The organism is Bacillus sp. LSHTCR4 (genome assembly GCF_057197025.1).
Genome location: NZ_JBXUNO010000002.1, coordinates 878,072 through 935,742, shown reverse-complemented (window position 1 = coordinate 935,742; position 57,671 = coordinate 878,072). Strand labels below are relative to the sequence as shown.

Below are 57,671 nucleotides of genomic sequence, written 5' to 3'. Positions count from 1 at the left end.
AAAAAGCAGGTATGGTAAATGAAAAAGCATTAGCTGACGCATTTTTCTCCATACAAAAACCATTATTAACTCATACATATTCACCAACAATGACTACTTCAAATGGGAAAGAATTCTTTTATCTTTTCCCTCTTGCGCACTTAGCAGGAGAAGACAAGACATTCTCGTCTGTTAGTGAATTGCTAGACCGTTTCTTTTTCGGAAAAGCAGAGCGTGACCGTGTAAAACAACAAGCTCATGATTTAGAGCGCTTTATGCAAAACGAAAAAAATAAAAATGAGAAAAAACTCATTAAACTAGAAAAAACATTACAAGATGCTGGCAAAGCAGATAAATATCAACTATTTGGAGAACTACTTACAGCCAATATGTACGCTTTGAAAAAAGGCGATAAAGATATTGAAGTCGTTAACTATTACGATGAAAATGGCGGAACTGTAAAGATCGCATTAGATCCTTTAAAAACACCATCTGAAAATGCACAACGCTATTTCCAAAAGTACCAAAAAGCGAAAAATTCAGTTGTTGTTGTAGAAGAACAAATCGGAAAAACAAAGGAAGAAATTCTTTATTTCGATAGCTTACTTCAACAAATGGAAGCTGCTTCTTCAAAAGATATTGAAGAAATTCGTGAGGAATTAGCTGAAGAAGGTTATATGCGCAATCGTAAAACGAAAAACGCAAAGAAAAAGCCTACTAAACCCGTATTAGATAAATATTTGGCTAGTGATGGTACAGAAATTTTCGTCGGTAAAAACAATAAGCAAAATGATTATTTAACAACGAAATTTGCCCGCCGTGATGAAATTTGGTTACATACGAAAGACATACCTGGTTCTCACGTTGTCATTCGTTCTTTAGAACCTGCTGAAGAAACTTTACTAGAAGCTGCCAAAATTGCTGCTTATTACAGTAAAGCAAAAGAGTCTAGTTCTGTACCTGTTGATTTCACAAAAATACGCCATGTGAAAAAACCGAGTGGTGCAAAACTTGGTTTTGTTACGTACGACAATCAGCAAACCGTATATGTTACACCGGATGCTGATACTGTAATGAAATTAAAAGCTTAAATATAAAAATGCGTTGCTCATAAGCAACGCATTTTTATATTCGTTCAAACTAGTTCATATACCCATTCACTAATTCATAACATCTTTCTTTTGTCATCTTGTATTTCTCTTCTGAAGCATCTATACGTCTCATCGTCCCGTTATTTGTATCAGTACCAATTGCTTTAACCTTACTTTCCTTTTCTTTAACCCACGCAATTTGTTTCGTTTTTAATGACTGAAATGCATCAGGGGACATCATATTTTTTAATGTACTGTAAATTTCATTTAGTTTATTATCCCACAGTTCATAATTTCCTTCTATTTCATTTACTATATCATTATCTGACGCAACATTTGCATGTGTTTCTTGATTTTCTAGAGCCGCTAACTCATTTAAAACCTTAGTTTTACCCATTACTGACGAAGTTTCTTTTTTAGTCTGCTTCTCTTCTTTAGAAGTAGCATGCGTACTCATGCTATTTTCCTTAATGTTTTCGTGTTCTTCACTACTATTTTTATTCGCTACCTGTTCTTCTTTTGGGTTATCTGAATTAATTGTAATAACCGATGTTTTTGCATTCACAGTAACTAAACTAGTACTGTCTTTAAAAATATACTTTTTATCACCACTGTTCTCCTCTTTAACAAAAGATATATTCTTAAAACCACGAATTTTAAGAAACTCACTAGCTTCTTCCTTCGTAAGTTTTAAATCTCTCGGTGTATGTGATGACCATTTATCCATTAACCATTTTCCATCTTTATAAACGAAAATAAATTCCCATATCTCTGCTTCATTTCCCATATCATTTGAAGGTATAATCGTTTCAATCGTTAAATTTTTATCTTTCTGTGTATACGTTAATCTCATTTCTGGTTCAATATTAATAGGGAATGGCAACATATCTGTCTCTCTAGATCTATTAAATGTTTCAAGCGAATTAGGAAGCTGGTTCTCTACAAATTTTTCTGTAACTAATCCCTTAACTCCTTTTTTCGCTGTCGCCAAATCTCCAGGATTATTTCGACTCCATCCATTTTCTTTTTCCATCTCACTAAATGCATTTGCTATTGCATCTACACTCTTTCTTACAATCTTTTTCGCTTCTTTTTCTGTCACTTCTGGCGCTTCATCAAGCTGTTCAATCGTTTCATTTGCTTGAACTTTGATTTCACTTTTTTCACACCCTGTTACAACTAGCATACTAGCAGCGAAGCAAAATGACATGACTTTACTTAATTTCTTCATATACTCACATTCCTTATTCCTATTTATTCGTTACGCACCTTTATCTACAAGAAAACATAACGACCTCTTATTATACCAATTATCACCATTTATTTATACAAAAAATATAATATTAGAATTGAAAGATTATAATATGCAAGTTTACATTACTGTATAAATTTTTTACATCCTCATTTTATATTTGTCTAGTTTTTTTGACACAAAACTCCCTCTTCTCTTTTATTGTCAATAAGTATATTGGCACAATTTTTGCTTTATTAAATATAAAAAGGAGGCATTAAAATGAATATAAGAATAACTAATATCCAAAAACAACTACATAAGTACGGAATTGACGGGTTACTTATTACAAAAAAAGAAAACCGCCAATATGCAACAGGCTTTACAGGTAGTGCTGGCGTCGTCTTAATCTCTGCCGATCAAGCTGTTTTTATAACAGATTTCCGCTATGTAGATCAAGCAAAATCACAAATAAAAGATGCTGAAATTGTTATGCATAAAGGAAATTTAGAAAAAGAAATTGCACATCAAGTATCGAAATTAAACATTCAAAAACTTGGAATTGAAGAAAACAACATGACATTGCAACAATATAAAAACTTGCAAAAATACGTACATACGGAAATGATTCAAGTGTGCGAAATTATCGAAAATATTCGTATCATTAAAGACACACCTGAAATAGAAACAATGAAAATTGCAGCTAATATTGCGGACGAAGCATTTCACCACATTCTTACGTTTCTAAAACCAGGAATAAGTGAAAATACTGTACGAGATGAATTAGAATTTTTCATGCGAAAAAAAGGTGCTGCATCTTCATCATTTCAAATTATTGTAGCTTCTGGTGTTCGTTCTTCTCTTCCACATGGAGTTGCATCAAATAAAATAATTGAACGAGGCGACATCGTTACATTAGATTTCGGTGCACTTTACGACGGATATTGTTCCGATATAACACGTACTGTAGCAATCGGGGAACCATCAGAAGAATTCAAAAAGATATACAATATTGTACTTGAAGCATTAAAACGCGGGACTGAAGCGATTAAACCTGGAGAAACTGCAAAACGTATCGATGATATAACGAGAAACTACATTGCTGAGCATGGATACGGTCAATATTTTGGACATTCTACTGGTCATGGTCTTGGATTAGAAATTCATGAACCTCTCCGCCTATCCCAAGAAAGTAAGGCTACTTTAGAGGAAGGTATGGTTGTCACAGTTGAACCAGGTATTTACATACCGAACTGGGGCGGTTGTAGAATTGAAGATGATATCGTCATTACAAAAGACGGATATGAAGTTATTACAAAATCAAATAGAGAACTAATTATAATCCCTTGTTAATATTTTGAAATTTTCAACTTGATTTTTTCTCTACACATAGAATTCCTTCTCTTGAGTATTCATTTAAAAAGGGGGGAATTGTAATTGAACTTTGTAATCGATAAAATAGATGGTTTACATCCTGAATTTTCCAAACTAGTTTCCATGATGAATTACGCTCGCTATACAACAATGCAAGCGGTGGAAGGTTTAACAATGGAAGAACTTGATTATTTATATGATGAGGAAGCAAATTCAATCGGCATGCTATTATATCACATGGCCGCTGTTGAATTTTACTACCAGATTCATACTTTTGAAGACCGCGAGCCAACGGAGGCTGAAATAGAACGATGGTTACCTGGTCTCGAATTAGAAGATCTTGGACGCAAGAAAATAAAAGGAAACTCTATAGAATTTTATATCAATACATTACAAGAAGTACGTTCCAAAACGATTGAGACTTTTCAATCGTTTCCTGATGGATGGTTATTTAAAACGACAGACTTTTGGTATGATAAACAAGCAAACAACTACTTTAAATGGTTTCACGTATTTGAAGATGAAATCAATTATCGCGGACAAATTCGTTTAATTAAGAAGATGCAAAAAGCTCATTCAATAAAGTAAGAAAGTGCCACCAGATAAGGTGGCACTTTCTTCTATTCATTAACGAATAACTTTTCGTTTACTTTTTTAGCGATTACTGCTACCAATATTAAAATACATATTAAATATAGCAATTTTGCAATAAATAACCACCCTTGAAACATTACAATTCCATCTATTATCTCATTTCCCTTCAGTAACAAAAACGGAATCGTACTAATTATAATAACAAACTCAATACTGAAAACAATTTTCTTTTTTCGGCTATATGCTTGCCATTCATTCCAGCGATACATGGGAGCAAAAATTAATACTCCTATACATAATATAACTGGTACCCATTCACTTTTAAAAAATTGCCCTGAAATAACTGATAATAGTAAACAAACGAACACACCATAATAACCTATTCTCTCTCTCATTCGTACTCCCCCATTCTACTTCTCCTTTACTATGTAACTTGCTATGCTTATAACAATTCTTAGAAAAATAACTACTACAATTACAATATAAAGACTTTTTGCAGACGACATCCATTCTTGAAAAATAGACATTTTCTCCATTTGTTTCTGACCCTCTATTAAAATAACCCCTGCGAACAATGAGCAAACAACGATGATACCTATCATAATTCCGATACTTTTCTTACTATATTGTTTCATACCATCCCAGTTATATAAAAGTATAAATACAAACCCGAAAACAGGTATAATACTTATCCATTCATTGTTTGTAAATAGCTTTAAAATGATTAATAGACTACAAGATATGATAAATCCCCAAAATCCAATTTTTTTGTGCATAAGCCCTCCTCCAATTCCATTTTTAGGATTAATTGTATTTTAACATCCATTTTTTATTCTTACCATTACAGTACATGAAATTTTACCTTTTTCTGTTTCTTATACTCACATACTTTCACCGCTTTCATACAATGAACTACACGAACGCCTAAAGGATGTGAATGTTATGGAAGTTGAATTAACGCTGTTGCACGCTCTCTATATTCTTTGTTTACTCACCATTATTACCTTTTTTATTCTCCGGAAAGATACGACGATTATTTGTATCGTTTTTATCTTTTTATTAGCATTAACTGCTACAAGTTCTATCCCTCTTGCCGTTAGCGGCATTTTTCAAAGTTTTATTTACGCCATTACTGAGCTATTACCAACTATATTAATCATTTCCATTATCGTATCCATGAGCAATTTACTCGTTCATACCGGTATAAATGATACAATGATTTCACCATTTACAAAGATGATCCGTACCCCTACCCTCGCCTACTGGATTATCGGCCTTTTGATGATGACAATTTCTTTCTTCTTTTGGCCTTCTCCCGCTGTCGCCTTAATGGGAGCTATTTTATTACCGGTTGCTGTACGCGTCGGTCTCCCCCCAATTGGAGTAGCAATTGCTATGAACTTATTCGGTCATGGGATTGCTTTATCCGGCGACTTCGTTATACAAGGCGCACCAAAATTAACCGCAGACGCTGCTGGTCTCCCTGTTTCCAGCGTCGTATCTGCAAGTGTTCCACTCGTTATCGTTATGGGCGTTGTGACAACTTCCGTCGCTTTTTTCTTCTTACGAAAAGAGTTTCATACAGGCTTAGCTATACAAGAATCTATTCTATCAACTGAGTCTTCTAAAACGCTCACTTCATTATCTCCTCATACAAAGAAATGGCTCGCTATTTGTATCCCTATTGTATATATCATTGATATCCTTTGCATGATTCAATTTAAACTGCAAGGAAGCGACGCAACTGCACTTATCGGCGGAACAACTGTTATTATGATTATCATCATTTCACTCATCGCCTACAAAGGTAATGGACTAAATAAAACGACCGATTATTTTATAGAAGGGCTCCAATTTGGCTTTAAAATTTTCGGACCAGTTATTCCAATCGCTGCACTTTTTTATTTAGGAGATAGCGGCTTTGTGAAAATTATCGGGGACTATTTACCGAAAGGTTCACACGGAATCATTAACGACTTAGGCATCGCTTTATCTCAAACTGTTCCTTTAAATCAATATGTATCGGCAGGGACATTAACCATCGTTGGTGTCATTACCGGCTTAGATGGATCAGGTTTTTCAGGTATATCACTTGCTGGTTCCATTGCCAATCTTTTTGGAACAGCACTTGGCCATGGAACAGCTACATTAACAGCACTCGGGCAAATTGCAGCTATATGGACCGGGGGCGGGACGTTAATTCCTTGGGCTCTTATTCCTGCTGCTGCGATTTGTAAAGTCGATCCATTTGAACTTGCACGCCGAAACTTTTTACCGGTTGTTATCGGTTTAATTGTCACCACAATCGTTGCGATGTTTATCCTATAACGTAAGCATGTGTTCTCTTGCTTACGTTTTTTGCTTGTAAAATTCATCATGAATTATCAGTTTTCAAGAGGGATTCGTTATTACTTAGCGAAATTATATTAGGAGAGTAATTATTTCAAAACGTTTACGAGAAACAGATTACTGCAATTAGAAAAGGGGACATACCTATGAATGAATTGATTTTCGTCTTATTAATTTGTCCATTATTTATCTTTATCGTATCTGTTATTGGCACACGCAAAACGAAAACGTATTACGTAATGCCGATTGTAACGTTTGCTAGTTTTTTAATAATAGGTGTTATCGCCTTCACTCCAAAATTTTTCTTTTGGATTGGCATGTACAGCATCTTCTCATTTATTGTTTCTTATGTGACGCTATTGTTTGTGAGAGGGTATGAAGTTGTGGAAAACGCTAAATAGTTGCTAGCAAGGGGATCGTCATATGATTTTCTTTAATATTGATGGAACTTTACATTGAATTTATATAAAAAAAACGACCGCGTTCCCCCGCGGTCGTCTTTTTTCGTGTTACGCTGTGATCCAAGCTTCGTTAGCTGGATTTTTACGCCACTCTTGTAATTTTTTCGTTTCAGCTTGTCCAATCATACCTTTTTCTGCTGCAACTTCAGTTAATGTACTGTAATCACTTAAAGAATATGATGCTACGTTCGCTGCTTCTAACTTTTCTTTTCCTGCTTCTAGCTCGTATGTGAAGATTGATACGATTCCTAATACTTCACAGCCAGCTTCGCGAAGTGCCTCTACACATGTAATTGCACTACCTCCAGTTGAAATTAAGTCTTCTACTACTACAACTTTTTGACCTTTTTCAGCTTTTCCTTCGATTTGATTCCCTTTACCGTGACCTTTTGCTTTACTACGTACGTAACACATTGGTAAATCCATACGATCACTTACCCATGCAGCGTGCGCAATACCAGCAGTTGCTGTTCCTGCAATAACTTCTACAGTTGGGAAGTGCTCTTTAATTAACTCTTCTAATCCAGCTGCAATTGCTTGACGTACTTTCGGATAAGATAAAGTTAAACGGTTATCACAATAAATTGGTGATTTCATACCTGAAGACCATGTGAATGGATCATTCGGTTGTAAAAATACTGCTCCAATTTCTAATAAATGCGATGCGATTTCTTTTTTCATACTGTTACACCTTCCCACTGTTGTTTTACTGTTTTATATGCTTCAAGCGGATTTTCTGCTTTTGTAATACTACGTCCAACTACGATATAGCTTGAGCCAAGTTCCCTCGCACGTTTCGGTGTTGCTACGCGCACCTGGTCATTTACATCATCGCTTGCAAGACGAATCCCCGGTGTTACTGTTACAAATTCATTTCCGCATACTTCACGTAATTTCGGAACTTCAAGCGTTGAACAAACAACGCCATCAAGTCCACTTTCTTTCGTTAGTTTTGCATAATGAGCAACCGCTTCTTCTAACGTTTTCTCAATACCAATCTCTTTTTTCATCATAGCTTCCGAAGTGCTTGTTAGTTGTGTAACTGCAATACAAATCGGTCTCTCTTTTCCTTCTTGCTTACCTTCCTCTAATCCCTCAATCGCAGCTTTCATCATACTGCTTCCCCCAGCAGCATGAACATTTACCATATCAACATCTAGACTAGCTAGGCTGCGCATAGCGCTTTTTACCGTATTCGGAATATCATGAAGTTTTAAATCTAGAAAGATCTTATGTCCTTGTTCTTTTAAGTACGTAATTATCGCAGGGCCTTCTTTGTAAAATAACTCCATACCAACTTTGACAAATAACTCTTCCCCTTCAAAGTGGCGCAAGAATTGCTCTACATCTTGTTTCCCTGGAAAATCTAGTGCAACGATTAACGACTGTGACATGTTTGCTTCCAGCTCCTTCCTTGACATTCCGAAATGTGATTAAATCCTAATTCATCTAGTAATGCTGGTAACTCTTCAATAATTGTCGGACATACGAACGGATCGATAAAGTTCGCTGTACCAACTGCAACTGCGCTTGCGCCAGCGTAGAAGAATTCAATTACATCTTCCGCTGTTTCAATACCACCCATTCCGATAATTGGAATGTTCACCGCTTGGCTTACTTCATGTACCATACGAATTGCTACTGGCTTAATCGCAGGACCTGATAATCCGCCTGTACGGTTTGCTAAAATTGGTTTAGCTGTTTTTAAATCTAGACGCATACCAAGCAATGTATTAATCATCGTTAAACCATCTGCACCTGCATTTTCAATCGCTTTTGCAATTTCCACAATGTTTGCCACGTTCGGTGACAACTTCACGTATACAGGTACTTCAGAAACCTCTTTTACTCGCTTCGTTAAATCAGCAGCAATTTCAGGATTTGTACCAAAGGCGATACCACCTGTTTTTACGTTCGGACAAGAAATATTTAATTCTAGCGCATGGACATTAGGCGCTTTAGAAATTTCCTTTGCAACCGCTACGTAATCCTCAGCTTGTGAGCCTGCAACGTTCGCAATGATTGGAAGATCAAATTGTTCGAGAAAAGGTAATTCAGAATTCATTACTTTTTCTAATCCTGGGTTTTGAAGTCCGATTGCATTTAACATGCCGCCTGGTGTTTCAGCAACACGAGGCGTAGGATTTCCATAGCGTGGTTGTTCTGTCGTCGCTTTAATCATGATTGATCCTAGTACACTTAAATCGTAAAACTGTGCATATTCACGACCAAATCCAAAGCATCCAGATGCCGGTATAATTGGATTTTTTAATGATAATCCTGGTAATTCAACTTGCAATCTGTTCATAGTACAACCTCCCCGATTGGAAATACTGGTCCGTCGCTACACACCTTCTTGTAAGAATGTCCACTTGGATCTTCTTGTAAGTGGCATACACATGCGAAACAAGCTCCAATACCACAGCCCATACGCTCTTCTAATGAAATATAGGCTTTTTTCTCTTTGTAACGTCCTTCTAATGCACGAAGCATCGCTAACGGACCACATGAATAAAGAATATCAAAGTCAATTCCGTAATGATCAATTACATCTGTGACAAATCCTTTTGTACCGTGTGTACCGTCTACTGTCGCAACGTACGTATCACCAAGTTCTGCAAATTTCTCTTCATAGAAAACGACATCTTTCGTTTGGAAACCTAAGATGTGAATCACACGTACACCCTTTGCAACGAGGCGCTGTGATAATTCATAAAGTGGTGGTACACCAATTCCCCCGCCTACTAGTAAAGCTGTTTGACCAGCTTCTGCTTCTTCTACAGGAAAACCGTGTCCTAGTGGTCCTAGTACGTCTACCATTTCACCTTGTTTTCTAGTTGCTAATGTTTTTGTCCCTTGTCCTTCCGCACGATATAGCATTGTAAATTCGTTCTTCTCTTGATCTACATTACAAATACTAATTGGGCGGCGCAGAAGGGGCGCAATGCCCTCTGCTACCTTAATGTGTACAAACTGCCCTGGTTCGTTCATTTGCTGTACTAAAGTTCCTTGAAGCACTAATTCGTAAATGTTCTTTGCGATTTCTTTTTGATTAACGACGATCATATTTTGCTTTTGCATCATGCATGTACCACCTCGTGACGCTTTGTTTGCGTAATTTCTTTCATTGAATGAGCTGAGAATGTCATAGATTCTAATACTCGTAAGATTGCTCTCGTTGTATCAAGTGATGTTAAGCAAGCTACACCATTTTCTACTGATTCACGGCGAATGCGGAAACCATCACGCGCTGGTTGTTTACCTTTTGTTAGCGTATTGATTACAAACTGTGCTTTTCCTTGACGGATAATATCTAGTAAGTTGTAGTCTTCAGAATCAATTTTGTTTACAACTTGTACTGGGATATTTTGCTCTTCTAATGATTGTGCTGTTCCAGCTGTTGCTAATAAGTTATAGCCGATTTCATGGAAACGTTTTGCAATTTCCATCGCCTCTTCTTTATCTTTATCCGCTACAGTAATGATTACTGATCCGTGCGTTGGGATGTTAATTCCAGAAGCAACTAACCCTTTGTATAGTGCTTTTTCAAGCGTTAAATCTTTACCCATTACTTCCCCTGTTGATTTCATTTCAGGTCCTAATGTTGTATCAACTGAGCGTAGTTTCGCGAATGAGAATACCGGAGCTTTTACATATACTTCTTTTTCTTCTGGATGATAGCCCGTTCCGTATCCTTGCTCTACTAGGTCTTGCCCTAAAATAACTTTCGTTGCAACGTTTGCCATTGGTACACCTGTAATTTTACTTAAGAATGGTACTGTACGGCTCGCACGTGGATTTACTTCAATTACGTACACTTGATCTTTGAATACTACAAACTGGATATTTAGTAATCCAACAATGTTTAATCCTTTTCCAAGTGCAATAGTATGTTCAATGATTTGTTCTTTTAATTTTTCAGATAAGCTTTGTGGTGGATATACTCCAATTGAGTCACCAGAGTGAACTCCAGCACGTTCAATATGTTCCATAATACCTGGAATGAATACATTCTCACCGTCTGAAATTGCATCTACTTCAATTTCTTTACCGACCATGTAACGGTCGATTAATACTGGGTGATCTGCGTGCACTTTAACTGCATTTTTCATGTAGTGCAGTAGTTCTTCTTGACGATATACGATTTCCATCGCACGTCCACCTAGTACGTAAGATGGTCTTACTAATACTGGGTAACCAATTTCTTCTGCGATTGCTACCGCTTGTTCTACAGTCGTTGCTGTTTTACCAACTGGTTGTGGGATACCAAGTTTTGTTAAAGCAGCTTCGAATTTATCACGATCTTCTGCACGGTCTAAGTCTTCAAGTGATGTTCCTAAAATCTTCACACCATGTTCTTCTAATTTCGCCGCTAAGTTAATTGCCGTTTGTCCACCGAACTGAACGATAACACCTTCTGGTTTTTCTAAATCGATGATGTGCATTACATCTTCAATCGTTAATGGTTCAAAGTATAATTTGTCAGAAATACTGAAGTCTGTTGAAACAGTTTCTGGGTTATTGTTAATGATAATTGCTTCATATCCAGCTTCTTTAATTGCCCATACTGAGTGAACTGTTGCGTAGTCAAACTCAACACCTTGACCAATGCGGATCGGACCAGATCCTAGAACTACTACACTCTTACGATCTGTTACAATTGATTCGTTCTCATCAGCGTATGTGCTGTAGTAATACGGTGTTGCGGATTCAAACTCTGCCGCACAAGTATCTACCATTTTGAATACTGGCGTCATATTATTTTCTTTACGCATATCGTAAATTTCGCGCTCCGTTTTGTTCCAAGCTGCTGCAATGTAGTGATCGCTGAAGCCCATTTCTTTTGCAGTTTGTAGTACTTCCATATTTCCTACATTCGCTTTTACTTCGCGTTCCATATTTACGATATTTTCAACTTTTTGTAAGAAGAAGAAGTCCATTTCACACCATTCGTTAATCTCTTCTTTCGTTACACCTTGACGAATTGCTTCTGCTACGATAAACAGTCGCTCATCATCTGCTTTAATAATGCGTTTTTTCATTGTTTCTTTATCAAGTTCTTTTAAGTGGTCTAATTCTAAGTGATAAATACCAAGCTCTAAAGAACGAACCGCTTTTAATAATGATTCTTCTAAGTTACGTCCGATTGACATAACCTCACCAGTTGCTTTCATTTGCGTTCCAAGTGTTCTGTTCGCTGATTCAAACTTATCAAATGGCCAGCGTGGAATTTTTGAAACAACATAGTCTAATGCTGGCTCGAAGCAAGCGTAAGTTTTTTGTGTTACTGGGTTTACGATTTCATCTAATGTTAAGCCGACTGCAATTTTCGCTGCTAATTTCGCAATTGGATATCCAGTTGCTTTAGATGCTAGTGCAGATGAACGACTTACACGTGGGTTTACTTCGATTACATAGTATTGGAAGCTATATGGATCTAGTGCAAGCTGAACGTTACATCCACCTTCAATTCCTAGTGCACGAATAATTCGTAATGAAGTGTTACGTAACATTTGGTATTCACGGTCGCTTAGCGTTTGGCTCGGTGCTACAACGATCGAATCACCTGTATGAACACCAACTGGATCGATGTTTTCCATGTTACATACTACAATCGCGTTATCATTTGAATCACGCATTACTTCATATTCAATTTCTTTACAGCCAGCAATACTTTTCTCTAATAAACATTGTGTTACTGGACTATGTTTTAAACCACTTGTTACGATTTCAATTAACTCTTCTTCGTTATGGCAAATTCCGCCGCCCGTTCCGCCTAATGTGAATGCTGGACGAACGATTACTGGATAACCAATTTCGTTTACAAAGCCATATGCTTCATCAAGGTTATGAATAATTTCACTTGGTGGTGTTGGTTCATTTAAATCTTGCATTAATGTACGGAATAAATCACGATCTTCCGCTTGCTCGATTGCTGATAATTTTGTTCCTAAAATTTCAACTCCGCACTCTTCAAGTACGCCTGATTTTGCAAGTTCAACAGCCATGTTTAAACCTGTTTGACCACCTAATGTTGGTAAGATTGCATCTGGACGTTCTTTACGAATAATTCGGCTTACGAATTCTAATGTTAAAGGCTCAATGTATACTTTATCTGCTGTTGCAGTATCTGTCATAATTGTCGCTGGGTTAGAGTTAACAAGGATTACTTTGTAACCTTCCTCTTTAAGAGATTGACAAGCTTGTGTTCCAGAGTAGTCAAACTCTGCTGCTTGCCCAATTACAATTGGTCCTGATCCGATTACTAAAATTGTGTTAATGTCTAGGCGTTTTGGCATAACTCTTCCCCTTCTTTCTTGAAGTTTTCAATCATTGTTAAGAAATCTTCGAATAAATCATTTGCATCTTCTGGTCCTGCTGAAGCTTCTGGATGGTATTGAACTGTAAATGCTGGGAACTTCTTATGACGAAGACCTTCTACGGTTCCATCATTTAAAGCAACATGTGTAATTTCAAGCTCTGTATTTTCAACTGATTCTTCTTCTACTGCGTAACCATGGTTTTGAGATGTAATTGCTACTTTTCCAGTTGCAAGATTTTTTACTGGATGATTTAAACCACGGTGACCGAATTTTAACTTACTTGTATTCGCACCAGATGCTAGAGCGAACAATTGATGTCCTAGGCAAATTCCGAATAAAGGAACTTTACCGATAATGTCTTTTAACATTTCAATTGCTTCTGGTACATCTTTTGGATCCCCAGGTCCATTACTTAACATAATTCCATCTGGGCTAAGGCGTAAAATTTCTTCTGCTGTTGTGTTGTAAGGAACTACAATTACATCACAGTCACGCTTATTTAATTCTCGTAAAATACCATGTTTCATTCCGAAGTCTACAAGTACAACTCTGTGTCCGCGTCCTGGACTTGGGTATGGATCTTTCGTTGATACGCGTTTCACGTGATCTGTAAATACTGTCGCTTTTAATTGGCTCACGATGTATTCTACATCTGCATCCATGTTACAAAGGCGTCCGCGTAATGTACCGTATTGGCGAATTTTTCTCGTTAATTTTCTCGTATCAATTCCTGCTAATCCCGGGATGTTTCTTTCTTTTAAGTAATCATTTAACGAAATTTCATTACGGAAGTTTGATGGATGATCACAAATTTCGTTTACGATTAAACCATTTACAGATGGGTGAATCGATTCGAAATCGTCACGATTAATGCCGTAGTTTCCGATTAATGGGTACGTGAATGTTACGATTTGACCGCAATATGATGGATCAGATAATGTTTCTTGATATCCAGTCATTCCTGTTGTAAATACAACCTCACCTGACTTTTCGATTTCTCCTCCGAAACCTTTTCCAATTAATACTGTTCCATCTTCTAAGATAAGTTGTCTTTTCATACTAATGCACTCTCCTTTTGCCATGCGATCTTACCACCAACGATTGTCATTACCGGCCATCCTTGGCATTTCCAACCTGCGAATGGTGTGTTTTTTCCTTTTGATAAGAATGTTGTTGGGTCAATCTCTTCTTCTTGTTCTAAATCAATGATTGTAATATCAGCTGTTCTACCTTCTTTCAGGCGACCTGCTTCTAAGCCGAATGTATCAGCTGGCTTTTCTGTTAAGAATTGAATTAACTGTTCTAGTGTAATAATTCCTTTTTTCACAAGGTTTGTGTATAGAAGTGGGAATGCTGTTTCAAAACCAGTAATTCCGAATGGTGCTCTTTCAATTCCTTGCGCTTTCTCTTCTGCTGTATGCGGTGCATGATCAGTTGCAATCATATCGATTGTTCCATCTAATAAACCTTCAATTAATGCTGCATGATCTTCTTTTCCACGAAGCGGTGGGTTCATTTTAAAGTTAGGATCAGCTGACGGGATATCATCTTCACATAACACTAAGTGATGGGGTGTTACTTCTGCTGTTACTTTAATTCCAGCGCGTTTCGCATCACGTATTACACGTACAGATCCCTTCGTACTTACGTGACATACGTGATAGTGACAATCTGCCGCTTCAGCAAGCAGTATATCCCTTGCAATATGTACAGATTCACATACTGATGGGATACCGTTTAATCCGTGTTTCTCAGAAAACTTCCCTTCATGTACACAACCTTTATTAATAAGAGTATTCTCTTCACAGTGCGCAACTACTGCCATATTCAGTTTTGCTGCACGCTTCATAGCAGCTAACATCATGCTAGCATCTTGTACGCCTACACCGTCATCAGTGAAAGCAAATGCTCCAAGCTCTTTTAATGTTTCAAAATCTGTCATTTCAGAACCCGCTTGACGTACTGTAATTGCTCCATATGGTAGTACGTTAACATGCGCTTTTTCTTTAATACGATTTTGTAAGTCTTCCATATGCTCTCTGCAATCTGGTACTGGGCGTGTATTTGGCATTGCGCAAATTGTTGTGAATCCACCTTTTGCCGCTGCTAGCGTACCTGTTTCAATTGTTTCTTTATGTTCACCACCTGGTTCACGAAGGTGTACGTGTACATCTACTAATCCAGGTGCGATTAACTTTCCATTCACATCGATTACTTCAGCATTATCTGCCGTAATATTTTCTGCTACCTTAGCGATTTTACCGTCTTGTACGAGAAGATCCGTTGCTACGATTTTTCCTTCTTCATTCATATAACGACCATTTTTAAACAAATAATTCATGTTTCATTCCTCCTAATACATTTGGTAAGGCGCGTTTTAGTACAGCCATTCTTACGTAAACTCCATTTTCCATTTGTTTAAATATGCGTGAACGCTCACCCTCAACAAGTTCACTTGCAATTTCAACATCTCGGTTTACAGGAGCTGGATGCATAATAATGCTTCCTTCTTTCATACGCTTTTCTCTTTCCACTGTTAATCCGTGTTTCTCATGATACTCTTTCATAATGTCTGTTTCATAATGATCATGACGCTCATGTTGTACACGGAGTAACATCATTACATCCACTTCTGGAACAAGTTCATCTAATGGTTTGTATGTTCCAAATGTGTTGTCTTCATCTTTCCACTCTTCTGGACTTGCAAAGTAAATTGTTGCACCCAGCTTCGTTAATGCTTCTGCATTAGAACGTGCTACTCGGCTATGACGAACATCTCCTACTATTGCAATCTTCAAACCTTCAAATCTTCCAAACTCTTGCTTAATTGTGAGAAGATCGAGTAGGCACTGCGTTGGGTGGTTCCCACATCCATCTCCAGCGTTTAAGATTGGAATATTCACCTGATCTTTTAGTTCATCGAAGTAGCGATCTTGCTCATGGCGGATGACCACTGCTTTTGTTCCGATTGATTCTAGTGTTCTTATCGTATCGTATAACGTTTCTCCTTTTTGTACGCTAGATGCATCAGCTGAAAAGTTTAAAACATCAAGTCCTAATCTCTTCTCAGCAACTTCAAAGCTAAATCTCGTTCTCGTACTATTCTCAAAGAACAAGTTCGCAACAAATGTTTGCTCTGTCGTTTTGCTCTCTTTCCCATTCGCAAAATCTTCTGCGTCTTTTAGGATTTCTGAAATTTCTACTTCCGATAATTCACTCATCGTTAACAAATGGCTCATCGTCATCCCTCATCTTTCTGATTTTTATGTTACCACTTTTGTATTTTTATAACAACCTTTGCATAAAAATACCCTAGTCGTGTGAGACTAGGGTGCAAGAAAGAAGCCACCCTTTCCGGTCTCACAGGACTGAATTAAAAGGTTATTATTATGAAGCAATCTGCTTAGATTGTTTTATTTGTTTCGTTTCCGGTAGTAGTAGATTTAACAGTACACCTACAATTGCTGCTAGTGCCATTCCTTCTACTTGGAATGATTCTCCTACGTGAAGTACCGCTCCACCAATACCGATTACTAGTATTACTGATGCAATCATTAAGTTTCGTTTGTCACTTAAATCTGTTTTATCGTCTACCATCATGCGTAATCCGCTTGATGCGATTACACCGAATAGTAAGATTGATACACCACCCATAACTGGTGTTGGGATTGAATGAATCAGTGCAGAAATCTTACCGATAAATCCGAACATGATTGCGAATACCGCTGAACCGATGAATAAGTATACACTGTACGCTCTTGTAATTGCTAGCACACCGATGTTTTCACCATACGTTGTATTCGGTGGTCCACCGATTAGTGATGCGATTAATGTGGCTACTCCATCACCGAAGATTGAACGGTGTAAACCTGGTTTTTTAATTAAATCTCTTTTAATAACATTTCCTAATACAATTTGATGTCCGATATGTTCTGAAATTGTTACTAGTGCAACTGGTACCATCAAGAGTACAATCTTCCATGAAAACTCTGGTGTGTATGTTACAAATGGTACTGTGAAATCTGGTACAACAAACCATTTTGCCTCAGCTACCGGCTTTAAGTCTACTAGCCCTTGGAAGTAAGCGAAGATATATCCGCCGATAATGCCAAGTAACACGGGTATGATACTGAAAAATCCTCTTCCGAATATTGAGCATATAATTGTAATTGCTAATGTTACTAATGCTACTGAAAAGTGTGTAAAGCTATATTTGCCATCCGCACCATTCATCGCCATGTTAACTGCTGTATGTGCTAAAGCTAGCCCGATTACCATTACTACTGGACCAACTACGATTGGTGGTAGTAATTTCATAATCCACTCTGATCCTGATTTCTTAATTCCGAGTGAGATTAAGATGTATACAAGTCCTGCTAGCAAACCACCAAGCATTGCTGCTCCGGGTCCCCCTGCCGTTTTCGCTGTTATAATCGGTGCGATAAAGGCGAATGATGATCCAAGATAGGCAGGTACTTGACCTTTCGTTATAAGAAGAAACGCTAACGTTCCTAATCCACTTGATATTAATGCTACTGACGGATTCAATCCTGTTAAAAACGGAACAAGCACTGTTGATCCAAACATCGCGAACAAATGTTGTATACTTAAAAATAACCATTTTCCCGGTTTCGGTACTTCATTAACGTCTAACACTGGCTTTTGTTCCATTGTTACATCCTCCTTCAGTTTAAATCTTTGCAATAAAAAAACTCTTTGTGCCTGTGCACAAAGAGTCCTACACTTTCATATGCCAAATTTGACATATGAAAGCCAAGACCCTTTGGCAGCCTCACAGGACTACATTTAAAAGGGCTTTACTTATCGTATATGCTTACTCGATCTTGTTGATCTGTCTCTTGCAAATCAACTTCGATACGCTCTTCACTTGATGTTGGAATGTTCTTTCCTACATAATCAGCGCGAATTGGTAGTTCACGATGACCTCTATCAACAAGAACCGCTAGTTGGATTTGTGATGGTCTACCTAAATCCATAAGAGCATCCATTGCTGCTCGAACAGTTCTGCCTGTATATAATACATCATCCACAAGGATAACTTTTTTCTTCGTAATATCTACAGGGATATCAGAACCTTTTACAAGTGGTTCTTTATTTTTCGATTGTAGTGTTAAATCATCTCGATATAACGTAATGTCTAACTCTCCAACTTCCATTTCTTTTCCTTCAATTTGACCAATTCGTTCTGCCAAACGTTGTGCAATAAAAATTCCACGCGTTTTAATTCCGACAAGAACACAATTATCGACACCTTTATTTCGTTCCACGATTTCATGACTAATTCGTGTTAAAGCGCGGCGAATCATTTGGTCATCTAAAACGACAGCTTTCTCTTGCATGCTCTACACCTCCAAGCTTTTTTCTTGCGTGAGAGTAATGGTATAAAAAAAGTCCTCTCAGCGTGTGCGAGAGGACTTTTGAAAAAGGGTACAGCATACCCTATGCATTTCAAACCGTTACCTTCTCAACCTCACGGGGCTGTGTTAAAGGATCATTATTTAACTGTTGTCAGTATCTCAGTTTTCGTATGATTTGTCAATACTATTTTCGTAAAATATTTAATGCGTCTTCAAACACTTCTGGAATCGGTGCCTCAAACTGAATATATTCACCAGTACGAGGATGGTCAAATCCTAAAATACCTGCGTGAAGCGCTTGTCCATTCATGTCTAATGTTTTCTTTGGTCCATACTTTGGATCTCCTGCAAGTGGATAGCCAATATATTTCATATGAACACGAATTTGGTGTGTACGCCCTGTTTCTAAGCGACATTCTACAAGTGTGAAATCTTTGAATCGCTCTAACACTTGGAAATGCGTAACAGCATGCTTACCATTTTCATCAACCGTCATACTTTGACGTTCTTTCTTATCACGAGCAATCGGAGCATCAATTGTTCCCTTATCATGCGGAATAACACCGTGTACAATCGCTTTGTAACGTCTTGTTACTGTTTTTGCTACAAGTTGATTTACAAGTGATTCGTGTGCCATATCATTTTTAGCAACCATTAATAGGCCTGATGTATCTTTATCAATACGATGCACGATACCTGGGCGCATTACACCGTTAATGCCCGATAAGTCTGTACAATGGTGCATAAGACCGTTCACAAGCGTACCACTTGTATGACCAGGCGCTGGATGTACAACCATACCACGTGGCTTATTAACAACTAATACATCTGCATCTTCATAATAAATTTCTAAGTTCATATCTTCTGGCTGAATATCTAACTCTTCTGGCTCAGGAATCGTCACTGTAATTTCATCATTTTCTTTAACTTTATAATTCCCTTTTACCGCTTTTCCATTAACTGTCACGACGTCATCTTTAATCCATTGCTGTACTTGTGTACGTGACCATTCATTATTTATTCCTGCAACGAATTTATCAATTCGCTCGTTTTTTTGTTCTTCTGCAACTGTTACTTGTACTACTTCACTCATTCAATTACTCCTTCGTTTTCTTGCCTTCTAATAATGTTTGAATAATAATTAATACAACACCAATACATAATGCTGAATCAGCTATATTGAATACTGGATAGTTGTACGAGAAAATATACACGTGAATGAAATCCACTACTTCTTGTCTAAATACACGATCAATAAAATTACCAATTGCTCCGCCTAAAATTAGACCTAATGAAATTCCTAGAAGCTTGTCTGTTTTCGCATATTTTTTCATATAAAATACGATAAATACTACAAAAACGACTGTAATAATGTAGAAGAACCACATTTTATTTTCTAAAATGCCCCAGGCAGCTCCTCTATTTCGATGTGATGTTATGTATAATACATTATCGATAATCGGAATGCTCGTACCCAATTCCATGTTCTTTACAATTAGCCATTTCGATATTTGATCGATGGCAATGACAAATAACGCTATTACATAATATATCATTTTCATTTCCCCCACAAAGACAGTGTACCTCAAAATTTTAGCATAGCTGCAACCTTTTCACAATGAACCTTTATAGAAGAATAAAATAAATTAAAAAAAGGTAATATAATATCGTTGTGCACATTCATACATTTACTTTTTCATAGAAAAATTCATGAATGGTACGGGCAGTCGGCATTGTTTTCATTTGTTTTACCGAAATGACTCTCCCTGTTTCTTCACAAATACCATACATATCTATTTCCATTTTAAATAATGCACGTTCTACATCTTTTAAATCCTCTTTTATATCATGTAATAACAGTTTTTTCTTTATCTCTTCCTTCATTTCATATCCAAGCTCTTCGCTAAACTCTGTATTATATTTGTACATAACCTCTTTTGCTAGCCTCTCTTGTAACTCTTTACGCATCAATTGCAATTCTTCTTTGATTTCCATATACATTTCATTCACGTGTACATTCCTCCCAGTTGCAATGTACGATTAGTGTGTCCGAAATTTATATGCTTACCTCTCACACATTTTTCCTTCATAGGAAAGAGAGTGAAAGTTATTTCAATATACTGTTAACAAAAAAACGACTGCACTTTACGTGCAGTCATCCCTTATTATTTTACATAATTTTCTTTAACAACCGTTGCACAACGCTCACATAATGTTTCATGTTCAGCATCTTTACCAATTGTTTCTGAAACTACCCAACAACGTTCACATGTTTCACCAGTTGCTTGAGCAACAACAACCGCTGTATGTTCATACTTCGGTGCATCTGCTGGCGCTTCTTCCATCATGCCACCAAGTTTGTACTCAGAAACGATGAATAATTGCTTTAAGTCTTCGTTAATAGACTCTAACATAGCTTTCATTTCTGCAGTTGGATATAGCGTAATGCTTGCATTTAATGACTTACCAATTACCTTTTCATTACGAGCTACTTCTAACGCTTTTAATACGTCATCACGTAATGTCATAAATGCATCCCATTTTGTTTTTAATGCTTCTGCACCATCTAATTGTACAGCTGCTGGCATATCAGTTAATTGTACACTTTCTTCTGTTACACCTGGAATGTATGGCCATACTTCATCAGCTGTATGCGGTAAGATTGGTGTTACAAGTTTCGTCAATGCAACAAGAACATCATATAATACAGTTTGAATTGCACGACGATCTTCATGGTTCGCACCTTCAATGTATAAAATGTCTTTTGCAAAGTCTAAGTAGAATGAACTTAAATCAATTGTACAGAAGTTATGAATTGCATGATATACAGCAGCGAAGTCGTATGTCTCATATGCTTCTTTTACTTTTGTAATTAAGTCATTTAATTTCACTAACATGTAACGATCTACTTCACGAAGTTCAGCTACAGCTACTGTATTTTCACTTGGCTTAAAGTCGTCTAAGTTTCCTAATAAGAAACGGAATGTGTTACGGATTTTACGATACACTTCTGCTACTTGTTTTAAAATATCATCCGAAATACGTACGTCAGATTGATAGTCAACAGAAGATACCCATAAGCGTAAAATATCTCCGCCTAATTGATCCATAATTTTCTTCGGTACGACGATGTTTCCAATCGACTTACTCATTTTACGTCCTTCACCATCTAATACGAAACCATGGCTTAGTACGCCTTTATATGGCGCTTTCCCTGTTACAGCAACTGCTGTCGATAATGAAGAGTTAAACCAACCACGATATTGGTCAGATCCTTCTAAATATAAATCAGCTGGACGTTGTAAGTCATCGCGCTCTTCTAATACTGCTTGGTGAGAAGAACCTGAGTCGAACCATACATCCATAATGTCTGTTTCTTTACGGAATTCTCCATTTGGGCTACCTGGATGTGTAAATCCTTCTGGTAATAGATCTTTCGCTTCACGCTCAAACCATACGTTAGAACCGTGTTCACGGAATAAATCTGCTACGTGGTTAATTGTTTCATCCGTAATAATTGGATCACCATTCTCAGCATAGAATACTGGAATTGGCACACCCCATGCACGCTGACGAGAAATACACCAGTCACCACGGTCACGAACCATGTTATGAAGACGAGTTTCGCCCCATGCTGGTACCCATTTCGTTTCCGCAACAGCTTCTAATAACTCTTTACGGAATGCTTCAATAGATGCAAACCACTGTGCTGTCGCACGGAAAATAATAGGTTTTTTCGTTCTCCAATCATGTGGATATGAATGCGTGATGAATGTTAGTTTCAGTAACGCGCCTACTTCTTCTAATTTTTCTGTAATTGGCTTGTTAGCTTTATCATAGAATAAGCCTTCAAATCCAGGTGCTTCCTCTGTTAATACACCTTTATCATCAACTGGGCAAAGTACTTCTAAGCCATACTTTTTACCAACAATGAAGTCATCTTCCCCGTGTCCTGGTGCTGTATGAACACAACCTGTACCTGCATCTGTTGTTACGTGATCTCCTAGCATAACTAATGAATCACGATCGTAGAATGGATGCTTTGCAACTGTATACTCAAGTTCGCTACCTTTTACCGTTTTCACAACTTCAGTGTTTTCCCACTCTAACGTTTTTGCAACTGTCTCAAATAGTTCAGAAGCAATAATATATTTTTCATCATTTACTTTCACGATGCTGTATTCAAGTTCTGGGTGAACAGAAATACCTAAGTTTGCAGGCAACGTCCAAGGTGTTGTTGTCCAGATAATGAATTTCTCATCACCTTCTAATACGTTCTTTCCATCTTTTACAGGGAATGCTACGTAAATAGATGCTGATTTTTTATCTTGGTATTCAATTTCAGCTTCTGCTAAAGCTGATTCACTCGTTGGTGACCAGTAAACTGGTTTTTGTCCTTTATAGATATAACCTTTTTTCGCCATATCACCAAACACTTTAATTTGTTGTGCTTCATAAGCTGGCTCTAAAGTGATGTATGGGTTATCCCAATCAGCACGTACACCTAAACGCTTAAATTGCTCACGCTGACGTTCTACTTGTTCATATGCATACTCTGCACATAACTTACGGAACTCAGCAACTGTCATTTCTTTACGCTTTACACCTTTATTTGTTAAAGCTTGTTCAATTGGTAAACCGTGTGTATCCCAACCTGGGACATATGGTGCACAGAAACCAGTCATTGATTTATAACGAACGATAAAGTCTTTTAATACTTTATTTAATGCATGTCCCATATGAATGTCACCATTCGCATATGGAGGTCCATCATGCAGTACAAATAAAGGACGACCTTTTGTATGTTCTTGTACCTTTTCATAAATATTCATTTCCGCCCACTTTTCTTGCATTGCAGGCTCACGTTTTGGTAAATTCCCACGCATTGGGAACTCTGTTTTTGGCATTAGTAATGTATTTTTGTACTCCATGCTCAATTCCTCCTTACATGTATAAAAGAAAGACCTAAAAAACGGAATAAAAAAGAGACTTTCTCATCCCCAAAAGGGACGAGAAAGTCTCCCGCGGTACCACCCTAGTAGATCCTATACGTATGTATACAATCCTCTTTATATTCTTAACGCGAATATACGCCTACGCTTACTCTATTTGTTCAGCGCGGAACTCCAGGGTGATATTCCCATTATCTCCTTATCCTGAGCTTACACCATCCTCAGTTCGCTATATAAGGTATGAAAAAGGTACTTATCCCTATCTTCGTTTTTCTTAATAAATATGTTGTTTAAAATTATATGTAATAATGAGAAAAACGTCAAGCTTACACTGTTTCTTCTTTTTTCAACAGCTCGTCTACTTCGTCTTCTAACTCAATTAGTTTATCCCAATCATCGTTGTTTAACATTTCAAGCTGTGTTTCTAATAACATACGGAAACGAGTGCGGAATACTTTCGCTTGTTTCTTTAGCTCTTCAATATCAAAAGCAACTTTTCTTGATTTTACTAACGCTTCGTTAATAATACGGTCTGCATTCTTTTCAGCTTCACGTACGATTAATTTTGCCTCTTTTTGCGCATTACGTTTCACTTCTTCCGCTGCTTCTTGTGCAACAACGATAGATTTGTTTAACGTATCTTCAATATTAGAAAAATGATCTAACTTCCCTTCTAATTGCGCAACTTTTTCTTCTAAAGCTTTTTTCTCACGAATGACTAATTCATAATCTTTGATAATTTGATCAAGAAACTCATTTACTTGATCCTCATCATAGCCACGGAATCCGCGACCAAATTCTTTGTTATGAATATCTAATGGTGTTAACGGCACAACGCCACCTCCAAGTAGTTATCTAAATTTCCTCTTTCAATTATATCTTTTCTTCGACAAAATAGGAGGATTTCCTTCTAAAAAACCAATCATTTTAGTATACCATACAAAATTCTCCATTTGTCGCGCTTTGTTCTACCTTCGACAGAAAACAATTTACTACGCCCATATCCTCTCACTGAAAAAACATCTCCTGGATAACATTCATAAGAGGTTTGCTCCACTGTTTTCCAATTCACTTTTACTAAACCATTTTTTATGAGAGGTTGTACTTTTTGCCTGGATATATGTAACATTTCAGCTAACATAACATCTAAACGAAGTGAAGAAACCGTTCCAGATTTCTCTCCCCACGTTTCTTGTATCTGTAGAATTTTTTCTCCTTGCACTGGTGATAAGGAGACTTTTACTTTTCCTATAGATTGTAAGTTCATCTCAATATAAGATACAACTTCTTTCGCAACTACAATTTGGGCACGATCTTCTTGAAGCAAAATATCACCACATTTTTCTCTCGTTAAACCGAGAGACATAAATGTACCTAATATTTGCCTATGCTCTAGCGTATAAAACTTGGAAGGATAGTCAATTTCCAATACTTCTACTTGAAATTCCTCTTCATTTACTACTAGGTAGTCCGGATAAATGAGTGCTCTTTTGCGCTCTGCTTGAGACGTTGCACCATCAAATTGTACAGCAACATCTCCTTGTCCTATTACCATAGTGACAATTTGTTGTTGTCTTGGATCAAGAAAGTCTGTTAACTTCACTTGATGGTACTCCGCTGCTCGCTTCCACTCTAATACTTTATCCACAAAGACTACTTCATCAGGTCTAAAATGCTCGTAGATGCTCATTCATCTAACCTCTTACTATAAGAAATAGCCGAATAAAGTTACTAAACCACTTGTAGCAAGTTTCAACGCAAAAATCGCAACGAGTGGTGAGATATCAATCATACCAAGCGGCGGAATGAATCTGCGAAATGGTTCTAAATATGGTTCACAAATACGCGCAAGAAAATCTCCGAAAGTTGATTCCTTTGCACCTGGGAACCATGATAGGAGAATGTAAATAATAAGTGCCCACGAGTATATCTCGATAGCAGTAACTAAAAGCCTTAAAACTGTTTCCATGGCGTATTACCACCTCTTTATATTTGTGTCTTCTTCTTCACCGAATAACTCTGAAATTGCACCAACAATATCTACATTTTCAGGCGTGCACATAAATGTTTTCGGTCCTATTTTTTGAATGTCCCCGCCTATAGCGTATACAGTACCACTTAAAAAGTCAACGATACGTACAGCTTGATCAGTAGACATTCGTTGTAAATTAATTACAACAGCTCGTCTACCTTTTAAATGGTCCGCAATTCCTTGCGCTTCCGAATATGTGCGTGGTTCTAATAAAACAACTTTTGAAGATTGCTTTGCTGTTTCAATGCTCACAACATTTTGTTTCGGTTGCGCTTTTGGAAACGTAACATCTTGTTGTTCTGGCGGATCTTGCTGCTTCTTCATGTCTGTTTGCTCCTTTTCATAACTATATTGAGCTGCTTCTTTTTCTTCCGGTGTATCAAAAAAGAAGTATTTTACTTTTGACCAACTCATAATAAGATTCTCCTTCCTTTTACGCTTTTCCTACTAAAATCGTCCCCAAACGAATATATGTAGCACCTTCTTCAATTGCAATGGTGTAATCATTAGACATTCCCATTGATAATTCTTTACATGGCGCATGTAATAATTCTAGCTCCTGCACCTCTGTTTGCAGCATACGTAACTCCTTAAAACAGCGTCTGATTTCTTCCTCTTCTTCTGTAAACGGAGCCATTGTCATTAGTCCAACCACTTCAATCTTATCCAATTCTTGCAAACTTTGAATAAAAGAAACGGTTTCTTCTATTGCCAATCCTTGCTTCGATTCTTCAGATGATGTTTTCACTTGAATAAAACATTTCACTTTCTTATCCGCACGTTTTTGAATTTCTTTTGCAAGTGAAAGACGGTCTAATGAATGTAAATAATCGATTTCATTAATGATTTCTTTTACTTTTCTAGTTTGTAATGATCCAATAAAATGCCAATTCACTTTTGAACCGAAATGTTCGTACTTCTGTAAGAAACCTTCATTTCTATTTTCACCTAAATCGATAATTCCAGCTTGAATTACTTCGTTTGTTTTTTCAATTCCTACCGTTTTTGTAACCGCAACGAGTTTAATATCTTGCAACGAACGTCCCGCTCGTACGCAAGATTGTTTAATTGATTCGTTTACAGTTGTTAAATTTGTTTGTACTGTCACTTGCTTTCTTCCTCCTTAAAACCTATGAAACTCAACATTCTCCCCGTCTTACCTTGATCACGGCGATGAGAGAAAAACAGTTGCTCTTCACAGCTTGTACAAAGAGATGACATTACAATATTCTCTTCTTTTATACCTACTTGTAAACACAATATACGATTAATTTCTTTTAAATCAATTGCATACTGTCCGTCAGAAATTTTTTTATAAGGGACAGAACCGTTTACTACTTGCTCTGCTGCTGTTAATACTCGATCATCAACAACGTAACAACAAGATCCAATTGCTGGTCCAATTGCAACATGAATTTCATCACTTGAAATCCCTTCTGCATTCCATTTTTGAATCATTTCTTTTGCAATCTCTTTTACAGTCCCTTTCCATCCAGCATGCGCAAGTCCTATCATACCATGTGATGGTGCATAAAAATAGAGTGGAACACAATCCGCGTAACAAGATGTTAGAAGAACATCATTATTAGTCGTATAAATGCCATCTGTTTTTGAAATGCCGTCTTCATATGAATAAACGCCACTTCCTTTTTCCTGTTCTCCTACTTTTTCAACATGATGATCATGAACTTGTTCAGAGCAAATCCAGTTTTCTAACGGTTTTTGTAACTTATTTGCTAAAATGCGTCTATTTTCATGAACGTTCTCCACAATATCATTCACATGTAATCCTAAATTCATCGCATGAAAGGAGCCCGTACTTATCCCACCATCTTTTGTCGTAAATCCAGCAGTAATGTTCCCAAGTTCTTTCCACGCTTGTAAATACAGTATACCGTCCACATATTTAAATGGCTCTCTCATAATAGCGGCTCCTTTTAATTAAAATAACATAAAAAGCATGGTACTTCCTGTCTATTTTACCATACTTTTATTTTTTCATAATCCTAACAGAAAAAAAAGAGGAATTTGTAATATTCTTTATGAAATTGTCGGTGTTTGTATTGATTCTGTTACAGAATTAACAGGATTTACTCTAACAAGTATGACATCTTCCCCAATTTTCACAATTTCTTTCCAAGGAATTACAATTTCTACGTCTTTCCCAAAAATCCCTAACATACGTGCCTGTTTGGAAATAATAATAGACTCGATCTTCCCTGTGTTCATATCAATTTCGATATCTCCAATATTCCCAAGCCTTTTTCCGTCTGAAACATTTATTATATCTTTCGTCTGCAATTCCGAAATTCGTATCACTTTCATCCTCTCCCTTATATATGACGAATCGAAAAAACATTGTTTCTCAAATTAACAGGAAGCACCCTCTTACCAACCTCATATTATTTTCATTATATGAAAACAGCTACCCTACTATGAGCGCAAACAAACTATATTGCATATAAAAAGGTCTCACCATAAATGGTGAAACCTTATCCTTGAATCGTCTTATTCATTTGTTTAATAGCTGATTTCTCTAAACGTGACACTTGTGCTTGAGAAATCCCAATTTCTTCTGCAACTTCCATTTGTGTTTTCCCTTGGAAGAAACGTTTGCGAATAATCATTTTCTCACGATCATTTAAACGCTTCATTCCTTCTTTTAGTGCTAACTCTTCAACCCACTGCTCGTCCTTTTGTTTTTCATCACTTAACTGATCCATAACAAAGATAGGATCTCCCCCATCGTTATAAATCGGCTCAAATAATGAAACTGGATCTTGAATTGCATCTAAAGCAAAAACAATTTCTTCATGAGTCACTTCAAGCACTTTTGCAATATCCATTGCTGTTGGTTCTTTTGAATTTTCTGCAATCAATTTTTCTCTTACTTGTAACGCTTTGTACGCAATATCTCGTAATGAGCGAGATACGCGAATCGGATTGTTATCACGCAAATATCTGCGTATTTCCCCAATAATCATCGGCACAGCATACGTTGAAAATTTTACATTTTGGCCTAAATCAAAGTTATCAATGGATTTCATAAGTCCGATACAACCAACTTGAAATAAATCGTCAACATATTCTCCTCTGTTATTAAATCTTTGGATGACGCTCAGTACAAGACGTAAGTTTCCATTCACTAATTTCTCTCTTGCGCTTATCTCTCCACTTTGCATTTCACGAAATAATTTACGCATTTCATCATTTTTTAGTACGGGAAGTTTAGCTGTATCAACACCGCAAATTTCTACTTTGTTTCTCGTCAAAGTGTTCCCTCCTATCGGGAGTTGCTGTACAGTGTAAAGTATTTCCTTTGAAGGGGATTTTATGCATGCGGTTTTCTCTTCATTTTTCATTTTAGTTGTCCTTCCTCATACAACTAAAATGAATAAGACCAGCCTAGATAACGGCTGGTCTTATTCTTTACACCATTTTATTAAATTCTTTTCGTAATCTTTTTATGATTCTTTTTTCTAAACGCGAAATGTATGACTGTGAAATCCCAAGCATATCCGCTACATCTTTTTGTGTCTTTTCCTCCCCTCCAGCAAGCCCAAACCTAAGTTCCATAATTTGTTTTTCACGATCATTTAATTGATGTAATGCTTTCATTAGAAGATGACGATCAACCGTAGCTTCTAAATCTTTTGTAATAATATCATCGTCTGTCCCTAATACATCTGATAATAAAAGTTCATTCCCGTCCCAATCGATGTTAAGCGGTTCATCAAAAGAAACTTCTGAACGATTTTTATTATTCCGGCGTAAATGCATTAAAATTTCATTTTCGATACAACGTGATGCATATGTTGCTAACTTTATTTTCTTTTCTGGATTAAATGTATTGACTGCTTTAATAAGGCCGATTGTTCCAATACTAATTAAATCTTCAATATTTATCCCTGTATTTTCAAACTTTCTTGCTATATATACGACTAGCCGTAAGTTGCGTTCAATTAGTAACGATCTAGCTGCCTGATCTCCTTTTGGCAATTTATTTAAAAGAACTTCCTCTTCTTCTTTCGTTAACGGTGGTGGCAACGCTTCACTTCCACCAATATAATAAATTTCATCGGTCTTAATTCCTAATTTCAACAATACTTTATACCAAAGGTATACTAAATAAAATTTTAATTTCATCATATTATCCCGCCTCCCATTATTAAGCAATTACCATTTTTTGCGAAATTAACATTTTCGGATGCACAATACATTGATACTCTCCATTGGTTGACAACTGTTGTGTATTCAATCCAATCAATACTTTGTTCACGACAATAGAACTACCTTCATGATAAATTTGTACACTGTCTGGCTTAATTGCCCATAAAAATTGATTCTCTACTCCTACTGCTCGGAAAGGAATTAAGCGTAATTTTGTCGCCCAACCAGAATCATTTTCTGGTATTTGAGGAATTTCTGTTTTGGAATAAATTTGTTCTGTTAACCAAGTTGGTAAACAATGTTCTAATGATGAAATATGCATAATCATAACAGGTGTTTTCGTTAACGGGTCGTAAAGTTGATTCCCACTATCAATTAAACCTGCGAGTTCTAGTTCCTCTTCAGCTAATTGAATTTTCAATTTCACAATTTGATCATAGTGTATTTTCGTGACCTCTACGCTTTCAATACGCTTTTTAGAAAAATAATAAATGACTGGAAAACCAAAAATAACAAACAACCAACTAATTGGATCACCGTAAGAAATTGACTGAGATTGAACCAATCCATTTACCATTTCATTCGTTTGCAAAAAGAAATGAGTGCCCATTAACCCTCCGCCAACCATAAAGGTTACAAAATAAAAAGTAAAAACGGTTTGTGCATAATTTCTAAATGTTGTAAACCCAAATGTTGTATACACAATAAGTAACGAGTACAGTAGTTTCATAATTGGATGTGTCATCATAGAAGCAAAAGGAGTAAAGGCAAAAATAACAATGGTTGAACCTATAAATGCCCCTAACACAAGCCTCCATCTTTTGATCTTCTTTTTTAACACGGTAGCTGTTAATAAAAGTAAAAGAAAATCAATGCAGGCGTTTAACAACCAAACAACGTCGGCGTAAACAACCAAACAATTCACCTCTTTTTTTAAGTTGAGACTAGTATAATGCATATCCAATAGGAAAGTGTGTCAATTTGCGGAGGTGTTTTTTTGTTATTTTGTGCTTTCTAGACATAATCTGTCGGTAAAAAATAAAAATATATGTTTCATAGAATGCTATATTTTTTTACTTACATATAAAGTGAAACTGTAATCACCATGCACCAACCGTGCTGTCCGGCAAAGAGCGGGATAGATTGAAATATATAAAATAAAAAAAGACCTGCTTAGCAGATCTTTTCCTTGTATAAAACAAAAAAGGAGCATGAATGCTCCTTTTTTTTTATCGTCTACGACGATTACGTAAGAATGCTGGAATATCGATATCATCTGAATCTGAATGACGCTCATGTACAACCGGCTCTTCACGCTTCATTTCACGTTTTACTTCACGTTGTTTTGGTGGTTGAGCAACTGGCTGTTGCTGTTGTTGCGTGTGATTCACATTCGGACGGATAATTGGTTTTGGTGGTTGAGTTGCAATTGTATCATCAAAACCAGTTGCAATTACAGTTACAACGATATCATCTTTTAATCCTTCATTAATAACCGAACCGAAGATCATATTCACTTCTGGATCTGAAGCTGAAGCTACAATGTCTGCCGCTTCTTGTACTTCATATAAGCTTAAGTTAGCTCCACCAGTAATATTCATGATAACGCCTTGAGCTCCATCAATAGATGTTTCTAATAATGGACTAGAAATCGCTTTTTTCGCAGCTTCAGCAGCACGATTTTCTCCATTACCAGAACCAATACCCATTAAAGCAGAACCTCTATTAGACATAATTGTTTTTACGTCTGCGAAGTCTAAGTTAATTAAACCTGGTGTTGCAATTAAATCAGAAATACCTTGAACACCTTGACGTAATACGTTATCTGCTTCACGGAATGCCTCTAACATTGGCGTGTTTTTATCAACAATCTCTAATAAGCGATCGTTTGGAATTACAATAAGTGTATCTACATTTTCTTTAAATGCCGCAATACCAGATGCCGCTTGTGTTGCACGCTTACGTCCTTCAAATGTAAATGGACGTGTTACAACACCAACTGTTAATGCACCTAATTCTTTTGCTACTTGAGCAACAACTGGAGCTGCACCAGTTCCAGTTCCGCCGCCCATACCAGCAGTTACGAATACCATATCAGCACCACGAAGTGCTTCTTGGATCTGTTCTTTACTTTCTTCTGCAGCTTTTTTCCCTACTTCAGGGTTTGCACCTGCACCAAGTCCACGTGTTAATTTTCCACCAATTTGCATTTTTGTTTCAGCTTTTGATAGATTTAATGCTTGTGCATCAGTATTCACAGCGATAAAGTCTACACCTTGTACACCGTGTTCAATCATACGGTTTACAGCATTGTTTCCGCCACCGCCGACACCGATAACTTTTATATTCGCTAATTGATCTTGAGTAGTATCAAACTCTAACATGTCGAAATCCCCCTAGAACCTCATTTTTCGTGTCCAATTTTAATCCCATAAATAACGGAATACACGTTTTACTTTTGACATCATACGGTCATCATTTTGATTATTATTGTTTTGATTACGCGTTTTTTGTTTCGCAGGTTGCTGTTGTACCGGCGTTGGAGCTGGTGCTGGTACTGGTTCAAAATGCTCTTGCTTTTCCTGCACATTTTTCCCACGTAATTTAGCTTTTTGATAAGAATGTTTAATTAATCCTACTCCACTTGTATATTGGGGCTCACGCACACCAATATAATCAGGAGTTGCTATACGAACATTTTCATGTAAAATATCATATGCAAGATCAAGAACACCTGGCATAGAAGCAATTCCACCAGTTAATACATAACCAGAAGCCACTTGCTTTACTCCTAACTTACGCACTTCATCTTGAACAAACATTAAAATTTCCTCTACACGAGCCTCTATTATATCCGATAATTCCAACTGAGAATATTGTTCTGTTTGATCGCTTCCCATAATAGGAACCGTAAACATCTCTTCTTCAGACGCTGTATCATAAAAAGCATGTCCATATTTCAACTTAATTTGATCTGCATTTTCTGTTGAAGTTTTCAACCCAATCGCAATATCCTTCGTTATATGGTCTCCACCTAATGGCAATACGCTCGTCGCCTGTAACTCTCCATCTTTAAAAATAGATAAAGTTGTAGAGCCTCCCCCCATATCAACAAGGGCTACTCCTCTATTTTTTTCATCTGAAGATATAGCAACTGTTGCAGCCGCTAAAGGTTGAAGACAAATATCAACAATTTCAAGACCTGCTTTTTCTACACAACGAAGTAGGTTATGTAGTAAAGTTCTCGAGCCTGTAATAAGTGTACCTTCCATTTCTAATCTTACACCGATCATCCCGCGCGGATCGTTAATCTCGTCAAGACCGTCTACAATGAACTGTCGAGGTACCACATCAATAAATTCACGTTCTGGAGCAATTGACACAACTTGTGCTGCATCTAGAACGCGTAAGACATCTTCATTCCCGATTTCACGATCTTCATTTGAAACAGCGACTACTCCGTGACAAGGAAGTAGCTGTACCTGGTTTGCATTGACACCTACTACAACTTGCTCAATGTGGATACCCACCATGCGCTCAGCTTGCTCAATTGCTTTTTTAATTGATCGAACAGTCTCGTCTATATCAACTATCGATCCCTTCTTTAAACCATTTGATTTTACATTTCCAACACCTATAATGTTTAAGCTGTCATTAACCATTTCACCAATGATGACTTTAACATTGGATGTACCGATGTCAAGACTAACATATATTTCATTGCTGTTCATTCTTTGGCACCTCCTTCTTTATTTATACCATACAACTCAATATATGGAACAACAATCGCAACTTTACTATTTATAAGAAAAATATTCAACGTCTTTATACGTTTCCCTTTTTTAACCCTATATTTTTCTTATTTTTATTTAACATTCATTTAAGAATATCGCAGTAAACTGTGAATAACTGCTTATCTTGAAATAATTCCATTTCAAGTGTAAAGATTACCGCCAAGTATAAGTCTACACTAAGATGTACTCATAGAAAAGTGAAACTTGTACCAATCCTAGTATGAATCTAAGAATTTTTACATCTTTTTCATCAAATGAACCATTCTTGTAAATTCAGACGCATATAGCAGAACATTCGTTTTGTTTTTTCTACAATAACGTAGTGAACACTATCTTTCTATTCTTTTTTTTCTTCCGCCCCTAATTCTTTCGTATATGCCCCTACTTCTAAGTCAATTAATACCTTTTTACCCGGCTCAATTGTTTTTAAGATAAGTGGATAAGCTTCCATACGTTTTGCGAAATTTTGAATCGTAGTGCTCACTTCATACCCTTCATTCATATATAAAGTAAGGTGGTCTTCATTCGCATTCGTCGGTGAATAACGAATTTCAGAAATAGACCTTAAAATAGTTGGGGTTAATTTTTCAAGCTCAGCAATTAACTCCTTCATTTTTTCCTCTTTAAAAGGTTCAAAAATTGGCGCTGCAACAGGAAGTTTTCCGTTTGGGAGTACATCAAGTGTTTTCCCATTCTCTAATAACGGTTGTAATTTCCCATCTTTGTTTATATAACCAATCGTTAAATATTCTTCAATATGAACGTCAATTTTATTTGGAAAACGTTTCTTTACATTTACTGCTTTAATTTCTTTTCGCTTCGTTAAGTTTTCTTCTGCTTTATGTGCTGTCACTCGGAAATAACTTGTATCATATGTCACACCTGATTCCTTCATCACTTGTTCATCTGTCATATAATGATTTCCAAACACGCTTATCTTTTTTATGTTGCTAAGCGGAGACCGAAAATAAATTAAAAAAAGCACTAATAAAAATAAAATTGATATGTATAAAATCAACCGATGATTAACATTTTTCTTGTTTTTTTTCTGTTGATTTTTCAACTTTGGTACACGATCCTGTAGTTTAATCACTTTACTATTTTTCATGTACGATCCCCCTACGTAACATAAAGAACGGCATGTTCCTCATGCCGTTCTTATCTTCTTATTATAACATAAATGATAATGAGCGGAACGAATAACCGTTATCTTCCAATGATTTCTACTTCTGTATGCATTTCTACGCTAAATTTATCCTTGATTGTTTGTTTTACTAATGCTATTAAAGATAATACATCTTGCGCACTAGCACCACCAGTATTAATAATAAAGTTCCCATGCATTTCAGAAATTTGAGCTCCACCTATTTGATAACCACGAAGCCCCGCTTTTTCTATTAAATCTCCTGCAAAGTATGGAATTGGATTCCGAAACACACTTCCTGCACAAGGATGATTCCATGGCTGTGTTTCACGGCGGTAATCTTTATTCTTTTGCATGACACTTACAATCCCCTCACGCTCTCCTATCTGCAATTGAAGCTCAGCTTCCAAAACAATACCAGGACGTTTCGTTTGCAATACAGATGTACGATAGGAAAACTCCATTTCTTCATGCGTTAACCAGTCAATTGTTCCGTCTTCAAACAAAATAAGAGCTTTTGATAATATGTTTGATATATCTGATTTATGTGCTCCTGCATTCATATACACTGCACCGCCAACACTTCCTGGAATACCACTTGCGAACTCCAGACCGGCTAATCCTTGACGACTAAGTAAAGTTGATAATTTAATAAGGGGATACCCACCACCAACTCTTACTCTATGTTTTTCGACTTCTAAGTGGTCTAATCCTTCTCCTAAACGAATAACGACACCTTCTATACCTAAATCAGATACAAGAAGGTTCGAACCACGACCAATTACAGTCCACTTTGTTTTATATTTCTTTACTAACTGTAACGTTTTTTCAATACCGGCAACATGCTTTGGCACAATTAAAATATCAGCTGGTCCACCTATTTTCATAGTGGTATAACGTGCTAACGGTTCATCCACTAACACGCGACCAACATTTGCTTCTATAAGCTCATTTACTAATTGCTCCATAAACAATCTCCCCCATACTAAGCATCCTTATTACAGTAGTATGCAGGGCGTTCACCTAACGTTATTTTTTTACAAGCTTATTCATTACTTCATACAGCTTATTCGCTGCATCTGGAATACCTAATTGCCCAGCAGCAAGCTTCATGTTTTGTAATGTTTGTGCATCTAATAAAATCTCATCAATATCACGAATAAGTGTTTCAGCTGTTAAATCCTTTTCAAGCAACATTTTTGCTGCTCCTTTATCGACAACAGAACGTGCATTTTTTTCCTGATGGTTATTTGTTACGTAAGGACTCGGAATTAACACACTTGGCTTCCCTAACGCTGTTAATTCTGCAAGTGTTGTGGCCCCAGCTCTTGAGACAACAAGATCTACACCTGTAAGTACTTCTGGCATATTATGAATGAAAGGTTTAATAATAACATTATTCGGATTCCCTTTTTGCTTCACTGCTTCCATAACTTTGTCGTAATGAACTTCACCTGTTACATACAATATTTCGTAACTTTTATTTCCGAACTGTTCAATTGCCTCTACGAAAGCATCGTTAATTGGTCTAGCCCCACGGCTTCCACCAAAAATAAGCACGGACTTTTTAGGAAGAGATAAACCTACTGAACGTTTTCCTTTCATTCCATTTTGATCCATTACTTCTGACGCTCGTGGATTTCCTGTCATGACCACTTTTGATTGTGGAAAATGTTCTGCAGCCGCTTCAAAACAAACGGCAACTTTATCAACATAGCGGCTTAAAAATTTATTCGTTACACCAGGTACACTATTTTGTTCATGTACAATAGTTGGAATACCTAATTTTGCCGCAGCATATACAACAGGTCCACATACATATCCACCCGTTCCAATTACAATATCTGGATTAAAACGACGAATATATCGTTTACTATCTTGTACACCTTTTAGGAAACGCATCACCGTTTTCACGTTATCTAACGATATTTTACGCTTAAATCCACTTATAACAATAGATTGAAACGGTATACCTGCTTTTGGCACGATTGTGCTCTCTAATCCATTCTCCGTACCAATATATAAAAACCTTGCTTCCGGATTCAATTTTTTTATTTCTCTTATTAAAGCAAGAGCCGGATAAATATGACCTCCTGTGCCCCCACCACTTACTAATACACGCACTACTAACTCCTCCGCTTCTCTTTTTCTTATTACAGTCGTATTTATTTCTATATACATCTTGTTTCTTCGTACACATACGAAAAACCCTGTCTTATAAAACAGGGTTTAGTAGCGAGAATGGCGACTTATATTTAATAATACACCTACTGCCATTAACATTAAGGTCAAACTTGATCCACCATAACTTAAAAACGGCAAAGTAATACCTGTAACAGGCATCAATCCTGTTACAACACCAACATTAATCATTACTTGAATCGCAATCATCGCCACAATACCTACTGCTAAAAACGTACCATATAAATCTGGCGCTCCTAAAGCTATACGAATCCCACGCCATAATAATAGACTAAATAATAATAACACAAATGAACCACCAATAAAACCTAATTCCTCGGATAAGATTGCAAATATAAAGTCTGTTTGCGGTTCAGGTAAATAAAGAAACTTTTGTCTACTTTGTCCAAGTCCAAGCCCGAATAATCCACCCGGTCCAATTGCGAGTAACGATTGAATAATTTGAAATCCACTTCCAAGCGGATCTGACCACGGGTCTAAATATGATGTTATACGTTTCATCCGATACGGTGCTGATGCAATTAGCCCTACAAATCCTGCTACACCAAGCAAACCAAACATTGCAAAGTGAAAGACCCTTGCTCCCGAGATAAATATCATAATGATACATGTCCCAACCATTACCGTTCCTGTACCAAGGTCTGGCTGTAACATAATCATTCCGAATGCAAGAAATACAAAACCTAGAGCTGGTAGTAAACCACGTTTAAAAGAGGTAATTAATTTTTGTCGTTCCGCTAAAAATTTCGCTAAGAAAATAATCATCGCAAACTTCATAAATTCGGACGGTTGAATGGAAAATGCTCCGATTCCAATCCAACTTCGTGCTCCTCCTCGAACAAGACCTACTCCAGGAATAAGAACGAGAATAAGAAGAATGAAGCAAACTAGCAAAATTACTTTTGAATACGTACGCCACACCCAATAATCAATTTTCATAATAAAAAACATAGCCACTACACCAAGACCTGCGAATAGCAATTGCCTTTTTGCAAAAAAGAATGAATCCCCCATTTTATAAGAGGCCCAAACCGCACTCGCACTATACACCATAATCATTCCGATTGTTAACAACGCAAGTGTAACGATGATGAGAATAAAATCAGGCGTTTTCTTCATTACCCATAAACACCACCTCTTTAGGCAGAAACTTTTGCCCTATGTAACAAAACATCAGTAGGTGTTAGCCTACTGATGTTTTGATTTACTTTATATAAGTTTATGCACAGCTTGTATAAAAATGTCTCCTCTTTCTTCAAATGTTTTAAATTGATCCCAGCTTGCACATGCTGGAGAAAGAAGAATTACATCGCCATCTGTAGAATGAGCATAAGCTTTCACTACCGCTTCATCTAAAGTATCGACACTTTCAATTGTCTCTAATCCTGCTTTTTCTGCAGCTCTTACTAATTTTGGAGCTGTTTGTCCAAATGTTACAATTGCTTTAACATTTTTGAAATACGGAATTAAATCATCGAATTCATTCCCACGATCAAGCCCACCTGCTAATAACACAATCGGTTGTGTAAACGCAGATAAAGCTTTCTCTGTCGCTAACATATTCGTTGCTTTTGAGTCATTATAAACCTTACGGTTGTTAATAGTTGTTACATATTCTAAACGATGTTTAACACCTGTAAAACGTTTTAACACCGTCGTAATCGCTTCATTAGAAACACCCAATAATTTTGCGATACTCATCGCAGCTAAAATATTTTCTAAATTATGTTGACCAGGTAAAACGATATCGCCTACTGCAACAACTTTCTCACCTTTAAAATAAAGAGCATTATCTTTTATACACGCACCATCTTCAATTTCTTTCGTTGTTGAGAATAGTACTTTTTGACCTTTACTATAAGCAGATAAAGCCATCACATCTGCATCATCTGCATTTATTACACTATAATCATTTTCTGTTTGGTTTTTAAAAATATTTGCTTTTGCTAAACCATATTCTTTCTTCGTCCCATGATAATCTAAGTGGGCCTCAAATAAATTTAAAAACGCAGCAATTTTAGGTTGGAACAATTCTACTCCCATCAATTGGAACGATGAAAGTTCTGTAACTACAACTTCATTTTCTTTCGCATCCTGTGCAACTTCACACGCTACAGTTCCAATGTTCCCTGCAATTACGGGATGCTTCTGTCCTTCTTTTAGCATTTCAAATGTAAGCATTGTCGTCGTCGTTTTACCGTTAGACCCCGTAATCCCAACAAATGGTGCTTCTGAAATACGATATGCTAATTCAACTTCCGTAACAATTGGAATTTGCTTTTCTTTCGCAGCAACTAATATTGGATTAGAATACGGGATTCCTGGATTTTTTACTACAAGAGAAATATTTCTCTCTAATAATTCTAAAGGATGACCACCGCATACAACGTCCATTCCTTTTGCTTGTAATTCTGCAGCAAGTACATTCTCTGCTAAAGGCTTTCCGTCATTTACAATAACATTTGCCCCTAACTTCTGTAACAATGTAGCTGCTGCATAACCACTTTTTGCAATGCCTAATACAAGAATATTTTTATTTTGAAATTCAGTTACAGTTTTCAATTACATCCACACCCCGATATAAATTCCTAACACAGCTAATAAAAATCCTACAGACCAAAACGTCACAACGACACGCCACTCTGACCAACCACATAATTCATAATGATGGTGTAGTGGGCTCATTTTAAAGACACGTTTTCCTGTTGTTTTAAATGAAATGACCTGAATAATAACCGATAAAGTTTCCATTACGAATACTCCGCCAATGATTACAAGTAGCAATTCTTGTTTTAATAAAATCGCTACAGCTGCAATGGCTCCACCTAAAGCTAATGAACCTGTATCTCCCATAAACACTTTTGCTGGATTCGCATTGAATACTAAAAATCCAAGTACAGCTCCTACAACTGCCATACAGAAGATGGCTACTCCAAATTGCTCTTGTGCTACAGCAATAATACTAAATGCTCCAAATGCAATAGCAGCAGTTCCTGATAATAAACCATCTAAACCGTCAGTTAAGTTAACTGCATTTGATCCACCAATAAGCATAAATAGTACAAGTACAAAATACGCCCAACCTAATTCAAACTTAACATCCGTTCCCGGAATCATGATGTATGTGTGGAACGCTTGCCCTTTTCCAATTAAAAAGAACGCAATAGCAATAACAAGCTGGCCTACTAATTTTTGTTTTGATGTTAAACCAAGATTTCTCTTCTTAACTACCTTTATGTAGTCATCTAAAAATCCAATCAATCCGTAACCAAACGTCACTAATAGTAATAACGAAACCTCTGCACCTAGACGATTAAACTTAATCGCCATAATAAGTGAAGTTACCATCATAGATACGTATATGACGATACCACCCATCGTCGGGGTCCCTGATTTTTTTTGATGTGACTTTGGTCCCTCATCACGAATACTCTGTCCGAACTTTAATTTTCTTAAAAACGGAATAAACAATGGCGAAAGGGCAACAGAAATTAAGAATGCTACCCCAGCCGTTACTAATAAACCTTGCTCAAGCACATGTAGTCCTCCTCTCACGTTGTTACTCTTCGTTGTTTAAACGCTCTGTAATTGCTTCTTTAGCGACTTCACGATCGTCAAAATGATGAACATCTTTACCAATAATTTGATATGTTTCATGACCCTTACCAGCAATAATGACAATATCTTCTGCTTTCACGTTAGCAATTGCATGGTATATCGCTTCTTTTCTATCAATAATTACTTCATAATTATTTCCATTTGCACCATGTACCATATCATCTAAAATAGCTCCTGGCTCTTCACTTCTTGGATTATCTGAAGTGTAAATTGCGTGAGTTGCATATTGTGTTGCAACACTTGCCATGATTGGTCTCTTCGTTCGATCTCTATCACCGCCACAACCGACGATGCAATATACGTCACCTTTTGCAAACTGCTTTGCTGTTTTCAATACATTTTCTAAACTATCTGGTGTATGTGCATAATCAACAATAACTGTATAATTTTGTCCACCATCTACTACTTCAAAACGTCCTGGAACTCCAGCTAGTTCCTTTATTACATCAATGATTGTTTCTAAACTTACACCAGAAACAAGTCCTGCTGCTGTTGCAGCTAGTACGTTATATACATTAAATTTCCCAATTAATTTCATCGTAACATTTACACTCTCATACGGTGTTACAAGCGTAAATGTAGTTCCACCACTTGTCATAACGATATCTTTGGCCATAACATCACTTGTTGTATCAATTCCATACGTTACAACAGTTGCTGCAGTACTTCTCATATATTCCGCCGTTACAACATCATCATTATTTAGTACCGCGTATTTTTCACGATTATGATTATAACTATTGCCAAGTTGTGCAAATAGCAACCCTTTTGCATGTTTATATTCTTCCATCGTTTTATGATAGTCTAAATGATCTTGTGTTAAATTTGTAAACACTGCTACATCGTAATCACATCCGTGTACACGGCCAAGATCTAAAGCATGTGACGAAACTTCCATTACTGTGCTATCCACACCGTGTTCAACCATTTTTGCAAACGTCTGTTGAAGTGTTAGTGCATCTGGCGTTGTATTTTTCACCTCAAATGTTTCATCACCGATTTTCATATTAATCGTTCCAATTAGCCCCGTTTTATGACCATGTGCGCGCATAATCTCATCCATAATATGCGATGTTGTTGTCTTTCCATTTGTACCTGTAATACCGATTAAATGTAACTTGTGTGTTGGTTGACCATAAAAATAATCAGCTAAAACCGCTAACGAACGAAAAGTATTTTTCACAAGTACAACTGGAACGTCAACATCAATTGGTCTTTCCGCAACAATAGCAGCCGCTCCTTGTGCCGCTGCTTGCTTAGCAAAATCATGGCTATCAACCGTATACCCTTTCATACATACAAATAAGCTTCCCTCTTTCACTTTACGTGAATCAGCTTCTATAGATGTGATTTCTGGATTTTCTTTTGGAACAACTGGAAAATCATGCAAACATGATACAAGTGTATGCAACTTCATTTCACTAAACCCTCTCTACATTGTGTATTTATCTCTTTTATTAATAAGCAACACGCTACCTCCTAATTATGTACAATAGGAGGTAAGTGCTACTGTGTCTAATAAATAGACCTATTTATAACTGAGACTCTTACGGCCTCAAATTAAGTAACTCTTCTATAAAGAACTCACTTCCACCAATTGTACCATAAAACGTACTAGGTTACCTTTAATTCCCGAAGTAAATTCTAATTTTTGAGCCTTCTTTCACTTTAGCTCCTGCTTCTGGGGACTGCTTAATGACTTTCTCTCCGTCTCCACTTATATCAAGCTTCAAATCGACGAGTTGCGTCTGTAAGTCTTTCTTTTTCATACCAATTAAATTCGGAACTTCCACAGTTGGTATATCGCCCCATTTATATTCTCTCTCAACCTGTTCTTTTCTCGGTTTCACTCCCATAACAGGAAGTGCATCCCGAAGAATATTCCCAACAATTGGAGCTGCTACTACTCCACCGAATTGCGTAACACCTTTCGGATTATCAACAGCAACATAAACAACAATTTCCGGATCATCTGCTGGAGCAAAACCAATAAAAGATACGATATAATTATTCTCTAAATATTTACCATCTTTCACTTTTTGGGCCGTACCTGTTTTTCCACCTACACGATACCCATCAATGAAAGCACCTTTACCAGATCCCTTTGCTACAACATTCTCTAATGCATACCGAACTTTTTCTGAAGTTTCCTTGGAAATAACTTTTCTTTTTTCCACAGGTGTCTTTTTACTTACTACTTGATTGTTTTTCGGATCAATAAATTCTTTAGCTATATACGGTTGATACAATGTCCCACCATTTACAGCTGCTGCTACCGCCGCCACTTGTTGAATTGGCGTAACAGAAACACCTTGACCGAATGAAGTTGTTGCTTGCTCGACTGGACCGACTTTATCTAAATTAAATAAAATCCCACTACCTTCACCTTGTAGATCAATTCCGGTTTTCTGTCCAAATCCAAAATTACGAATGTATTTAAACAATCGGTCTTTACCAAGGCGATCACCAAGTTCAATAAATCCTGGGTTACAAGAGTTTTGAACTACTTCTAAAAACGTCTGGCTACCGTGACCTCCTGCTTTCCAGCATTTCAATCTAGCTCCACCAACTTCAGCTGCTCCATCATCATAAAACGTATCTTTCTCTAAGTCTACTAAATTTTCATTCAAAGCTGCAGCTAACGTAATAATCTTAAATGTTGAACCAGGCTCATACGTACTCCATACTGGTAAATTTCTATTATACACTTCTGGAGAAACACTTTGAAAATCTGCTGGATCAAAGCTCGGTCGACTTGACATACCTAAAATTTCACCGTTTTTCGGATTCATCGCAATCGCAATCATACCATCTGGATTATATGTCGACTCTGCAATATTCATTTCTCTTTCCATAATTCTATTAATACGCGCATCAATTGTTAAGCCTAAATTCAAACCCGCTTCTGGTTTTTTGAAATCATCGCCAACATTAGGCATCCTTTGTCCTTTTGCATCTGCAAAAAAACGCACATGACCTTCATCACCATTTAGTTCTTTATCATAATATTTTTCTAGTCCCATAAGTCCTTGGTTATCACTACCTGCAAACCCTAATACGTGTGATAAAAAGTTACCAAATGGATAGTACCGGATAGAGTCCTCTGCGATATAAACACCTTTCAAACTTAATCCTCTTACCTCTTTCGCTTTATCATGTGATATTTTCCTTCCGCCTTTATCTAACCGTACAATTGATTCTTTTTTTGTAACTCTCTTATAAATCTCATCTTTTTCCACACCTAATACTGCAGCTAACTTCTCTGCAGTCTCTGCCGGTTTTTCAATTTGCCTCGGTACAACAAAGACAGTTGGAGCACTTTTATTCGTAGCAAGTTCCACACCATTTCGGTCTAAAATCTTCCCACGTTCAGGTTCAAAAGTAATATTACGACTCCATGAATCTTTCGCACGATCCGTTAACATATTCCCAAGAAAAAATTGCACATATCCAAGACGAATATCGATGATAGTGAAAATAAGTATACCTGATATAAGTATAAAAATAAGTCGTTTTCTAACTGTTACATTTGATACACGCATATTGGAACAAGCCTCCCTTACGCCTAGCTTGTTCCAATATATGCTTGTACGTATTTAATTAGAACATCTTCTCTTTTATCATTACGGTTTTTCTGCTTCTTGTTGTGGTTCAAGTGGCGGTACAAGTGTTACACCTAACTCTGTACCAGGTTGCAACAATGTTCCTTCTGGCACGCTTTGTTCAGTTACGTATCCTGTACCAGTAGGTTTTAGGTTAAGCTTTAATGTTTTTGCTAAATTCATAACATCACGTAATGCCCAACCCTGTATATTCGGCATTGTAGGTTTATCTCCCACTAAGAAGACTCGGTCACCCTTCAATGTTTGTTCGGTTGCTTTCGGTACTTGTTGCTGTACTTTTCCTTCACCTAATACGATTGGACGAAGTTTTGCTTTATCAATGGCTTTTTTCGCTTCTTCCATCGTTTTTTCGGTTACATCTGGAACAGCAGTTTGTTGTTCTTTCACATATTTCTTCGGATCTTTCACTTCATTAGGCTTAATCTTTAAATACTCTAAACTATTCTTCGTTACATATTTAAAAATATCAGCTAAAGGTTGTGCGCCGCTCTCATCATCTTTCAATTTTGGCTGTTTAACAGCTAGATACACAACAAGTTGCGGATCGTCCATAGGTGCCATACCTAAGAACGAGAATATATAATTCTCTCTTCCCGTCATATAGCCACCTTTTCCATCTGGAATTTGCGCTGTTCCTGTTTTACCACCAACTGAATATCCATCGACTTTATAAGCAGTTCCTGTTCCTTTCGGTGATGTAACAACACGTTCTAATAACTGTCTTACTTGCGCTGCTGTCTCTTTTGTAACCGGTTTGCCCACTTCTTCTGGCTTATGTTCTAATTTTACTTCCCCTGTTATCGGATCTACAATTTTATCAATTGTATAAGGTTTCATCATTTTCCCATCGTTCGCAATAGCAGTTGCAGCTTGCACAAGCTGAATTGGTGTTACAGTAGAACCTTGTCCAAAAGCTGTTGTTACTTGCTGTATTTGCTGATCGAATACAATGGTATTTGAACCTTCACCAGGTAAATCAATATTCGTTTTTTCATCTAATCCGAAAGCATGGATATATTTCCGGAAACGGTCTGGACCAAGTTTTTGATCACCTAAAATAGCAAACGCTACGTTGGAAGAGCGCTCTACCCCTTCATCAAATGTGATAGATCCCCATCCAGCGCCGCCATTATGATCTTTTATTTTGCGGTTCCCGACTTGATATGTACCAGACTGGTAATAATCTTGTCCCTTATACACGCCTTCATTAATAGCTGCTGCTAGCGTGAAAATTTTCATTGTTGATCCAGGTTCAAATGCATTGGCAATTGCATCATTATAAAAATATTTATTATTTTCTTGATTCGGATCATAACTAGGTTTACTAGACATAGCTAATATTTTCCCTGTTTTCGGATCCGCAACAATTCCTATTAAGCTTTCTGGTTCATAATGTTTACTCGCTTCTTTCATTGCGTCTTCTAGATAACTTTGAATACGTTGGTCAAGCGTTAAATAAACATTATCGCCATTTTTAGGTGCCTTTACATTCACTTTTCCACCGTCAAGAGATACTCCTCTACGGTCACCTGTATAAGCTACTTTTCCATTAGCAGCACCTAAATACTTATCCAAACTCTTTTCTAAACCAAATTGTCCTATAGCAATTCCTTTATCATCAGGTCTCGCATGCCCTACAACATAAGATGCGAAATCACCGTTTGGATACACTCTTGCATTTTCTGTAATAAAAGATATACCCGGCAATTTCAATGCTTCGATTTGTTCCTTCTGTTCTTTCGTCAAGCCCTTACCTAAATTCCCAAACTCTACCTGACTTCTACCTTCTTTATTTAAAGTAGCTAAAATTTTCTCTTCATCTTTTCCAAGTACGCCCGCAATTTTCTTGGCAGTATCCTCTTTATTCTCAACCGGCTTTGCACCTTTTAGTTCCGCTACAAGTTTATAAGAGTTTGCATCTTGCGCTAACACATGACCATTTTGATCATAAATCGTCCCGCGATTCGCTTCCAGAACTCCTGTTTTACTATGTTTTTGCTTAGCAAGTGTATCTAAATCCTGATTGTGCACTGTTCCTGTCGCTTGTATGTAAAAAAATCGGGCTAATAACAGCAAAAAGAGCAGGAGGAATAAAATCATAAAATACCCTGCTCCCTTATTGGTATGAAATTTAGTCATATTCCTCTTCATTTTCCCTTCACACCTATTGCCTTATTTGAGGCCTTTCACATTATTCGCATTAATTTCTAGCCCGTGTTTTTTTGCAACTTCAGAGATTCGTTCATAACGACTTAACTTCTCTACTTCAGCCTGTAACTCTTGATTTTCTTTTTGCTGCTGTACAATTTTTTGTTCTATTGTCGCAGCTTCTACATTAACTTGATAAAGACCTGCTTTATTTCCAATAAACGCTACACAGGCATACAATAAAAAGCCAATAAACGCTACATACAACAGTTTTTCGATTCTTGTAATCTTCGCTTTAGCTTTTGGCTGAACCATCTGCTGTGGGGGCGTTTGAACCTGAACCTCTTCTTGCGCTTGTTGCTTGTACTTTACAGCTAAGTTACTCATACCTCTCTCCCCTTTTTATCGTTTTTCAGCGATTCTCAATTTCGCAGAACGCGCTCGATTATTTTCTTCTAACTCTATATCAGAAGGTAAAATCGGTTTTCTTGTAATAAGCTTTAATTTCGGCTTAAATTCATCAGGAATAATCGGTAATCCTGGCGGCAATTGTGGCGTTGTACTATTTCGCTTAAACGTCGTTTTGCAAATACGGTCTTCTAAAGAATGGAATGTTATAACACTAACCCTTCCGCCTGGCTTGACCATCTCAATTGCAGATTCCAACGCTTCTTCAAATACTTTCAATTCATCATTTACCGCAATACGGATTGCCTGGAACACTCGCTTCGCAGGATGTCCACCCGTTCTACGAGCAGGAGCTGGAATACCCTCTTTAATTAGTTCTACTAATTCACCTGTCGTTTCAATAGCTTTATTCTCACGATACGCTTCAATTTTTCTTGCTATTTGTTTTGAAAATTTTTCTTCGCCATACTGGAAGAAAATTCTTACAAGTTGTTCATATGACCAGCTATTTACAACATCATAGGCTGTTAATGGGGCATCTTGATCCATTCGCATATCTAACGGTGCATCATGATGATAACTAAAGCCACGCTCTGGTGTATCTAATTGCGGGGATGAAACACCTAAATCAAATAAAATACCGTCTACTTCTGTTATACCTAATTCCTGTAGTTTTTCAGCTAGGTAACGGAAATTACTCTTTACTGTTATGAACTGCTCACCGTATGAAGAGAATTTTTCTTTCGCATTTTGAATTGCTATCTCATCTTGATCAAACGCGATTAATCTTCCACCTTCAGTTAATTGGGATAATAAATAAGAACTATGTCCTCCTCCCCCCAGTGTACAATCTACATATGTACCACCTGGCTTTATATCTAAGCCATCTACTGTTTCCTTCAAAAGCACTGTTACGTGATTAAACATTGTTGCACCTACTCTTTTTCCAATTAATTATGTTGAATGTATCTCCTCCTCTAAACGTATATCTCACGACTAGAGAACGAAATACTATGAAAGAACGACTCATTTAACTTGCCTACAAAGGCAGCATACTATACAAATCGCTATTTTCTTTTATTATATACTAAATTTTATCATCTTTTGCGGGAATTTAAATAAAAAACTGTCGAAAAAGATAATAATACGTTTACATTTTGTGCTATTTTGTCATATATTTAAGTATCCTGCATAATTACGATATTCACCATTTTTAAAATTAATAATTCAGAAAAATTCCACTTCACAGTAAATTCAACGGGATAAAAATAAAATCCTGCTCCTAAGAGCAAGATTCTATAGTTTTATAACGTGATGTTTCCCATTCCAAGAAAACGGCTGTTCCATTATACGATCAACGAAATCCAAACCAAACTGATTTAAATAGTAACATACATTCCACACACGCTCTTGCGGCGCCCCCAATGGACGGAGCGCAAATTGTATGCGACGGAATTTATTTAGTTCCACTTCATGTTTTTTCTCAACATTTCTTTTCAACATTCTTTCCAACAGTTCAATTTGTTCATTAATTTTGAACTCATTTTTCCCTGCAAACTCACTTAATCCAGGATCTATTTTCTTCACAAACTGTTGTAATGACGTATGAATATCAATTATTTCTTTTTTTGCCTCTACAAATCGTTCATCTATCGGTTCCTCTATTTGATTAGATAACCAGTTTTCACGCAACTTATCTACGTTATTAAAAAACGGATCACTCTCTTGCAATTGTAAATCGTGTAAATCTGTCGCTATATCCCTCTCAATATAAGTTATTGTAATACGAGGAACGACAGGCGGCATTCGGAAACCGATAGTATGGAAGACTTGTTGTAATTCACTCCAGTAAGCTAATTCCCCTGGACCTCCAATAAACGCCAACGTAGGAAATACATACTCTTGCATAAGAGGGCGCGTTACAACATTATTACTAAAGCGCTCTGGACTTCTTTCCATCTCTTCAATCAATTCTTCATATGAAAAGGAATACGTCCCATCCTTCCCAACAAACTTCCCTTGATTGTCTTCAAGCAACACTCGCTCATTATCAATTTCCATGAATATATGTACTGCATTAGACTTTGTTTCAATAATTGGTTTATATCCTAATTCTTTAATTACTTTCTGTTGGTTATGAAGCCCTTCTTGCACTTCTTTATACTTACTTACAATTTGTTTGAAAAACGGCACTTCTAATTTTCTTAATTCAGGATGATGCGAATCGACAAGAATTAAACCAGAATTCACGAACATTTTCATAATAAGGTGACCAAAGAAATCTACATACGTATTGGATTTCCCTAAAGAATCATCAATAAATTGCAGTACATCCTTTGTAAAATTCGTTTCAGGGTATGTTTTAAAAATCTCTTCAATCCATTTTCTACAGTCTTCCAAAGAAAGCTCGGACTCTGAAGCACTCGCCTTTTTCGGATTACGATCATGAAAAATAGTCTTTTTTATTTTTTTATTCTTCGTTACAAAAGTATGATTAATTTCATCCATATCATGGTCTTCACCAGCAATCCAGAAAATAGGAACAACTTTAACACCTAAACTTTCTTCCTTTTCCTTCGCAAGCTGTAAAACTGAAATAATTTTATGAATCGTATAAAGCGGTCCAGTTAATAACCCAGCTTGTTGTCCAGCTATAACAACATATGTATTTTCATCTCCAAGCGCTTTTACATTTTGAATTGTAGCTTCTCCCGCTTGTAAATTTGTATTATATTCTAATAAATGCTCTACTAAATCTTGGCGGAAAAACTCCCTCTCACGCAAATCTTGTACACGCTGTTTAAAAGCATCTTCTGTTAACATATAATCAAAACACGACTGTATCTCTTTTTTACCGTTCATATAGTCCGCTACAACACCTTGTTGCGGAACAGAGATTTCTTTTATCTCCATATAATTCTTCCTTTCGTATCCTGTTCTCTCACCAATCCACATTGTAGTCAATGTTTCACGTAAAAGCAAAGAATTACACTTATACTTTTACTTCTAATCCTTTTATTGCATCGAACAAAAATTGAAGTGTCGGAACGAATCGTTGCTGTTTCTTAGCTTCTTCTAATACATATCCAACAATCGCACCAATCTCTGTTTGTCTATTCGATCTTACATCTGCCAGCATAGATGATGTATTCTGAGACGTTCTTTCACATACATGACGTACCATTTCCCATACCATTTCTTTTTCTTCTTTAACGAGAAAAACAACTTCGTGGAATACTTGCTCCATCATCTGATAAAAAAACGGGTTCGTAATCAATTCTCCGTTCTTGACTTGTAATAATGCCGTCAATGGATTGATACATACATTAACTACTAATTTCTTGTGCATAACATCCTTCCAATCATCTTCTATTCGAATCGGAAAATGAGGAAAAGGAAAACAATTAAATATTTTTTCAAAATGTATAGACCGACCTTGCACAATTCCAAACTTCGTTACACCTATCCCTGTATGATAAACGGTATGTCTTTCTTCTTTTTTTGCACCATGCTCCACAATTCCAACTGCAATATTTTCATTCTCTATTTTCTGCATAGTATGAAGGTGTGACATTCCGTTTTGCAAAAAGATTAATGAGGATTTCCCTCGCACAAAAGGTAGTATGTCAGTTATATGATATTGCTTAACAGCAATAAATATATAGTCTAGCTGCTGGTCTAGCATACTTTCTATCGGCAATACATGCGGGAATACCGTTTCACGTTTCCCCTCCCTAATACAAGTTACACCCGTTATATTTAATTCGTCAGCCTGCTTAGCTGTCCTTGTAAACAACGTAACATCTTGATTACTTTTTTGTAAATAAAATGTATACAATAGACCGATAGCTCCTGGTCCCACAACTCCAATTTTCATTTTCACACAAGGAACTCATTTGAACACGATACACGAGTCCCTTTTCCCCTCCCCTTTTATTCCACTAACACCCGATTCGTGCGGAATCATATTTAACTAAAGATGAACAAACGCCAACAATTACAGTTTCACTTTATCCTCTTCAATTACATTAACACAGTTTATAACTTCATTACTTTTTGACAAACAAATGCCACCTCTTCTTCCAATATGTATATACTACTTATTAATATGCTCCTACTCTTAGTTTAGCAAATCCTCAAAAAAATAATAAAAGAAATATACTACCATCTTCATAAAAATAAAAAAATGAGTTATAATATTATTATAAATATTTTTACTTTTCTGCATTCAACAAGATAAGAAAAGGATGTGATGTTATGGGATTCCCAAAAGTTGAGCGCTTGCTCATCAATTATAAAACATTAGACGAGTTTAAAAAATTTAAAGGCTGCGGAGCTCAAGAGCTATCCATGTTAGAAGAATTACAAGCAAATATTATTGAAAACGACAGTGAATCTCCATTTTACGGTATTTATTATGGCGGATCACTAATTGCACGTATGAGTCTATATATGAAAAGGGACGGCGGGGAACCATTCGAAATTACAGGTACTTACCTAGAACTCTATAAACTTGAAGTGTTACCAACTTTCCAAAAACAAGGATTCGGAGAAATGCTTGTAAATTATGCGAAGGGGCTACAGTTCCCAATTAAAACGATCGCACGTATCCATTCAGCTGGTTTTTGGGATAAATTAAATTTCCAGCCTGTATCAGTACCTAATGGTGATTTTTACGTTTGGAACCCAGAAACAAATTTGAATGCGGTTCCAAACGAAGAGTCTGCATAAGAAATAAAAAACAGCTGCATAGCAGCTGTTTTTTTATTTCTTTAACTTTTCTAATTTTCCATTCGAACGAGCATTATTTCTTTCTGCTACCATTACACTTCTTTTTTGATCGATATAATCAAGTAACGTTCTATACTCTTCCTCATATACTGATAATCGCTCCAAAAGACTCTCTTTCTCTGTTTGTAACGATTCAATTTGCTGTTGCAACACCATTAAAGAGTTTTCATCTTTATAATTTTGCAAGAAATCAATAACATCATTCAATGTAATTGACGTGGGCTGCTCTGATACCTTTGTCTCTTTCACTTCATAATTTTCTACTTTACGTAGTTGCTTCGCTTCTTCAATACGTTCTTTGTATTGCTTTCTAACGTAAGAATTCCATCTAAAGCCGCATGCTGCTGGTGTACGAGATAAATGTCTTCCCACTTCTTTAAAGGCAGATAATTGCGTTCCACCTTCTCGAATATGCCGGAGTACTACTTCTGCCAGAAGCAAATCTTCATCATCAGTCCAAGCATCTTGTCTTGTTGTCGCCATCTCTCTAGTCCTCCCTATGCATTTTTTATTAAACATATGCAGTTACTAGAAAAGATAGAATACAACAAATAAAGAATAAGACAAAAAAAAAATAAACGCAGAAGATATCTTCTACGTTTATTTCCCCGCAATTACTTGCTGATTACTTCTTTACCTTTGTAAGTACCGCATGCTTTACATACACGGTGAGCTAATTTCGCTTCACCACAGCTTGGGCACTCTACCATACCAGGTACTGATAATTTGAAATGCGTACGACGCTTTCTTTTTACTGTTTTAGAAGTTCTTCTAAAAGGTACAGCCATTCTTCCCACCTCCTTAAAAGAAATAGTTATTTTCATATGAAGGCCTGAACCAGTCTTCCGATTATTTGTCAAAAAACTTCGCAAGTCCTGCTAATCTTGGATCAACAGTCTTTTCTTTGTTTTCTTCCGAAATCACTTGCCAGTCTTGACCTTGCATCGGTGCTCCACCAGAAACATCATCACTGAAAATTTGCATTGGAATCTCCAAAAGTATATTTTCCTTGATTACGGGCAGTAAGTCAAGTACTTCTCCTTCTAAACAATGAATTTCAGCTTCAGTTTCAAATTCTTCTTGCGAAGTTTGGAACACCTCAGTTGTTTTAATGTCAAATGGTAATGTCACATCTACTAAAGAGCGAGAACACGGTAAAACCATGCTTCCAGTTATATGTAGATGGAACGTAAACTTACCGGAGCCAAAATCAACTCTTCCTGTTACATGAACAGGATTAATTTCACGAATATCTTTCTCGACCTCTTTTAGCTCACTTACATCTACCATCTCATCCAATGTCAATCCTTTATTTCTCAATTTATTCAATTGATGGATGGACCATTTCATATCATATCACCTCAAGGCAACAAACAAAATTATAGCTAGCCATTTTATATTTGTCAATGTTTTTTCTTTACACTATAATGAAGTCATCATAGTAAATATTATATAGAGTATCACGTTTTTCAAAAAGATGCTACATCGAAAGGAGAGATTACCATAAAAGCCAGTGGTATTGTTGTTGAATATAACCCTTTTCATAACGGTCATGATTATCATGTGCAACAAACAAAAAAGTTAACACACTCTGATATTACAATCGCTGTTATGAGTGGCCCTTTTTTACAGCGCGGTGAGCCCGCACTCATATCCAAATGGTATCGCACCAAAATGGCCTTATCATGCGGTGTAGACCTTGTTGTAGAGCTTCCATATGCCTTTTCAACACAAAAGGCTGAAACCTTTGCAGATGGCGCTATTTCCATTTTAAACGCCCTACACGTTTCTGAAATTTGTTTCGGTAGTGAAGATGGAAAAATAGAAAATTTCTATAACACCATTTCTGTGCAAAAAAATGAAGAAGAGACTTTTAATCATCTTGTAAAGCATTATATGAACGCAGGTAATAGTTACGCAAAAGCTACATCAGAAGCTTTCCTACACATTTTACCTTCTGAAAAAAACATAGACATGTCTCAACCAAATAATATTTTAGGTTTCCAATACATGAAAGCAATCCTGACGCAAAATAGTTCTATACAACCACAAACGATAAAAAGATTCGCATCTCATTATCATGATGAAACATTTAACGACCAACATATAGCAAGTGCAACAAGTATTCGCAAACAACTTTTTAGCGAAAATAGTTCCTTCGCAGAAATTGAGCCTTTTATTCCAAAAGCGACTGCTGCTCTTTTAGCAAGTTACAAACAAAACTACGGGATTTTACATAATTGGGAACAGTACTTTTCATTTTTCAAATACAAACTCATGACGATGTCTCCAGAAGACTTACGACATATATATGAAATAGAAGAAGGTTTAGAGCATCGTATTTTATCAAAAATACAAACCAGTCCCTCCTTCCATTCATTCATGGAAGCATTAAAAACGAAGCGTTATACGTGGACTAGATTACAAAGAGCTTGTACACATATTTTAACAAATACAACAAAAGAAGAAATACATTGCGCAAACATAGAGCAACACGCACCATACATTCGTCTACTAGGCATGTCACAAAAAGGACAAACTTACCTTTCAAAAAACAAGAAAAAAATAGAGCTTCCGATCCTTACCCACACAAAAACATTTGAGCATCCTACTTTACACATAGAGCGAAAAGCCAATTCTGTATATTTCTCCATCATGCAAGAACCATTGCGAACACAACTACTAAAACAAGATGCAACACACCATCCAATTCGTTATGATGAAACAGCTGCAAAATTTCTATAAAAAACCTCTCTTTTTCAGAGAGGTTTATTTTTTCTCGCCCATTTTTTCCAAATACATTAATGCATCATCCAGCGTATCAACTGGTACAACTTTCATTTTTGTTTTAATATCTTTCGCAGCCTCAAGTGCATCTTTATAATTCGATTTTTCCGCACCTTTTTCATTTGGCGCAAAGAACACTTCAGCACCAGCATCACTTGCAGCAACTACTTTTTGCTGAATACCACCAATCGGGCCAACTTCTCCCTTTTCATTGATCGTCCCTGTTCCAGCTATTTCATGCCCTCTTGTTAAATCATCTTCCACCAGTTGATTATATATTTCTAATGTAAACATTAGACCTGCCGATGGTCCACCTATTTCATGAGAGTCAATTTTCACTTTCGGATCTACTACTAATTCTCTTTCCGTAACGATAGAAACACCTATACCAACACGTCCATTTCCATTCGGAATAGTCTTTACATTTAAATTTTCTTTTAACTGTTTCCCATCCCTCTTGTACTCAATACTTACTGTATCTCCTTCTTTTTTCCCTGTCATATATTCAATAAATTGTTCCGTCTTTTCAAATGTTTTTCCGTCGACAGCAATGATGACATCTCCAAGTTTAAGCTTTCCTTCTGACGGCATCCCTTTCGCTACACCAGCAACCAACACACCTTTATTTTCAAAAGAAACAGTACGATTTGCACGTTTATAAGCATTATAGATTGCTGCATTTTGCGAATCTTTCATCGCATAATTTTGGCGAAATTGATATTCTTCATCACTTTCACCTTTTTGCAATATTTCTTCCGCTTTCGAAATATGTGTATATTTATTAAACTGTGCCGCTATTAAATTCACCACATTTGCCGGTCCCATCGAAACTGTAACAAGCATAAAATCACCAGATTCTTTCGTTCCCCCCTCAACTTGAACGTAAGGCTCTAATTTGGCAGCCATTCCTGGTTTTGTTACATAATATGGCAGGCGTACGTAAACAAGTAACATTGCCAATATAACCCCTATTAAAATTGCATATATAAACCGAAAACGCTTAAACATTATGTTTCTCCTTCCACTGCTCAATTAATAAATGAATATTTGCAACATGCTTTTCCGCTTCTACCTCTCCAACTCGAATAATGTCTTCAATGTTTGTAAAAGCACGGGAACTAAATTGTTCTACAGCTGGGCGCATCATTAAGTCAGACGCAATTTGCCGATTCATCACAAGCTCATGTTGCATAATTTCAATACTCTGCATAATTACATCATAAATAGACGTAACCTCTCCATTTACTTTAATCGGCGATACATCAACAGCAATGACAATATCGGCACCTAACTCTTTCACAACCGATACTGGGATGCGATCAATTACTCCGCCATCTACCAATAATCGTCCATCTATTTTCTCTGGCACAAACACTCCAGGTACAGAAATACTAGCTCTCACCGCCTCTGCAACTGGACCACTTGTAAAAACTACTTTTTCCCCCTTCAAGATATCAGTAGCCACAACAGCCGTCGGGATATCTAACTCTTCTAAATTTTTATTATATGTAAACATTTTAATCATATCTTTGACACGTTTTCCAGCAATAAACCCCATTTTCGGAACCGTAAAATCCAAATAATACTTCCTCTTAAAAACATTTGCCATTTTATACAGTCTTTCAACGTTTGAACTAGCTGCATAAAATGTACCTACTAAAGCCCCCATACTACTTCCTGCAATCAGGTGAATCGGTATATCATTTTCTCTTAAAACCTTTATAACACCAATATGAGCAAAACCTTTTGCGCCCCCAGATCCAAGAGCTAAGCCAATTTTCGGTTCTTTCATTTTTCTCACCCTTTAATTTTTTTCATTCCTTTTTCATACTTATGGTCTAAATTCACTACGTATCCACGTATACTGAAATGAACGTTTTTTGGGACAAAGGGGGATTTACTTACATGTATGAAAAATGGAAAACGGCTTTCCTTACCATATCAACACTTTTTTTAACCTTTTCTCTTGTACTCCACCCCCAAGCTGCTTTACAAGCTTCCATTCGAGGGTTAAATATATGGTGGGAAGTTGTATTCCCTTCACTTTTACCGTTTTTTATCATTGCCGAACTTCTCATTAGTATTGGTGTTGTAAAATTTATAGGCGTTATATTAGAACCACTTATGCGACCACTTTTCCGCGTTCCAGGAATAGGCGGATTTGTTTGGGCAATGGGAATGGCTTCAGGATTTCCCGCTGGCGCCAAATTAAGCGCTAGACTGCGCAAAAGCAATCAACTAACACAAATTGAAGCAGAGCGCCTCGTATCTTTTACAAACTCATCCAATCCACTTTTTATTTTCGGGGCTGTTTCTATCGGTTTTTTCAATAATCCAAAATTAGGAGTCGTATTAGCTGCTGCACATTATTTAAGTAATTTTGCCGTCGGGTTACTGATGCGTTTTTACGGCAATAACAACATTTCCACGCATGATAAACATGTTACTAAAAAACGCCCTTTTCAAAACCCTTTTTCAATCCTACACGAGACACGTATGCAAGAAAAAAGACCAATAGGAAAATTACTTGGGGACGCTATCGTTTCTTCTATTCAAACGTTACTTATGATTGGTGGATTCATTATTTTATTCTCTGTTTTAAATAAAATGATTACTGTATTTCATATTACAGCAGCCCTCTCTTTTATTATGCAACATATTTTATCATTCTTCCAACTAACTACCGAATTTAGTATCCCAATATTATCTGGCATTTTTGAAATGACACTCGGAAGCCAAATGATTAGTCAAATAAATGAAACACCCCTCCTGCAGCAAGCTATGGTAACAAGCTTTATTTTAGCATTTAGCGGCCTTTCTATTCAGGCGCAAGTCGCTAGCATATTAGCTGAAACAGACATCCGATTTAAGCCCTATTTTTTCGCACGAATTATCCAAAGTATTCTTGCTCCTATTTTTACTTTTATATTTTGGAAACCATTTTATGAAAAAGTAAGCTCTTTTTCACCTATGCAAAAAGATATCCCTGTCTTTTTATCGAATCATTCTTCTATATTGCATGAAATTTGGACATCTTTTGTACACCACGGACCGATATTTACATTATTTTGTTTATATGTATATGTCATCTTATTATTTTTTCGGAGCAACAAAGAAAAACCCCGTTCACTTTAACGGGGTTTGAAACTTTTCTTTTAAAGCACGTTCTACAACAGGAGGTACAAGATCTACTACGCTTCCCCCATATCTCGCAACTTCTTT

56 protein-coding genes and 1 other annotated feature (2 of these 57 running past the window's edge) are annotated in these 57,671 nt (G+C 36.7%); of the genes, 8 read left to right on the top strand and 48 right to left on the bottom strand.

Annotation, left to right across the window (positions count from 1 at the left end; translation table 11 throughout):
* A protein-coding gene (locus tag AC2CGR_RS18695; protein ID WP_029439609.1) for an Rqc2 family fibronectin-binding protein crosses the window boundary here: on the top strand, positions 1 to 1,070 show its 3' portion. 640 nt of this gene lie to the left of the window's left edge; only the last 1,070 of its 1,710 coding nucleotides appear in the window; the start codon falls outside the window, past its left edge; the stop codon is at positions 1,068 to 1,070.
* Positions 1,071 to 1,119: 49 nt separating this feature from the next.
* On the opposite strand, the gene AC2CGR_RS18690 is transcribed toward AC2CGR_RS18695, so the two are convergent.
* On the bottom strand, positions 1,120 to 2,301 hold the full coding sequence (locus tag AC2CGR_RS18690) for a lysozyme inhibitor LprI family protein (protein WP_484481051.1): 1,182 nt from the start codon (positions 2,299 to 2,301) through the stop codon (positions 1,120 to 1,122).
* Positions 2,302 to 2,583: 282 nt separating this feature from the next.
* On the opposite strand from AC2CGR_RS18690, the gene AC2CGR_RS18685 reads away from it, so the two are divergent.
* Both AC2CGR_RS18685 and AC2CGR_RS18680 read left to right on the top strand, forming a co-directional pair.
* A complete protein-coding gene (locus AC2CGR_RS18685) occupies positions 2,584 to 3,654 on the top strand; it encodes a M24 family metallopeptidase (protein ID WP_270184845.1) in 1,071 nt (356 codons plus the stop codon).
* Positions 3,655 to 3,738: 84 nt separating this feature from the next.
* On the top strand, positions 3,739 to 4,263 hold the full coding sequence (locus AC2CGR_RS18680) for a DinB family protein (RefSeq protein WP_484481050.1): 525 nt from the start codon (positions 3,739 to 3,741) through the stop codon (positions 4,261 to 4,263).
* A gap of 32 nt (positions 4,264 to 4,295) precedes the next feature.
* Here AC2CGR_RS18680 and AC2CGR_RS18675 read toward each other — a convergent pair whose 3' ends face one another.
* Positions 4,296 to 4,664, bottom strand: coding sequence for a YoqO family protein (locus AC2CGR_RS18675; RefSeq protein WP_270184844.1), 369 nt, complete (start codon positions 4,662 to 4,664; stop codon positions 4,296 to 4,298).
* A gap of 15 nt (positions 4,665 to 4,679) precedes the next feature.
* Positions 4,680 to 5,045 carry a YoqO family protein gene (locus AC2CGR_RS18670; protein ID WP_061685616.1) on the bottom strand — a complete coding sequence of 122 codons (366 nt, stop codon included), beginning with the start codon at positions 5,043 to 5,045 and terminating at the stop codon, positions 4,680 to 4,682.
* A gap of 166 nt (positions 5,046 to 5,211) precedes the next feature.
* Between AC2CGR_RS18670 and AC2CGR_RS18665 the strand changes: the two genes are divergently transcribed.
* Both AC2CGR_RS18665 and AC2CGR_RS18660 read left to right on the top strand, forming a co-directional pair.
* Positions 5,212 to 6,597, top strand: coding sequence for a hypothetical protein (locus AC2CGR_RS18665; protein ID WP_270184843.1), 1,386 nt, complete (start codon positions 5,212 to 5,214; stop codon positions 6,595 to 6,597).
* Positions 6,598 to 6,764: 167 nt separating this feature from the next.
* Positions 6,765 to 7,019: a YbeF family protein gene (locus AC2CGR_RS18660; RefSeq protein WP_484481049.1), complete on the top strand. Its 255-nt coding sequence runs from the start codon at positions 6,765 to 6,767 to the stop codon at positions 7,017 to 7,019.
* 108 nt (positions 7,020 to 7,127) lie between these two features.
* On the opposite strand, the gene pyrE is transcribed toward AC2CGR_RS18660, so the two are convergent.
* The 39 genes from pyrE to panE form a co-directional block, all read right to left on the bottom strand.
* The gene (pyrE, locus tag AC2CGR_RS18655) at positions 7,128 to 7,760 is read right to left on the bottom strand and encodes an orotate phosphoribosyltransferase (protein WP_087966309.1); all 633 of its coding nucleotides are present in this window, start codon (positions 7,758 to 7,760) and stop codon (positions 7,128 to 7,130) included.
* Positions 7,757 to 8,473 (bottom strand): orotidine-5'-phosphate decarboxylase, encoded by a 717-nt coding sequence (gene pyrF / locus AC2CGR_RS18650; RefSeq protein WP_087966306.1) that lies wholly within the window; start codon positions 8,471 to 8,473, stop codon positions 7,757 to 7,759. Before pyrF ends, pyrE begins: the two co-directional genes overlap by 4 nt.
* A complete protein-coding gene (gene pyrD / locus AC2CGR_RS18645; RefSeq protein ID WP_074651368.1) occupies positions 8,458 to 9,387 on the bottom strand; it encodes a dihydroorotate oxidase B catalytic subunit in 930 nt (309 codons plus the stop codon). Before pyrD ends, pyrF begins: the two co-directional genes overlap by 16 nt.
* On the bottom strand, positions 9,384 to 10,163 hold the full coding sequence (pyrK, locus tag AC2CGR_RS18640) for a dihydroorotate oxidase B electron transfer subunit (RefSeq protein ID WP_000983358.1): 780 nt from the start codon (positions 10,161 to 10,163) through the stop codon (positions 9,384 to 9,386). Before pyrK ends, pyrD begins: the two co-directional genes overlap by 4 nt.
* Positions 10,160 to 13,378: a carbamoyl-phosphate synthase large subunit gene (carB, locus tag AC2CGR_RS18635; RefSeq protein WP_087966304.1), complete on the bottom strand. Its 3,219-nt coding sequence runs from the start codon at positions 13,376 to 13,378 to the stop codon at positions 10,160 to 10,162. The genes pyrK and carB overlap by 4 nt, the downstream gene beginning before the upstream one ends.
* On the bottom strand, positions 13,363 to 14,460 hold the full coding sequence (locus AC2CGR_RS18630) for a carbamoyl phosphate synthase small subunit (protein WP_087966303.1): 1,098 nt from the start codon (positions 14,458 to 14,460) through the stop codon (positions 13,363 to 13,365). Before AC2CGR_RS18630 ends, carB begins: the two co-directional genes overlap by 16 nt.
* Positions 14,457 to 15,743 carry a dihydroorotase gene (gene pyrC / locus AC2CGR_RS18625; RefSeq protein ID WP_001108374.1) on the bottom strand — a complete coding sequence of 429 codons (1,287 nt, stop codon included), beginning with the start codon at positions 15,741 to 15,743 and terminating at the stop codon, positions 14,457 to 14,459. The genes AC2CGR_RS18630 and pyrC overlap by 4 nt, the downstream gene beginning before the upstream one ends.
* The gene (pyrB, locus tag AC2CGR_RS18620; RefSeq protein WP_484481048.1) at positions 15,727 to 16,641 is read right to left on the bottom strand and encodes an aspartate carbamoyltransferase; all 915 of its coding nucleotides are present in this window, start codon (positions 16,639 to 16,641) and stop codon (positions 15,727 to 15,729) included. Before pyrB ends, pyrC begins: the two co-directional genes overlap by 17 nt.
* 148 nt (positions 16,642 to 16,789) lie before the next feature.
* Positions 16,790 to 18,073 carry a uracil permease gene (gene uraA / locus AC2CGR_RS18615; RefSeq protein WP_000435929.1) on the bottom strand — a complete coding sequence of 428 codons (1,284 nt, stop codon included), beginning with the start codon at positions 18,071 to 18,073 and terminating at the stop codon, positions 16,790 to 16,792.
* A 146-nt stretch (positions 18,074 to 18,219) separates the two neighbouring features.
* A complete protein-coding gene (gene pyrR, locus AC2CGR_RS18610; RefSeq protein WP_001156491.1) occupies positions 18,220 to 18,762 on the bottom strand; it encodes a bifunctional pyrimidine operon transcriptional regulator/uracil phosphoribosyltransferase in 543 nt (180 codons plus the stop codon).
* 202 nt (positions 18,763 to 18,964) lie between these two features.
* Entirely contained in the window at positions 18,965 to 19,873 is a 909-nt protein-coding gene (locus tag AC2CGR_RS18605; RefSeq protein WP_000005835.1) for an RluA family pseudouridine synthase, read from the bottom strand.
* A 4-nt stretch (positions 19,874 to 19,877) separates the two neighbouring features.
* Positions 19,878 to 20,336 (bottom strand): lipoprotein signal peptidase LspA, encoded by a 459-nt coding sequence (gene lspA / locus AC2CGR_RS18600; protein ID WP_000642181.1) that lies wholly within the window; start codon positions 20,334 to 20,336, stop codon positions 19,878 to 19,880.
* Positions 20,337 to 20,460: 124 nt separating this feature from the next.
* A complete protein-coding gene (locus tag AC2CGR_RS18595) occupies positions 20,461 to 20,790 on the bottom strand; it encodes a TraR/DksA family transcriptional regulator (protein WP_029439623.1) in 330 nt (109 codons plus the stop codon).
* Positions 20,791 to 20,945: 155 nt separating this feature from the next.
* On the bottom strand, positions 20,946 to 23,711 hold the full coding sequence (gene ileS2, locus AC2CGR_RS18590; RefSeq protein ID WP_087966299.1) for an isoleucine--tRNA ligase: 2,766 nt from the start codon (positions 23,709 to 23,711) through the stop codon (positions 20,946 to 20,948).
* A gap of 71 nt (positions 23,712 to 23,782) precedes the next feature.
* Positions 23,783 to 24,007, bottom strand: a binding site (T-box leader).
* 51 nt (positions 24,008 to 24,058) lie between these two features.
* Positions 24,059 to 24,565: a septum site-determining protein DivIVA gene (gene divIVA / locus AC2CGR_RS18585; RefSeq protein WP_001131611.1), complete on the bottom strand. Its 507-nt coding sequence runs from the start codon at positions 24,563 to 24,565 to the stop codon at positions 24,059 to 24,061.
* A gap of 89 nt (positions 24,566 to 24,654) precedes the next feature.
* On the bottom strand, positions 24,655 to 25,422 hold the full coding sequence (locus AC2CGR_RS18580) for a YlmH family RNA-binding protein (RefSeq protein ID WP_042875455.1): 768 nt from the start codon (positions 25,420 to 25,422) through the stop codon (positions 24,655 to 24,657).
* A gap of 15 nt (positions 25,423 to 25,437) precedes the next feature.
* Complete coding sequence (locus AC2CGR_RS18575; protein WP_000450918.1) at positions 25,438 to 25,701, bottom strand: YggT family protein; 264 nt, start codon at positions 25,699 to 25,701, stop codon at positions 25,438 to 25,440.
* A 6-nt stretch (positions 25,702 to 25,707) separates the two neighbouring features.
* Positions 25,708 to 26,178 (bottom strand): cell division protein SepF, encoded by a 471-nt coding sequence (locus AC2CGR_RS18570; protein ID WP_000119136.1) that lies wholly within the window; start codon positions 26,176 to 26,178, stop codon positions 25,708 to 25,710.
* A 19-nt stretch (positions 26,179 to 26,197) separates the two neighbouring features.
* Entirely contained in the window at positions 26,198 to 26,872 is a 675-nt protein-coding gene (locus AC2CGR_RS18565; RefSeq protein WP_087966298.1) for a YggS family pyridoxal phosphate-dependent enzyme, read from the bottom strand.
* On the bottom strand, positions 26,869 to 27,687 hold the full coding sequence (gene pgeF / locus AC2CGR_RS18560; protein ID WP_087966296.1) for a peptidoglycan editing factor PgeF: 819 nt from the start codon (positions 27,685 to 27,687) through the stop codon (positions 26,869 to 26,871). Before pgeF ends, AC2CGR_RS18565 begins: the two co-directional genes overlap by 4 nt.
* A 117-nt stretch (positions 27,688 to 27,804) precedes the next feature.
* Complete coding sequence (locus AC2CGR_RS18555) at positions 27,805 to 28,089, bottom strand: YlmC/YmxH family sporulation protein (RefSeq protein WP_087966294.1); 285 nt, start codon at positions 28,087 to 28,089, stop codon at positions 27,805 to 27,807.
* Between the two features lie 167 nt (positions 28,090 to 28,256).
* Positions 28,257 to 29,036, bottom strand: a complete 780-nt coding sequence (gene sigG, locus AC2CGR_RS18550; RefSeq protein WP_000197753.1) for an RNA polymerase sporulation sigma factor SigG — start codon at positions 29,034 to 29,036, stop codon at positions 28,257 to 28,259.
* 157 nt (positions 29,037 to 29,193) lie between these two features.
* The gene (gene sigE / locus AC2CGR_RS18545) at positions 29,194 to 29,913 is read right to left on the bottom strand and encodes an RNA polymerase sporulation sigma factor SigE (RefSeq protein WP_000976948.1); all 720 of its coding nucleotides are present in this window, start codon (positions 29,911 to 29,913) and stop codon (positions 29,194 to 29,196) included.
* A gap of 19 nt (positions 29,914 to 29,932) precedes the next feature.
* Complete coding sequence (spoIIGA, locus tag AC2CGR_RS18540; RefSeq protein WP_131100679.1) at positions 29,933 to 30,850, bottom strand: sigma-E processing peptidase SpoIIGA; 918 nt, start codon at positions 30,848 to 30,850, stop codon at positions 29,933 to 29,935.
* Between the two features lie 313 nt (positions 30,851 to 31,163).
* Complete coding sequence (gene ftsZ, locus AC2CGR_RS18535) at positions 31,164 to 32,318, bottom strand: cell division protein FtsZ (protein ID WP_000888991.1); 1,155 nt, start codon at positions 32,316 to 32,318, stop codon at positions 31,164 to 31,166.
* A 39-nt stretch (positions 32,319 to 32,357) separates the two neighbouring features.
* A complete protein-coding gene (ftsA, locus tag AC2CGR_RS18530) occupies positions 32,358 to 33,665 on the bottom strand; it encodes a cell division protein FtsA (RefSeq protein WP_001087553.1) in 1,308 nt (435 codons plus the stop codon).
* 400 nt (positions 33,666 to 34,065) lie between these two features.
* Complete coding sequence (gene divIB / locus AC2CGR_RS18525; RefSeq protein ID WP_000798232.1) at positions 34,066 to 34,836, bottom strand: cell division protein DivIB; 771 nt, start codon at positions 34,834 to 34,836, stop codon at positions 34,066 to 34,068.
* Between the two features lie 98 nt (positions 34,837 to 34,934).
* On the bottom strand, positions 34,935 to 35,840 hold the full coding sequence (gene murB, locus AC2CGR_RS18520) for a UDP-N-acetylmuramate dehydrogenase (RefSeq protein ID WP_087966289.1): 906 nt from the start codon (positions 35,838 to 35,840) through the stop codon (positions 34,935 to 34,937).
* Positions 35,841 to 35,901: 61 nt separating this feature from the next.
* On the bottom strand, positions 35,902 to 36,996 hold the full coding sequence (gene murG, locus AC2CGR_RS18515; RefSeq protein WP_001265416.1) for an undecaprenyldiphospho-muramoylpentapeptide beta-N-acetylglucosaminyltransferase: 1,095 nt from the start codon (positions 36,994 to 36,996) through the stop codon (positions 35,902 to 35,904).
* Between the two features lie 105 nt (positions 36,997 to 37,101).
* On the bottom strand, positions 37,102 to 38,193 hold the full coding sequence (gene spoVE, locus AC2CGR_RS18510) for a stage V sporulation protein E (protein ID WP_000753510.1): 1,092 nt from the start codon (positions 38,191 to 38,193) through the stop codon (positions 37,102 to 37,104).
* 90 nt (positions 38,194 to 38,283) lie between these two features.
* Positions 38,284 to 39,636, bottom strand: a complete 1,353-nt coding sequence (gene murD, locus AC2CGR_RS18505) for a UDP-N-acetylmuramoyl-L-alanine--D-glutamate ligase (protein WP_131100681.1) — start codon at positions 39,634 to 39,636, stop codon at positions 38,284 to 38,286.
* The gene (gene mraY, locus AC2CGR_RS18500; protein WP_000893059.1) at positions 39,637 to 40,611 is read right to left on the bottom strand and encodes a phospho-N-acetylmuramoyl-pentapeptide-transferase; all 975 of its coding nucleotides are present in this window, start codon (positions 40,609 to 40,611) and stop codon (positions 39,637 to 39,639) included. It abuts the gene before it with no gap.
* A 22-nt stretch (positions 40,612 to 40,633) separates the two neighbouring features.
* A complete protein-coding gene (gene murE / locus AC2CGR_RS18495) occupies positions 40,634 to 42,109 on the bottom strand; it encodes a UDP-N-acetylmuramoyl-L-alanyl-D-glutamate--2,6-diaminopimelate ligase (protein ID WP_087966285.1) in 1,476 nt (491 codons plus the stop codon).
* A gap of 208 nt (positions 42,110 to 42,317) precedes the next feature.
* The gene (locus AC2CGR_RS18490) at positions 42,318 to 44,234 is read right to left on the bottom strand and encodes a stage V sporulation protein D (RefSeq protein WP_087966283.1); all 1,917 of its coding nucleotides are present in this window, start codon (positions 44,232 to 44,234) and stop codon (positions 42,318 to 42,320) included.
* A gap of 81 nt (positions 44,235 to 44,315) precedes the next feature.
* Complete coding sequence (locus AC2CGR_RS18485) at positions 44,316 to 46,466, bottom strand: penicillin-binding protein (RefSeq protein WP_087966281.1); 2,151 nt, start codon at positions 46,464 to 46,466, stop codon at positions 44,316 to 44,318.
* 21 nt (positions 46,467 to 46,487) lie between these two features.
* Positions 46,488 to 46,850, bottom strand: a complete 363-nt coding sequence (gene ftsL / locus AC2CGR_RS18480; protein ID WP_484481047.1) for a cell division protein FtsL — start codon at positions 46,848 to 46,850, stop codon at positions 46,488 to 46,490.
* Positions 46,851 to 46,865: 15 nt separating this feature from the next.
* Positions 46,866 to 47,798, bottom strand: a complete 933-nt coding sequence (rsmH, locus tag AC2CGR_RS18475; protein WP_029439634.1) for a 16S rRNA (cytosine(1402)-N(4))-methyltransferase RsmH — start codon at positions 47,796 to 47,798, stop codon at positions 46,866 to 46,868.
* A gap of 369 nt (positions 47,799 to 48,167) precedes the next feature.
* On the bottom strand, positions 48,168 to 49,784 hold the full coding sequence (bshC, locus tag AC2CGR_RS18470) for a bacillithiol biosynthesis cysteine-adding enzyme BshC (RefSeq protein ID WP_484481046.1): 1,617 nt from the start codon (positions 49,782 to 49,784) through the stop codon (positions 48,168 to 48,170).
* A gap of 79 nt (positions 49,785 to 49,863) precedes the next feature.
* Positions 49,864 to 50,754, bottom strand: a complete 891-nt coding sequence (panE, locus tag AC2CGR_RS18465) for a 2-dehydropantoate 2-reductase (protein WP_087966277.1) — start codon at positions 50,752 to 50,754, stop codon at positions 49,864 to 49,866.
* 374 nt (positions 50,755 to 51,128) lie between these two features.
* Here panE and AC2CGR_RS18460 point away from each other — a divergent pair, with 374 nt between their 5' ends.
* Entirely contained in the window at positions 51,129 to 51,602 is a 474-nt protein-coding gene (locus AC2CGR_RS18460; RefSeq protein WP_087966275.1) for an N-acetyltransferase, read from the top strand.
* Between the two features lie 33 nt (positions 51,603 to 51,635).
* Here AC2CGR_RS18460 and AC2CGR_RS18455 read toward each other — a convergent pair whose 3' ends face one another.
* From AC2CGR_RS18455 to AC2CGR_RS18445, 3 genes are all read right to left on the bottom strand, one after another.
* Positions 51,636 to 52,145: an RsfA family transcriptional regulator gene (locus AC2CGR_RS18455; RefSeq protein ID WP_087966273.1), complete on the bottom strand. Its 510-nt coding sequence runs from the start codon at positions 52,143 to 52,145 to the stop codon at positions 51,636 to 51,638.
* A 131-nt stretch (positions 52,146 to 52,276) separates the two neighbouring features.
* The gene (gene rpmF, locus AC2CGR_RS18450) at positions 52,277 to 52,450 is read right to left on the bottom strand and encodes a 50S ribosomal protein L32 (protein ID WP_001984764.1); all 174 of its coding nucleotides are present in this window, start codon (positions 52,448 to 52,450) and stop codon (positions 52,277 to 52,279) included.
* A 61-nt stretch (positions 52,451 to 52,511) separates the two neighbouring features.
* Positions 52,512 to 53,012, bottom strand: a complete 501-nt coding sequence (locus AC2CGR_RS18445; protein WP_000872144.1) for a YceD family protein — start codon at positions 53,010 to 53,012, stop codon at positions 52,512 to 52,514.
* Positions 53,013 to 53,165: 153 nt separating this feature from the next.
* Between AC2CGR_RS18445 and AC2CGR_RS18440 the strand changes: the two genes are divergently transcribed.
* Complete coding sequence (locus AC2CGR_RS18440; protein WP_165507139.1) at positions 53,166 to 54,407, top strand: nucleotidyltransferase; 1,242 nt, start codon at positions 53,166 to 53,168, stop codon at positions 54,405 to 54,407.
* Positions 54,408 to 54,431: 24 nt separating this feature from the next.
* On the opposite strand, the gene AC2CGR_RS18435 is transcribed toward AC2CGR_RS18440, so the two are convergent.
* Both AC2CGR_RS18435 and AC2CGR_RS18430 read right to left on the bottom strand, forming a co-directional pair.
* A complete protein-coding gene (locus AC2CGR_RS18435) occupies positions 54,432 to 55,457 on the bottom strand; it encodes a SepM family pheromone-processing serine protease (protein WP_087966268.1) in 1,026 nt (341 codons plus the stop codon).
* Positions 55,450 to 56,241 carry a patatin-like phospholipase family protein gene (locus AC2CGR_RS18430; protein ID WP_087966266.1) on the bottom strand — a complete coding sequence of 264 codons (792 nt, stop codon included), beginning with the start codon at positions 56,239 to 56,241 and terminating at the stop codon, positions 55,450 to 55,452. Before AC2CGR_RS18430 ends, AC2CGR_RS18435 begins: the two co-directional genes overlap by 8 nt.
* Before the next feature lie 113 nt (positions 56,242 to 56,354).
* Here AC2CGR_RS18430 and ylbJ point away from each other — a divergent pair, with 113 nt between their 5' ends.
* Positions 56,355 to 57,584, top strand: coding sequence for a sporulation integral membrane protein YlbJ (gene ylbJ, locus AC2CGR_RS18425; protein WP_270184839.1), 1,230 nt, complete (start codon positions 56,355 to 56,357; stop codon positions 57,582 to 57,584).
* On the opposite strand, the gene coaD is transcribed toward ylbJ, so the two are convergent.
* Positions 57,576 to 57,671 carry the end of a pantetheine-phosphate adenylyltransferase gene (gene coaD, locus AC2CGR_RS18420; RefSeq protein ID WP_000200596.1) on the bottom strand. Its footprint extends 396 nt past the window's final position, so 96 of the gene's 492 nt are visible here — the last part of the coding sequence; its start codon lies beyond the right edge, outside the window; it ends in the stop codon at positions 57,576 to 57,578. The two genes, ylbJ and coaD, sit on opposite strands and share 9 nt — an antisense overlap.

What these genes read in the sequence shown, in the direction of transcription:
- AC2CGR_RS18690 (WP_484481051.1), bottom strand. Translation starts at nt 2,301, where the DNA reads ATGAAGAAATTAAGTAAAGTCATGTCATTTTGCTTCGCTGCTAGTATG.
- AC2CGR_RS18685 (WP_270184845.1), top strand. Translation starts at nt 2,584, where the DNA reads ATGAATATAAGAATAACTAATATCCAAAAACAACTACATAAGTACGGA.
- AC2CGR_RS18675 (WP_270184844.1), bottom strand. Translation starts at nt 4,664, where the DNA reads ATGAGAGAGAGAATAGGTTATTATGGTGTGTTCGTTTGTTTACTATTA.
- AC2CGR_RS18670 (WP_061685616.1), bottom strand. Translation starts at nt 5,045, where the DNA reads ATGCACAAAAAAATTGGATTTTGGGGATTTATCATATCTTGTAGTCTA.
- AC2CGR_RS18665 (WP_270184843.1), top strand. Translation starts at nt 5,212, where the DNA reads ATGGAAGTTGAATTAACGCTGTTGCACGCTCTCTATATTCTTTGTTTA.
- AC2CGR_RS18660 (WP_484481049.1), top strand. Translation starts at nt 6,765, where the DNA reads ATGAATGAATTGATTTTCGTCTTATTAATTTGTCCATTATTTATCTTT.
- pyrE (WP_087966309.1), bottom strand. Translation starts at nt 7,760, where the DNA reads ATGAAAAAAGAAATCGCATCGCATTTATTAGAAATTGGAGCAGTATTT.
- pyrF (WP_087966306.1), bottom strand. Translation starts at nt 8,473, where the DNA reads ATGTCACAGTCGTTAATCGTTGCACTAGATTTTCCAGGGAAACAAGAT.
- pyrD (WP_074651368.1), bottom strand. Translation starts at nt 9,387, where the DNA reads ATGAACAGATTGCAAGTTGAATTACCAGGATTATCATTAAAAAATCCA.
- pyrK (WP_000983358.1), bottom strand. Translation starts at nt 10,163, where the DNA reads ATGATGCAAAAGCAAAATATGATCGTCGTTAATCAAAAAGAAATCGCA.
- carB (WP_087966304.1), bottom strand. Translation starts at nt 13,378, where the DNA reads ATGCCAAAACGCCTAGACATTAACACAATTTTAGTAATCGGATCAGGA.
- AC2CGR_RS18630 (WP_087966303.1), bottom strand. Translation starts at nt 14,460, where the DNA reads ATGAAAAGACAACTTATCTTAGAAGATGGAACAGTATTAATTGGAAAA.
- pyrC (WP_001108374.1), bottom strand. Translation starts at nt 15,743, where the DNA reads ATGAATTATTTGTTTAAAAATGGTCGTTATATGAATGAAGAAGGAAAA.
- pyrB (WP_484481048.1), bottom strand. Translation starts at nt 16,641, where the DNA reads ATGAGCCATTTGTTAACGATGAGTGAATTATCGGAAGTAGAAATTTCA.
- uraA (WP_000435929.1), bottom strand. Translation starts at nt 18,073, where the DNA reads ATGGAACAAAAGCCAGTGTTAGACGTTAATGAAGTACCGAAACCGGGA.
- pyrR (WP_001156491.1), bottom strand. Translation starts at nt 18,762, where the DNA reads ATGCAAGAGAAAGCTGTCGTTTTAGATGACCAAATGATTCGCCGCGCT.
- AC2CGR_RS18605 (WP_000005835.1), bottom strand. Translation starts at nt 19,873, where the DNA reads ATGAGTGAAGTAGTACAAGTAACAGTTGCAGAAGAACAAAAAAACGAG.
- lspA (WP_000642181.1), bottom strand. Translation starts at nt 20,336, where the DNA reads ATGATATATTATGTAATAGCGTTATTTGTCATTGCCATCGATCAAATA.
- ileS2 (WP_087966299.1), bottom strand. Translation starts at nt 23,711, where the DNA reads ATGGAGTACAAAAATACATTACTAATGCCAAAAACAGAGTTCCCAATG.
- AC2CGR_RS18580 (WP_042875455.1), bottom strand. Translation starts at nt 25,422, where the DNA reads ATGAGCATCTACGAGCATTTTAGACCTGATGAAGTAGTCTTTGTGGAT.
- AC2CGR_RS18575 (WP_000450918.1), bottom strand. Translation starts at nt 25,701, where the DNA reads ATGGAAACAGTTTTAAGGCTTTTAGTTACTGCTATCGAGATATACTCG.
- AC2CGR_RS18570 (WP_000119136.1), bottom strand. Translation starts at nt 26,178, where the DNA reads ATGAGTTGGTCAAAAGTAAAATACTTCTTTTTTGATACACCGGAAGAA.
- pgeF (WP_087966296.1), bottom strand. Translation starts at nt 27,687, where the DNA reads ATGAGAGAGCCATTTAAATATGTGGACGGTATACTGTATTTACAAGCG.
- AC2CGR_RS18555 (WP_087966294.1), bottom strand. Translation starts at nt 28,089, where the DNA reads ATGAAAGTGATACGAATTTCGGAATTGCAGACGAAAGATATAATAAAT.
- sigE (WP_000976948.1), bottom strand. Translation starts at nt 29,913, where the DNA reads ATGATGAAATTAAAATTTTATTTAGTATACCTTTGGTATAAAGTATTG.
- ftsZ (WP_000888991.1), bottom strand. Translation starts at nt 32,318, where the DNA reads ATGTTAGAGTTTGATACTACTCAAGATCAATTAGCGAATATAAAAGTT.
- ftsA (WP_001087553.1), bottom strand. Translation starts at nt 33,665, where the DNA reads ATGAACAGCAATGAAATATATGTTAGTCTTGACATCGGTACATCCAAT.
- divIB (WP_000798232.1), bottom strand. Translation starts at nt 34,836, where the DNA reads ATGAAAAATAGTAAAGTGATTAAACTACAGGATCGTGTACCAAAGTTG.
- murB (WP_087966289.1), bottom strand. Translation starts at nt 35,840, where the DNA reads ATGGAGCAATTAGTAAATGAGCTTATAGAAGCAAATGTTGGTCGCGTG.
- spoVE (WP_000753510.1), bottom strand. Translation starts at nt 38,193, where the DNA reads ATGAAGAAAACGCCTGATTTTATTCTCATCATCGTTACACTTGCGTTG.
- murE (WP_087966285.1), bottom strand. Translation starts at nt 42,109, where the DNA reads ATGAAGTTGCATACACTTGTATCATGTTTGCATGATTTTCCAGTTGTT.
- AC2CGR_RS18490 (WP_087966283.1), bottom strand. Translation starts at nt 44,234, where the DNA reads ATGCGTGTATCAAATGTAACAGTTAGAAAACGACTTATTTTTATACTT.
- AC2CGR_RS18485 (WP_087966281.1), bottom strand. Translation starts at nt 46,466, where the DNA reads ATGAAGAGGAATATGACTAAATTTCATACCAATAAGGGAGCAGGGTAT.
- ftsL (WP_484481047.1), bottom strand. Translation starts at nt 46,850, where the DNA reads ATGAGTAACTTAGCTGTAAAGTACAAGCAACAAGCGCAAGAAGAGGTT.
- rsmH (WP_029439634.1), bottom strand. Translation starts at nt 47,798, where the DNA reads ATGTTTAATCACGTAACAGTGCTTTTGAAGGAAACAGTAGATGGCTTA.
- bshC (WP_484481046.1), bottom strand. Translation starts at nt 49,784, where the DNA reads ATGGAGATAAAAGAAATCTCTGTTCCGCAACAAGGTGTTGTAGCGGAC.
- AC2CGR_RS18460 (WP_087966275.1), top strand. Translation starts at nt 51,129, where the DNA reads ATGGGATTCCCAAAAGTTGAGCGCTTGCTCATCAATTATAAAACATTA.
- AC2CGR_RS18455 (WP_087966273.1), bottom strand. Translation starts at nt 52,145, where the DNA reads ATGGCGACAACAAGACAAGATGCTTGGACTGATGATGAAGATTTGCTT.
- rpmF (WP_001984764.1), bottom strand. Translation starts at nt 52,450, where the DNA reads ATGGCTGTACCTTTTAGAAGAACTTCTAAAACAGTAAAAAGAAAGCGT.
- AC2CGR_RS18445 (WP_000872144.1), bottom strand. Translation starts at nt 53,012, where the DNA reads ATGAAATGGTCCATCCATCAATTGAATAAATTGAGAAATAAAGGATTG.
- AC2CGR_RS18435 (WP_087966268.1), bottom strand. Translation starts at nt 55,457, where the DNA reads ATGTTTAAGCGTTTTCGGTTTATATATGCAATTTTAATAGGGGTTATA.
- AC2CGR_RS18430 (WP_087966266.1), bottom strand. Translation starts at nt 56,241, where the DNA reads ATGAAAGAACCGAAAATTGGCTTAGCTCTTGGATCTGGGGGCGCAAAA.
- ylbJ (WP_270184839.1), top strand. Translation starts at nt 56,355, where the DNA reads ATGTATGAAAAATGGAAAACGGCTTTCCTTACCATATCAACACTTTTT.